Genomic DNA, 55,381 nt, shown 5'->3' with positions numbered 1-55,381 from the left:
GCTCCCCGACGGCGGACGACGGGCGGCCCCCCGCCCGGCCGGCCCTTCGCCGTCGCGGGGGCCGACGTCGTGCTCGTCGGGTACTCCCCCGCCGGACAGCGGGACTTCGCCGCCCTGATGGACGCGGCCGCCGCCGAACTGGCGGCCCGTGGTGCCCGGGTCGTGGCACGGGCCGTGCAGCGTCGTGGCGTCTCCCGGGGCGGGGTGGCGAAGACGGCCCTGCCGCTCTCCCCCCGAACGCTCCTGAGCGGCGGGAAGGTCCGTGAGGTGGCGGAGATCCGCGAGCGGACGGGGGCCGACGCGGTGGTCCTCCTGAACCCGCTGACGGAACGGCAGCGGCACGCCCTCGCGGAATGCTTCGGCTGCCCGGCGGTGGGCCTCGCCGAGGTCCTCGCGCCGGTCCGACCGGTACCGCCGCCCCCGCCCGGTCGTTGACGGCGGGCTCGCGCACGCGGCCCGGCCCGGACGCCGATCCGGATCCGCATCGTGGGCGTCCGGCCGCCCACCACGTGGACGGCCGGGTGGGGGAACTCCCCACCCCTCCGACGTATCCGCTGGTCAGAGGGGTACGGAGGGTGTGTCAGGTGGCGCAATACTGCGGCAACACCACGGCGGCCGGTCCGCCGCTACGTTCCGTGTCATGCCCGCCGAACCCGCTCCCGCCGCCCGCCCCGTCGCCGCCGCCCGCCGTCGGCGCCTCCGGGCGGACCGGGCGCGGCAGCTCGCCGACCTGCTGCGCCACCAGATCCTGGCGGGCGGCTTCCCCGGTGGGGTCCTGCCCCTGGAGGACGTCATCGCGGCCGACTACCGGGCCAGCCGGAACACCGTGCGGCAGGCCCTGGACCTGCTGCGCGGCGAGCAGCTGGTCGACCGGCAGCCGGGGGTCGGCACGGTGGTGGTCTGCGAGAAGTACCCGCACGGCCTGGACCGGCTCCAGGGGCTCGCCGAGACCCTGCACGAGCACGGGAGGGTCACCAACGAGGTGCGGACCGTGGGGCCGGTCGGGGCGCCGGGACCGGTGGCCCACCGGCTCGGGCTTCCCGAGCACTCCGACGTGCTGTGCATCGAGCGGCTGCGACGGCTCAACGGGCTGCCGCTCTCCCTGGACCTGTCCTACCTGCCGATGGACGTCGGGGCCGCGCTGCTCGACTGCGACCTGGAGAACACGGACGTCTTCCGGCTCCTGGAGCAGCTGACCGGGTCCCCGCTCGGGCACGCGGAGATCACCCTGGAGGCCGTCAACGCCGACGCGCATTCCGCCGCCGTGCTCCAGGCCCCGCGCGGGGCGGCCGTCCTGATGCTGGAGCGGCTGACCCGTCTGCCCGACGGGCGGCCGGTGGACCTGGAGTTCATCCGCTTCCGCGGCGACCGCATCACCATGAGCGGCGTCCTGCGCCGCGCCCTCTGAGTCCTGACGACACACCAGCCGTTCCCTGGAGACAGCCATGCCCCTGGTCCCCCAGCGCGCCGACGTGCCCGTGACCATCGACGAGTCGAAGTGCATCGACGGCTGCACGCTCTGCGTCGACATGTGTCCGCTCGACTCGCTCGCGATCCGCGAGGAGGACGGCAAGGCGTACATGCACGTCGACGAGTGCTGGTACTGCGGCCCGTGCGCGGCGCGCTGCCCCACCGGCGCGGTCACCGTCAACATGCCCTACCTGCTCCGGTGAAAGGCCGAACCCCCATGCCCACGCCCCTGTCCACGAAGAGACTCGCCCTCCCCCTCGCCCTCCTCCTGCTGCCCCTCGCCACCGCCTGCGGGTCCGGCGCCGACGACGGGGCCGGGGCGAAGTCGGTGACGGTGACCGTCGGTTACCAGTCGAAGACCATCAACACCGTCACCGCCGGCACCCTGCTGCGCTCCCTCGGCTACTTCGAGGAGGAACTCGCGGCGCAGGGCCGGAAGGACGGCGTCGCCTACCGGGTGAACTGGCAGGACTACGCGACCGGGGCCCCGATCACCGCGCAGATGACGGCGGGGAAGATCGACATCGGTTCGATGGGCGACTTCCCGCTGCTCCTCAACGCGGCGCGCGGCAAGCAGCTCAAGCAGCCGACGCGGCTGGTGTCGGTGACCGGCTACAACCTGCGGGGCGGTCTCAACACCGTGGTGACCGCGCCCGGTTCGCCGCTGCGGTCGCTGACGGACCTGAAGGGCCGCAAGGTGTCCACCAGCGTCGGTTCGGCCGCCGACGGCACCCTGGTCCGGGCGCTCCAGCGGGCCGGCCTCGACCCGGCGAAGGACGTCCGGAAGCTCAACCAGCAGCCGAGCGTGGGCGCTTCGGCCCTGGCGGCGGGCAGCGTCGACGCGCTGTCCCAGTTCGTCGCCTGGCCCGGTCTGCTCGCCTTCCAGGGCCGGGCGACGGCGCTGTACGACGGGGCCGAGCTGGACCTGCCGACCTTCCACGGCGTCACCGTGCGCGAGAGGTTCGCGAAGGAGCGGCCGGTGGTGCTCGACGCGTTCCTGCGGGCGCAGCGGCGGGCCACGGACGAGCTGCGCGCCCGGCCGGTCGCGTCCGCCGAGTCGGTGGCGAAGGAGACCGGGCTGCCCGCCGAGGTGGTCTACCTCTACAACGGCGCCCGGGGCATCGCCACCTTCGACCCGGCGCTCCGCCCCGAGCTGGTCGCGGCGCTCAAGGAGGACGTGCCGGTCCTGGCGGCGGCCGGCCTGGTGGAGGAGGTCGACGTGGACGCCTTCGTCGACGCGGCCCCGCTGGAGCGGGCGGTGCCGGCCGCCGCCTACCCGGAGGCCGCCGCCGCGAAGCCGGAGCTGTGGCTGAAGGGGCAGGGCTCGACCCGTACGTTCGATACTCCCGGCGGGCTCCTGAAGGCGGTCGCGGAGGCCGGGGCGGACCGGGTGCGGGCCGCGTACGTGCCGGACGCGGTGACCGGGACGCCCTGGTTCGCGGACCGGGCCGTGTGGGTGCGGGACGGCCGCGAGTGGCGCGCCTTCGTGACCCGGGCGGGCGCGGAGCGGTACGTCGCCGGGCACGCCGGCGCCCGGATCGTCGGGTACGCGCAGGCCGTGAGGTCGGCGTCGTGAGCGCGGGAAGGACCGCGTCCGCGCGCACGGGCCCGTCGCCCGCGGTCCGCCGTCTGGTCCGGATCGCCTCGCCGCTCGCGGCCCTCGGCCTGTGGCAGCTGCTGACCTCCCTGGACGTCAACCTGTGGCTGCGGTTCGAGCAGTTCCCCACGGTCGTGGAGGTCGCCTCCGCGTTCGCCGACCGGGTCGGCACCGGGGCGTACTGGCAGGACCTCGGGCACAGTCTGCGCCGGATCGCGGTCGGCTTCCTGCTCGCGGCCGTCCTCGGAGTGGCGGCCGGGACGGCGGTGGCCCGGTCCCGGTGGGCCGCCGACGTCCTGGGCCCGCTGGTGGAGGCGGTGCGGCCGGTCCCGGCCATCGCCCTGGTGCCGGTGGCGATCCTGCTGCTGCCCACCAACGAGCAGGGCATCGTCTTCATCACCTGCGCCGCCGCCCTCTTCCCGGTCCTGGTGTCGACCCGGCACGCGGTGCGGGCCCTGAGCCCGGTGTGGGAGGAGGCCGTGCTGACCCTGGGCGGCAGCCGGGCCCGGGTGCTGTTCTCGGTGGTCCTGCCGGGCGCCCTGCCGGGGATCTTCGGCGGTCTGTCCGTGGGGATCGGCGTCTCGTGGATCTGTGTGATCTCGGCGGAGATGATCTCCGGCGAGTACGGGGTGGGCTACCGCACCTGGCAGGACTACACGGTCGTCGACTACCCGGGGGTCTTCGTCGGCATGGCCACCATCGGCGCGCTGGGGTGGCTCACCTCCACCGCCGTGGAGACGCTCGGCCGCCGGGTCACCGCCTGGCTGCCGCGCCCGGCCGAGCGGGGCGGGCCCGGACCCGGCCGGACGGCGGGCGTCCCGGCTCCCGCCGCCCCCGCCCGTACGCCCTCCCGTTCCGTACCCCTGCCCGAGAAGGAGCCGGTGCCATGAGCGCCACGAGCACGGCCGGCGCCACGGGCGCGGAACTCGCCCTGCACGACGTGCGGTTGGGGCATCCGGACGGGTCCGCCGTGTCCGGTCCCGTGGGGCTGCGGATCGCGCCCGGCGAGCTCCTCACCGTGGTCGGTCCCTCCGGCTGCGGCAAGACGACCCTGCTGCGCACGCTCGCCGGGCTGCTGCCGCCCCTGGAGGGGCGGGTCACGCAGGACGGGGAGCCGGTGCGCGGGCCCGGCGCCGACCGGGCGCTCGTCTTCCAGCACGACGCCCTGCTGCCGTGGCGGACGGTCCGCGCCAACGTGGAGCTGCCGCTCGCGATCCGCCGGGTCCCCCGGGCCGAGCGGCGCCGTTCGGCGGAGGAGTGGCTGGAGCGGGTCGGGCTCGGCGGGCACGCCGCCCGGCTGCCGCACCAGCTGTCCGGCGGGCAGCGGCAGCGGGTCCAGCTGGCCCGGGCCCTGGCCGGGCGGCCCCGCGCGGTCCTGATGGACGAGCCGTTCGGCGCGCTCGACGCGCACACCCGGGCCGGGATGCAGGACCTCCTGGTGGAGATCCTGCGCGGGACGGGCGCGACCGTCGTCTTCGTCACGCACGACGTGGACGAGGCGCTCCACCTCGGCGACCGGGTCGCCCTGTTCGCGTCCGGCGAGGTCCTGGACGTCCCGCATCCGCGCGTGCGGGACGCCCTGCGCGCGCCCGCGACGGCCGCGCTGCGCCGCCGCGTCCTCGACTCCCTCTGACGCCTCCTCCGGCCGGCCCCGCCGGCTCCTGAGCACCTCGAAAGGCATCCCCCGTGGACACCCCCCTGACCGTCCCCGACCTCGCCGACGCGACCGAACTCTCCTGCGACGTGCTCGTCGTCGGCGGCGGGACCGCCGGCACGATGGCCGCGCTGACCGCCGCCGAACGCGGGGCGAGCGTGCTGCTCCTGGAGAAGGCGCACGTCCGGCACTCCGGCGCCCTCGCCATGGGGATGGACGGCGTCAACAACGCGGTCGTGCCGGGCCGGGCCGAACCGGACGACTACGTAGCCGAGATCACCCGCGCCAACGACGGCCTCGTCGACCAGTCCACGGTCCGGCAGACGGCGACCCGGGGCTTCGCGATGGTCCAGCGCCTGGAGTCGTACGGGGTGAAGTTCGAGAAGGACGAGCACGGCGAGTACGCGGTCCGGCAGGTACACCGGTCCGGCTCGTACGTGCTGCCGATGCCGGAGGGCAAGGACGTCAAGAAGGTCCTCTACCGGCAGCTGCGGCGGCGCGAGATGCGGGAGCGGATCCGGATCGAGAACCGGGTCATGCCGGTCCGGGTCCTCACCCACCCGGACGACGGGCGGGCCGTCGGCGTCGCCGGTTTCCACACCCGTACGGGCGAGTTCACGATCGTGCGGGCGGGGGCCGTGATCCTGGCGACGGGCGCCTGCGGGCGGCTCGGCCTGCCCGCGTCGGGCTATCTGTACGGCACGTACGAGAACCCGACGAACGCGGGCGACGGCTATGCGATGGCGTACCACGCGGGGGCGGCGCTCACCGGGATCGAGTGCTTCCAGGTCAATCCGCTCATCAAGGACTACAACGGTCCGGCCTGCGCCTACGTGGCCAATCCGTTCGGCGGGTACCAGGTGAACCGGCACGGCGAGCGGTTCGTGGAGTCGGACTACTGGTCGGGGCAGATGATGGCCGAGTTCGCGGCCGAACTCGCCTCGGACCGGGGGCCGGTGTACCTGAAGCTGAGCCATCTGCCGGAGGAGACCGTCGGCGCCGTCGAGTCGATCCTGCACACCACGGAGCGGCCCACCCGGGGCACGTTCCACGAGGGGCGCGGCCACGACTACCGGACGCACGACATCGAGATGCACATCTCCGAGATCGGCCTGTGCGGCGGCCATTCGGCCTCGGGGGTACGGGTGGACGCGCACGCCCGGACGACCGTGCCCCGGCTGTACGCGGCCGGGGACCTGGCCTCCGTGCCGCACAACTACATGATCGGCGCGTTCGTCTTCGGCGACCTGGCGGGCGAGGACGCGGCACGGTACACGGCGTACGAGGGGGAGCTCGACCGGCGGCAGATCGCGGACGCGCACGAGTTGGTCTACCGGCCGCTGCGGAACCCGTCCGGTCCTCCGCAGCCGCAGGTCGAGTACAAGCTGCGGCGGTTCGTCAACGACTACGTGGCGCCGCCGAAGACGGGTGCGAAGCTCTCCCTGGCGGTGGAGGCGTTCGACCGGATGTCCGGGGAGATCGCCGGGATGGGGGCGCGCACGGCCCACGAGCTGATGCGGTGCGCGGAGGTGTCGTTCATCCGGGACTGCGCGGAGATGGCGGCGCGGGCCTCGCTGGCCCGGACGGAGTCGCGCTGGGGGCTCTACCACGAGCGGCTCGACCACCCGGAGCGGGACGACGAGGGCTGGCTGCACCACCTGGACCTGCGCAAGTCGGCTTCGGGGGCGATGGAGTTCACGGCGCGGCCGGTGGAGCCGTATCTGGTGCCGGTGCCGGAGTTCGCGCCGCCGGGCGGACCCGAACGGCACCTGGGCGAGGTGGAGCTCGTGCCGGTGGCCACGGCGGGGCCCCGGGACGCGGTCCCGGCGGCGCGGCCGGTCGCGGAGGCGCGGCCGGTCGCGGACGCGGTCGTCGCGCCGGCGCCGGAGGACCCCGCGACGACGGCCTCTCCCCGGCTCCTGGAGCTGCTCGGCCTGGTCGAGGACTCCCCCGGTCTGGACGTGCTCGGCCCGTATCTGGACGACGCCGATCCGGCGGTGCGGGCCGCCGCCGTCGCCGCCCTCGGGGAGACCGCTCCGGCCGGGACGGGTCCCGCGCTCGCCGCGCGGCTGCGGGACGGTGCGCCCCGGGTGCGGGCCGCCGCGGCGGCGGCCCTGCGCGAGCTGGTCGAGGTGCTGCCGGCCGAGCCGGCGCTCGGGGACGGTCTGCGGGAGGCCCTCGGCGTGCCCGACCCGGCCGTACGGACCGCCGCGCTCGACGTGCTGCGGGCGCTGCGGCTCGGGGACGCCCCGCTGTACGCGGCGGCGCTCGGCGCGGCGGAGGTGGACGTGCGGGTGGGGGCCGTCCGGGCGCTGGTCTCGGTGGACGCGGTCGCGGAGCTGGCGCGGGCCGCCGCCGACCCGGCGCGCGAGGTGCGGGTCGCGGTGGCCCGGGGTCTCGCGGCCGTGCGGGATCCCCGGCCGGGGCCGCTCGCGCCGCTGCTCGACGACGCCGATCCGCTGGTCGGGGGCGCGGCCTTCGCGGCCCTGGCGGGCACCGGCTGCCCGCCGGAGTACGCGGTGCGGGCCGCCGCCGCGCTCGGCGCGCCCGCCTGGCAGGTGCGGGCCGGGGCCGCGACCGCGCTCCGGGCGGCCCCGGCGGGCCTCGCCGTGCCGGCCCTGGCCCCGGTGCTCGCGGATCCGAACGCGGACGTGCGGAAGGCGGCCGTCCTCTCGCTCCTCGCCCACCGGGACGACCCGTCCGCCCGGGCCGCCCTGGCCGGGGCGGCCGACGATCCCGACGCGGACGTCCGCGCCTACGCGGCCCGGGCGGCGCACGCGGTCCACTGAGCCTCCCGGGCCGTCGGCCCGCTCCCCCTCGACCGGGTGGTGATCGGCGGCACGTGGGTGAATCCGCGCATGGGGACTCGTGGAACGGGGAAGGGGGCGCACGGCACACTCCGGACGCGGGGGGCACCCTGGTACACGGACGCGCTCTGGACGCAGGACGACGAGGAGGTGGCCCCGGTGGCGGGACCGACGACCGTGGAGGCCATGGGAGCACCGTGCTGGCTGAACCTGTCCGCGCGGGATCTCGGTACGGCGGAGCGGTTCTACGGGGCCGTGCTGGGCTGGACGTTCCGGCGGGGCGCCCTCGGCGACGCGTACGCGGTGGGCGAGCGGGACGGGGTGCCGGTGGCCGGGATCGCGGCCGTGGCGGCGGAGATGCAGGTGCCGGTGGCCTGGACGGTCTTCTTCGCCGTCGACGACGCCGACGCGGCGGTCGCGCGGATCCGTGAGCGCGGCGGCACCGTCGGCGTGGGTCCGATGGCGTTCCCGCCCCGGGGCCGCGCGGCGCTCGCCACCGACCCGGAGGGGGCGGCGTTCGCGGTCTGGGAGGGGCGGCTGGTGTCGCGCTGGGAGATCGGCGAGCGGAAGGCGCCCGCCTGGGTGGAGCTGCACACCCGCAACGCGTTCGACGCGGCCGTGTTCTACGGCGGGGTGCTCCGGTGGGCGGACGCCGTCCCGGGCTCCTGCGAGGTCTCGTACGAGGACGACCGGGTGGTCCTGCGGCGCGACGGCGAGGCGGTCGCCCGGCTGAACAGCGGGCCGGTCGAGTCCGCCTCCCCCCGGCCGCAGCTGCGGCCGCGCTGGCTCGTGCGCTTCCGGGTGCCGGATCTGGAGACGGCGGAGGAGGCGGTCCTGGAGCACGGCGGGTCGGTGGTGCCGGGCGGCGAGTGGGGCGGGGTGCGCGAGCCGGACGGCGGGGTGCGGCGCGCGGTGGTACGGGACCCGGACGGGGCGCTGTTCACCCTGGAGGCGGAGGACTGAGGCCCGGGGGCGTACCCCCTGGGTGTCGGCGAGGGGCCAGGGGGCCGCGAGGCCCTGGGTGTCCGTGAGGGCCCCGGTGAGCGTGTGCTCCACGGTCACCGGGGCCCTTCGGCGTCCGGCGGGCCGCCTCTGCGACCGGCCCGCCGGACGGACGGGCGGCGCCGTCACGGGGTCCGTCCCCACGTGTCCCGCGACGGCCCCGCCCGGTCGGGGGATCAGGCGGTGGCTTCGGCTTCCGCCGTGGAGGGGGCGCGTACGGCCCCGGCCTCCGCCCCGGCGGGACCGGCGGCGGCGAACCGGGCCGGGATGAGGGCGGCGACGACCGCGGCCACGAGGCCGACCCCGCAGCCGATGAGCATGGCGACGCGGAAGCCGTCCTCGGAGGGCAGCGCGTGGCCGCCGAGGGTGGTGGTCATCTGGGCGAGGACGACGCCGATGACGGCGGCGGAGACGGAGGTGCCGATGGAGCGCATGAGGGTGTTGAAGCTGTTGGCCGAGGCGGTCTCCTCCTGCGGCACCGCGCCCATGATGAGCGCCGGCATGGCCCCGTAGGCGAGTCCGACGCCCGTGTTGCAGACGAGGGTGACGGCGAGCAGGCCCCAGGTGGAGCCCATCAGGGCGAGGGAGGATCCGTAGCCGGCGGAGATGACGAGGGCGCCGACGGAGAGCGTGACCTTGGGGCCCCGGGCGGCCGAGAGCTTGGCGCCGAGCGGGGCCAGGACCATCATCATCAGGCCGGCCGGGGCCATCCACAGACCCATGGCCATCATCGACTGGCCGAGGCCGTAGCCGGTGGCCTCGGGGAGCTGGAAGAGCTGGGGGACGACCAGGGACTGGGCGTACATGGCGAAGCCGACCAGGATCGAGGCGGCGTTGGTCATGAGGACGACCGGGCGGGCGGTGACCCGCAGGTCGACGAGGGGGTCGGGGATGCGGAGCTCCCACGCGCCCCAGGCGAGCAGGACGACGGCCGCGGCGGCGAAGAGGCCGAGGGTGGTGGCGCTGCCCCAGCCCCAGCTCGCGCCCTTGGAGACGGCGAGGAGCAGGGCGACGAGTCCGGTGCCGAGACCGAGCGCGCCGGGCAGGTCGAAGCGGCCGGGGGCGGCGGCGCGGCGGCCGGCGGGGACGAGGCGCCAGATCAGGGCGCCGACGAGGACGCTGAGGCCGGCGGCGACCCAGAAGAGGACGCGCCAGCTGGCGTTCTCGGCGACGGCGGCGGAGAAGGGCAGGCCGAGGGCGCCGCCGACGCCCATGGAGGCGCTCATGAGGGCGATGGAGCCGCCCAGCCTCTCCGGCGGCAGGATGTCGCGGAGCAGGCTGATGCCGAGGGGGACGACGCCCATGCCGAGGCCCTGGAGGCCGCGTCCGACGATCATCGGGACGACGGAGGAGGCGAGCGCGCAGACGACGGACCCGGCGACGAGCGGGACCACGGAGACGAGGAGGACCCGCCGCTTGCCGAGGGTGTCGCCGAGCCGGCCGGCGACGGGGGTGGCGACGGCGCCCGCGAGGAGGGTGGCGGTGATCACCCAGGAGGCGTTGGACGCGGTGGTGCCGAGCAGCCTCGGGAGGTCGCCGATGAGCGGCACCACCAGGGTCTGCATGAGTGCGGCCACGATGCCCGCGAGCGCGAGGACGCCGACGACGCCTCCGGGTCGGGCGTCGGGCTTGGAGCCGTCCACGTGTTCTCCCTAGGTCTTCATGACGATGAGCATGCATCATGCACATCACATGCTGAATACACAAACCATGCATGATGCACATCGCATCGCCGCGGGAGAGAATGACCCCATGGACAAGCCCGTGGACAAGCCCGTGGACAAGCCCACCGATCTGGTCGAGTTCGAGACCATGCTGCTCGGCCGGCACGCGCACCTGTACGCGCCCCGCTCCCGCGCGGGCGGCGGCCGGCTCGACCGCAGCGCGTACGTCCTGCTGAGCCGCATCCGGATGCACGGGCCGATGTCCATCGGGCAGCTCGGCGAGGCCTTCGGCCTCGACGCGTCCACCCTCAACCGGCAGACCGCCGCGATGCTGCGCGCCGGGGTCGTGGAGCGCATCCCCGACCCGGACGGCGGCATCGCCCGCAAGTTCCGCATCACGGCCGAGGGCGAACGCCGCCTGGAGGCCGACCGCACCTCGAACATCGCGGGCCTGGAACGCGTGATGGAGCACTGGTCCCCCGAGGACGTCTCCCGCTTCGCCGCCTTCCTGGAGCGCTTCAACCGCGACATCGAACGCCTGGAGGGCCGGCCCTGGCCGCGCCCCTGAACGGGTTTATCCGATTGCGGGCCCGGCAGGGTGCGGCACACCGTCAGCGCGACGGCCGACGGCGACGTGCCCGGGTACGTCGAGGAGTTCCTCGCCGCGTACCGGTCGCGCGCGCCTGCGAGCCCACCGTCCTGTCGCCGTTCCGGCGGGAACTCGACGACGAGGCCCTGCAGGCGTTCCCGCTCTCCTAGGACGTGGTGTACGCGGGCGGCGGCAACACGGCGAACCTGCTTGGGGTCAGGCGGGTCCACGGCGGTGACCCGCGTGCCGGGGGCCCGGCCGTACCGGGTGGAACCGGACGGAGACGGTGGCGCCCGGGAGCCGGCCGTGGCCTGCCGTCCGCTCGTCACAGGTCCCTGAGAACGGACCGGTCGCCGGCCGCGCGTCCGGGTGGCCCGGCGTCGCCACGGCCGCGCCGGTTATGCCCGCCGAGGCCCGGCCCGCCGTGTCCAAACCCTTTACGCACAGGGCGACCGGCGGTAACTTCCGGCCAGCGCAAGATGTTTCTGCAACTTTCCGACTGCGTTTCCAGAAGGCTTCGCCCTCCTTCCCGGGGAGAGGTCTGCCCGGAGGCGCGGCCCCCGCCTGGAGATTCAGATGACACGCACCCGCCCACGGTCACCGGCGCGCCCCCTCGCCGTCCTGGCCGTCGCCGCCGGCGTCGTCGGCCTCGTCGCCGCACCGCCCGAGACCCCCTCCCCGCGCACCGCCCCCGTCGCCGCCGCCGTCGAGAACACGGCGACGGTCTACTATTGGACGAAGACGAAGAACTGGGCCCGGTACAACCTGCATTACGCGCCCGACGGCGGCTCCTGGACCACCGTCCCCGGCACCGCCATGGAGGCCGCCTGTACGGACTGGGTGAAGAAGACCGTCCCCCTCGGCGCGGCCGCCGGCCTCCGGGCCGCCTTCAACGACGGCGGCGGCACCTGGGACAACAACGGCGGCCGGGACTACGCCCTGGGCACGGGCGCCGTCACCGTCAGGGACGGGGTCGTCGCCCACTCCGACCCCTGCGCCGACACCCCGCCCGCCGAGTCCCGCAAGGCCACCGTCTACTACTCCACCGCCTCCCTCGGCTGGTCCACCGTCAACGTCCACTACCAGCCGGCCGGCGGCGCCTGGACCACCGCTCCCGGCGTCGGTATGCAGGCCGCCTGCGCCGGCTGGTGGAAGCGGGAGCTCGACCTCGGGACGGCCACGGGCCTCAAGGCCGCCTTCAACAACGGCAACGGCACCTGGGACAACAACGGCGGCTCCGACTACGCCCTCGGCACGGGCGTCTCCACCGTCCGGAACCGGACGGTGACGCCGAACGCCGCCGACCCCTGCGCCGCCACCCCGCCCGACACCCGGGCCCCCACCGTCCCCGCCGGTCTCACCGCGAAGGCCGACGGCACCTCCGTGCTGCTCGCCTGGAACCCGTCCACCGACGACCGGGGCGTCACCTCGTACCAGGTCACCCGCACCGGGGGCGGCGGCGGGGCGGTCGTCACCGACGTCGGGTCCACGGTCTTCTCCGACACCGGCCTGGCCGAACGGACCGCCTACACCTACACGGTGCGGGCCGTGGACGCCGCCGGGAACGTCTCCGCCGCCTCCTCCCCCGCCACCGCGACCACGGGCGAGAAGCCCGCGACCCCGGCGACCGGCAAACCGCTGGGCACCGACCCGCGCAAGGACCCGATCTACTTCGTCCTCACCGCCCGCTTCCACGACGGCGACCCGTCGAACAACCGGGGCGGGAGCCAGCACGCCAAGTCGGGCAACGCGGCCCACGACGACCCCATGTTCCGGGGCGACTTCAAGGGCCTGATCCAGAAGCTCGACTACGTCAAGGGCCTCGGCTTCTCGGCGATCTGGGTCACCCCGGTCGTCCTCAACCGCTCGGACTACGACTACCACGGCTACCACGGCTGGGACTTCTACAAGGTGGACCCGCGCCTGGAGTCCGCCGGCGCCTCCTACCAGGACCTGATCGACGCCGCCCACGCCAAGGGCATGAAGATCTACCAGGACGTCGTCTACAACCACTCCTCCCGCTGGGGCGCCAAGGGCCTGTTCACGCCCACCGTGTACGGCGTGCGGGACGCCCAGTGGAGCTGGTACTACGACGAGAAGCAGCCGGGCTTCGAGTACGACGGCCTGACGGTCGACCCGAAGAGCGGCAAGTCGTACTACAACGGCGACCTGTGGTCGACGGCCGAGCCGACCGGCAACACCTGTGTGAACTGGGGGAAGCCGACCGGCGGGAAGAGCGCCGAGGGCTACACCGTCTACAACTGCCAGTGGCCGAGCCCCACGTCCGGCATGTTCCCGAAGGCGCTCTACCACCAGTGCTGGATCGGCAACTGGGAGGGCGAGGACTCCCGCTCCTGCTGGCTCCACGAGGACCTGGCGGACTTCGACACGGAGAAGCCGGCCGTCCAGAACTACCTGATCGGCGCGTATAACAAGTACATCGACATGGGGGTCGACGGCTTCCGCGTGGACACCGCCGTGCACATCCCGCGTACCACCTGGAACCGCCGCTTCCTGCCCGCGATCCAGGAGCGGGTGGCCCAGCGCCACGGCGCGGAGGCCGCGAAGAACTTCTTCGTCTTCGGCGAGGTCGCCGCCTTCGTCAACGACAAGTGGAACCGCGGCTCGGTGAACCACTCGGCGCAGTTCTACACCTGGAAGGAGCGCAAGGAGTACGACCTCGACGACGGCAAGGCCGCCCTTGAGATGTACGACCACGAGCAGCAGCGGGGCACGGGCGACCAGCCCACCTCCACCAACGCCTTCCTGAACGGCAACAGCTACCACGCGCCCGACCACAGCCGCTTCTCCGGCATGAACGTCATCGACATGCGCATGCACATGAACTTCGGCGACGCGCAGAACGCCTTCTCCAACGGCAAGGACTCCGACGACAGCTACAACGACGCCACCTACAACGTCGTCTACGTCGACAGCCACGACTACGGCCCCAACAAGTCGAGCGAGCGGTACGCGGGCGGCACCGACGCCTGGGCCGAGAACATGTCCCTGATGTGGACCTTCCGCGGTATCCCGACGCTGTACTACGGGTCCGAGATCGAGTTCCAGAAGGGGAAGAAGATCGACTGCGGGCCGTCCTGCCCGCTCGCCGACACCGGCCGCGCCTACTTCGGCGCGCACCTCGCCGGCTCCGTCACCGCCTCCGACTTCTCCACGGTGGCGTCGGCGTCCGGCACGGTCGCCACCACCCTCCAGCAGCCCCTGGTCCGGCACGTGCAGCGGCTCAACCAGATCCGCCGGGCGGTCCCCGCGCTCCAGACGGGCCAGTACTCCACGGAGGGCGTCTCGGGCGGCATGGCGTTCAAGCGCCGCTACACCGACGCGGGCACGGACAGCTTCGCGCTCGTCACGGTCTCGGGCGGCGCCACCTACACCGGCATCCCGAACGGCACGTACACCGACGCCGTCACCGGTGACGTCCGGACCGTCACGAACGGCACCCTCGCGGTCGCCGCGCCCGGCAAGGGCAACCTGCGGGTGTACGTCCTGAACGGCCCCGGCCGGATCGGCACCGCCGGGCCGTACCTCAAGTAGCGGCGCCCGGAACGCCGGCCGGGGCCCGTACGGGGTCCCGGCCGGCGGCTACGCCAACGGCGCGCGGTGCAGGGCGATCAGGAGGCGCCAGACCCGGTGGGCGACCTCCTCGGGGGCGCCCTCGACCAGGCCGTGCAGCCAGTCGGCGAGTACCCCGGCGAAGGCCGCGGCCACGGCCGACGCGACGAGGCCGGGCTCCGGGGCGCCGACCAGGGCCCGTTCGGCGAGGCTGCGGGCGCGCAGGTCCTCGTGGAGGACGAGGCCGAGCGGCCCGCCGCCGCCCGGGCGGAGCAGCTCCCGGTAGAGCCCGGCGTGCGGGGCGAGTCCGGCGAAGAAGGCGAGCAGCGCGGGCGGCGGGGTCGCCGGGTCGGGCAGGCCGCGCCAGGCGTGCAGGGCGTCGACCGCGTCGCGGACCACGTCGGCGCAGGCGTCGACGGCCAGCGCCTCCAGGTCTCCGTAGTGGAGGTAGAAGGTCGCGCGGCCGACCCCGGCGCGGCGCACCAGGGCGGCGACGGTGACCTCGGCCAGCGGGGTGTCCGCGCAGGCGTCGAGGAGGGCGCGGCGGAGCCGGGCCCGGGTCCGGGCGGCGCGGGGGTCTTCGGCGGCCGGGGTCACCGGGCGAGCAGGACGGCGCCGAGGGCCAGCGCGCCGGGGAGCGCCTGGGCGAGCAGGATGCGGCGGTTCGCGGTGAGGCCGCCGTACACGCCGGCGACGAGGACGCAGGAGAGGAAGAAGACCTGGACCCGGTGGCCCGTGGGGTCCCCGGCGATCAGGCCCCAGACGAGGCCGGCGGCCAGGAAGCCGTTGTAGAGGCCCTGGTTCGCGGCGAGCGGGGCGGTCGCGCGGGCCAACTCGGCGTCGAAGCCGGACAGTCCGCGCCCCGGCGCCCTCTCCCACAGGAACATCTCCAGAACCAGGATGTACACGTGCAGGGCGGCCACCAGGCCCACCAGCACGTTCGCCGTCGTCTCCATCGCCGTCTCCGCCGCTCACATTTACTGGACAGGTGTCCAGCATACATGGACAGGTGTCCGGGAAATTTCGTCGTCTTGACGCTGTTCGATCAAAAGTGCGTAACGCGAACGGGCTTCTCGGACAGAACACTTCCTTCCGGGGGGCGATTCTGGGATCTTGCGTCCACCCCACACATCACAGGGCCCGGCAAGCGCCCCAGGCGCCACCGGGCCATCGGAGGACGCAATGTTTTCCCTCATATCCGGCCGTACGGCCGGCCGGTCGAGAACCTCGGCCATATCCGTCGCGGCCCTCGGCACGATCGTGGCCCTCGCCACTCCCGCCGGACTCGCCCACGCAGCAACGTCGGACACCGCGCCCGTCGCGGCCCGTTCGACGGGGGCGAGCACGGCCACCACCCCGAGCACGGCCACCACCACGGGCAAGGCCGCCACCGCGGGCAAGGCCGCCACCGCGAAGGCGGCTCCCGCCGCCGCTCCGGCCGCCTGGGCCGCGGGCACGCGCGCGTACCTGGTGATCACGGCCCCCGGCGGCACCGCCGCCGTGAGCGGCTCCGTGGCCGCCAAGGGCGGTTCGGTCTTCGCGACCTACGACGCGATCGGCGTGATCGTGGCGCACTCGACGTCCGCGTCGTTCGCCGCCTCGATGCGCACGGTCTCCGGCGTCCAGCAGGTCGGCGCGACCCGGACGTCCGACGTCCCGGCCGACGCCTACAACCCGGCGCTCCCGGCCAACCCGTCGCAGTCGACGACGACGCTCACCGAGTCCAACCGCTGGGACATGACGCAGATCAAGGCCGACCAGGCCTGGGCGGTCACCACCGGTTCGGCGTCGGTGAAGGTCGGCGTCCTGGACACCGGCGTGGACGACCAGCACCAGGACATCGCGCCCAACTTCAACGCCGCCGACTCGGCCTCCTGCGCCTACGGCAAGGCGGACGCGCGGGCGGGCGCCTGGCGGGACGTCGACACCCACGGCACGCACGTCGCGGGCACGATCGCGGCCGCCAAGAACGGCAAGGGCGTCATCGGCGTCGCGCCGGGCGTGAAGATCTCCTCGGTCCGCATCGCGGAGCCGGGCAGCACGCTGTTCTTCGCGGAGAACACGATCTGCGGCTTCGTGTGGGCCGGTGACCACGGCTTCAAGGTCACCAACAACAGCTACTACACGGACCCGTGGCAGTTCAACTGCCCGGACAACCTGGACCAGGCCGCCATCATCGAGGGCGTCCGCCGGGCCCAGGAGTACGCCGAGGGCAAGGGCTCGCTCCAGGTCGCCGCCGCCGGCAACTCCAACTACGACCTGGCGAACAAGACGACCGACACGGCGAGCCCCAACGACTCGACCCCGGTCACCCGCACCATCACGAACGCCTGCATCGACATCCCGACCGAGCTGCCCGGCGTCGTGACCGTCGCCGCGCAGGGCAACGGCGGCGCCAAGGCCTCGTACTCGAACTTCGGCAACGGCGTCATCGACATCGCGGCCCCCGGCGGCGACGGCTCCTCGGGCGTCTACTCGACGCTCCCGGGCGGCAAGTACGGCAACCTGAACGGCACCTCGATGGCGTCCCCGCACGTGGCCGGCGTCGCGGCGCTGATCGCGAGCGTGAACCCGTCCTTCACCCCGGCGCAGATCCGGGACCAGCTGGGCGTCCAGGCGACCGACCGGGCCTGCCCGTCGGACACCCGCTGCAAGGGCACCACGACCAAGAACGGCTTCTTCGGCGAGGGCGCGGTCGACGCCCTGAAGGCCGTCGGCGGCTCGACCCCGCCGCCCGGGAAGTACTTCGAGAACCTGACGGACGTGACGGTCCCCGACAACACCACGGTCGAGAGCTCCCTCACCGTCAGCGGCGTGACCGGCAACGCGCCGGCCGCCCTCAAGGTGGGCGTGGACATCAAGCACACCTACATCGGCGACCTGAAGGTCGACCTGGTGGCCCCGGACGGCAGCGTCTACACGCTGCACAACCGGACCGGCGGCAGCGCGGACAACATCGTCCAGACCTACACCGTCAACGCCTCCTCCGAGGTGGCGAACGGGGTCTGGAAGCTCCGTGTGAACGACAACGCGAGCCAGGACTCGGGCAAGATCGACGCCTGGAACCTGACCTTCTGACACCGCGCGACCCCCTGACGGGGCCGGAGCCGCCACGGCTCCGGCCCCGTTCGCGCGTCCGGGAGAAAGGTTTCGGAAACAAGTCCTTACCGAGGGGTAGGCCTACCCCGGCACCTTGCTATACGTTCCGTCTAACAAGCTTGCTAGACGGGACGTCTAACAAGCTCCGCGTCGATCGCGACCCAAGGAGCCGCACCATGGCAAGCAGCACCGTTCGCCCGGACAGCCACGACGGAGCCGAGGACGAGAACCTCTCGGACGCGGACGTCGCCGAGCGGCTGCTCCGGTCCGCTGCCAAGCTCTCGTACGACCCCGCCGCCGAGGTGGACTGGGACACCCCCCTCGACAAGGACTTCCACGGCCAGAGCCCCGAGTGGAACAGCCTCTACGGCACGGCCTACTGGAACGAGATGACCGAGGAGCAGCGCAAGGAGCTGACCCGGCAGGAGGCCGCCTCGGTCGCCAGCACCGGCATCTGGTTCGAGATGATCCTCCAGCAGATGGTGCTGCGGGACATGTACGCGAAGGACCCCACCGACCCCCGCTTCCAGTGGGCCCTGACCGAGATCGCGGACGAGTGCCGCCACTCGATCATGTTCGGCCGCGGCTCCGCGAAGCTCGGCGCCCCCGCCTACCGGCCGCGCCGCGCGGTGCTAGAACTGGGCCGCGCCTTCAAGACCGTGGGCTTCGGCGAAGCCGCGTACGCCGCGATCCTCGTCGCCGAGGAGGTCCTCGACGTCATGCAGCGCGACTGGATGCGCGACGAGCGGGTCGCCCCCTTCGTGCGCACCATCAGCAACATCCACGTGGTCGAGGAGTCCCGGCACATGAAGTTCGCCCGGGACGAGACGCGCCGCCGCCTCGCGCGGGCGAGCACGGCCCGCCGCCACTTCCACGCCCTGGTCGTCGCCATCGCCTCGTACTACATCGTCACCAGCATGGTCAGCCCCGACGTGTACGCGCAGGCCGGACTCGACCCGGAGCGGGCGCGCCGCGAGGCCGCGGCCAACGAGCACTACAAGTCCCAGCTGCGCTCCAGTTGCGCCGGGCTCATGGAGTTCCTCGCCTCGGCCCGGCTGCTCACCCGGCCCGCGCTCCTCATCTACAAGCGCGCCAGCCTGATCTGACCCCGCGTCCGCACCTCGCGCCCGCTCCCCGGGCCCCGCACCCGAACCGAGTCGACGACATGACCTACGCGATCACCCAGACCTGCTGCAACGACGCGACCTGCGTCGCCGTCTGCCCGGTCAACTGCATCCACCCGGCGCCCGGGGAACCGGACTTCGGCACCACGGAGATGCTGTACATCGACCCCAGGAGCTGCATCGACTGCGGCGCCTGCGCCGACGCCTGCCCGGTCGACGCGATCTTCCCGGCGGACCGCCTCACCGGGCGGCTGCGGGAGTACGAGGCGATCAACGCGGAGTACTACGCGGACCGTGAGCCCGGCCCGGCCGTGGCCTCGCCCAACTTCCACCCCTGGGACGAGCCCTCCTTCCCGCGCTCGCTCCCGTCCGACTTCGCCCCGCTGCGGATCGCGGTCGTCGGCACGGGACCGGCCGGCATGTACGCCGCCGAGGACCTGCTCCTGCACACCAACGCCGAGGTGACGCTGATCGACCGGCTGCCGGTGGCCGGCGGACTCGTCCGGTACGGGGTGGCGCCCGACCACCCGGCGACCAAGGGCGCCGGGGAGACCTTCGCCCGCTTCCACTCCCACCCCCGGGTCCGGATGCGGCTCGGCGTGGAGATCGGCCGGGACGTCACCGCCGAGGAGCTGGCCGACCACCACGACGCGGTGATCTACGCGGTGGGCGCGCCCGCCGACCGGCGGCTCGGCATCCCCGGCGAGGACCTGCCGGGGAGCGTCTCCGCGACCTCCGTCGTCTCCTGGTACAACGCACACCCGGAGACCGGCGCGGACGCCGTCCCGCTCTCCGCCGAGCGGGTCGTCGTGGTCGGCAACAGCAACGTGGCGCTCGACGTGGCCCGCGTCCTCGTCATGGACCCGGCCGACCTCGCGGGCACGGACATCGCCGACCACGCCCTCGCCGCCCTGAGCGGCACCCGGGTCCGCGAGGTGGTGCTGCTCGGCCGCCGGGGTCCCGAGCACGCCGCGTACACCTCCTCCGAACTCCTCGCCCTCAAGCACCTCCCGGGTGTGGACCTGGTCGTCGACGACCGGGACCCGCGCACCGGCGCCGCGATCGGCGCGGCAGCGGCCGGGGAGAAGGCGGCGCTGCTCCGGGACGTGGCCCGGGAGGCGGTGGACTGGACGCGGTCGCCCGCGCCGGACCGGCGCCGGATCGTGCTGCGCTTCCACTCCGCGCCGGTCGAGGCGCTCGGCACCGACGCGGTGCGGGCGGTCCGGGTGACCGAGGACGGGTCGGAGTCCGGTACGGAGATCGGGGCGGGGCTGCTCGTCCGGGCCGTCGGCTACCGGGGCGTGGCGCTGCCGGGCCTGCCGTTCGACGAGGCGACGGGCACCGTGCCGCACGAGGGCGGGCGGATCAGCGGTCTGGCGGGCGGCTATGTCGTGGGCTGGATCAAGCGCGGGCCCTCCGGCGGCATCGGGGCCAACCGGGCGTGCGCGGAGGAGACGGTCGGGACGCTGCTCGCGGACGCGGTCGCGGGGGCGCTGCCGAAGCCGACGGGCACGTCGGCGGAGTTCCGCAGGCTGGCCAGGAGCCGCAGCAAGGGGCTCGTGGACGCGCGCGGTCTCGCGGCCATCGACCGGACCGAGCGGGCGCGGGGCCGGGACGCGGGCCGCCCCCGGGTCAAGCTCGCCACGGTGCCGGAGCTGGTCGCGGCGGCGCGGGGCAGCCGCTGGCGCCGGCCGGTCTGATCCGAGCGACGGAACGAAAGAAGGCTCTACGAGTACGAGTACGAGTACGGGTACGGGTACGGGGTCCGGCCCGGGACGGCGGGCCGGTGGGCGCCCCGGTGGCACGGGGGTGTGCCGGGGCGGTCCGTCAGGCCGCGAGGTCCAGGGTCTGGCGGATCACGATCGCGTTCAGCCGCACCGCGAAGGGCACGACGTCCGTCAGGTCGAGCGCGACGGCCTCCGCCTTCGGCAGCTCGACGGTCACGTCCACGCAGAAGGCCAGGGCGTACATGTGCTCCCCGGTCTCCTCGTCCTGGAGGGCGAAGAACAGGTCCCGGTAGAAGCGGGTGCGCTCCCCGGTCTCCTCGTAGAAGGAGAGCCCGGGCTGCCCCTCCTGGGCGGCGAGGCCGGTGAAGGCCGCGACGAGCTCCCGCTCGACGGTGGCCCAGAAGCCGGCGTCCGCGCACTCGGGCGGGAGCGCCTGCCGGACGGCCTCCTTGAGGGAGAGGACCATGACCAGGACGGGGGCATGCTCCTGGAGCCCCCAGCCCCTGACCATCCGCACCACGCTGCTGTCCGGGACGGCGGCGGCCGCCTCCCGTATCGCCTCGAAGTCGAAGTTGACGGTCGCCGGGGCGATCGCCTCCTGGAACACCCGGTCGATGGACCGGGCCTGGGCGAGGTGGTCGGGGCCCACCTCGACGACGGTCCTGAAACTGGCGGCCAAAGCTCCTCCTGTGGGAATCCGTGCGATCTCTGCGATCTCGGTGATCTCGGTGATCAGGAGGGGTCAGTATGCCGAGCGGGCCCCGGCCGGGCGGGGCGTGTCCGGCGTACGGACGCGCCGGCCCGGGCGGGGCTCAGGACCTGCGGCGCGGCTTCCCGCTCCGGCCGCCGCGCGCGGAGCCCCCGGTGCCGCCCTTGCGGGCCGCGGGCCGTCCGGAGGTGCGGGAACCGGCCCCGGGCTTGCCGGACTTGGCCGGCTTCCCGGACTTGGCGGGCTTCTGCTCCTTCTGGCCCTTGCGCTCCTCGGCGCGGCGGCCCCGGGTGCTGTTCACCGTCCGGCCGCGCACGATGCCGATGAACTCCTCCACCAGGTCGGGGGCCTCGTCGGCGGCCGGCCACGACAGGGCGACGCGGGACTGCGGGACGCCGTCGAGCGTCCGGTAGGTGAGGTCCTTGCGGTGGTGCAGCCGGGCGAGCGACTGGGGGACGGCGAGCAGGCCGACCCCGGCCGCGACGAGTTCGATCGCGTCGGCGGTGGTCGCCGGGCGCTCGAACGCCGGACGGCCCGGCGGGCGCTCCCAGCCGAGGGTGTCGTCGAGGGGGTGCAGCACGAGCTCGTCGGCGAGGTCCTCCGCCGACACCTCCTCGACCTCCGCGAACAGGTGGTCCTTGGGGATCACGACGACCGTCGTCTCCGTGTAGAGCGGGATCGCGCTGAGGTCGTCCCCGTCGACGGGCAGCCGGACGAGGCCCGCGTCCGCCGCACCCTCCCGGAGCGCGCCGAAGGCCTCGGCCGGGGTCACGGCGTGGAGGGCGAGCGGTACGTCGGGCAGGCGCTCGTTCCAGATCCGCACCCACTTCGAGGGGGTCACGCCCGGCACGTAGGCGAGCCGGAAGGAGGGCGGGTCCGCGGAGGGATCCGGGGAGGGGGCCGAGGGGGAAGCGTCCGAGCCTGTCACCCCGCCAGGTTACGGCAGCCGCCGTGGTCGGAGTCCGTCCACATGCTCGATACCCTGGTCGCATGACGTCGCACCAGAACACCCAGACGATGAAGCCCGCGACCGCGGCGAAGAAGCTGGGTGTGTACCTCGAGGCCACCCCCGCGGAGTTCCAGGAGGGTGTCGTCTCGCGCACCGAGCTGAACGAGCTCCAGGCGAACCCGCCCGCCTGGCTCCAGGAGCTCCGGAAGAACGGCCCGCACCCCCGCCCGGTGGTCGCGTCGAAGCTGGGCGTCTCCATCGCCGGTCTCGCGCGCGGCGGCATCACCGAGCCCCTCACCACGGAGCAGATCGACGCGCTCAAGCAGGAGTCCCCGGAGTGGCTCCAGAAGGAGCGGGCCACCCAGGCGGAGGTCCGCAAGGAGACCGCCCGCATCAAGGAGCGCGACGCGGAGCGGGCGCGCCGCGCGCAGGAGGCCTGACCCCTCCCCCGCGTCCGCCCTTTCCCTCCCTCGCGCCCGTCCTTTCCCCGCTCGTATTTTTCCTCCTCCGGCCCGGTCACGACCGGGCCGGACCGGTGTGGCGCGGGGGCCGGTGAGGGAGTCATCCCCTCATGAGTGACACGAACCCCGCGCACCGGCCGCCGGTCGTCGTCGGCGTGGACGGGTCCGAGCACGGCCTGCGGGCCCTGGAATGGGCCCTGAGCGCCGCGGAGGGCACCCGCTCTCCGCTGGTCGTGGCCCACGTCCGCCCCGAGGGCCTCCAGCTCGGCGCCGCCCGCGTCGAGTCCCAGGGCGTGGTCCCGGAGCTTCCCGACACCGTGCTGAACGGCGTGGCGGCCGGGATGGAGCGGCGCGACCCCCGCGTCCCCGTGCGGTACGAGTCCCTCGACGGGTCCGTGACCGACGCCCTGGCGGCGGTCGCCCGGGGCGCCCGTCTCCTGGTGACCGGCTCCCGGGGCCGCGGCGGCTTCGCGAGCCTGCTGCTCGGCTCGACCAGCCGCACCCTGGCCGCGAGCTCGCCCTGTCCGCTCGTCGTCGTCCCCCACGAGGCCCGTACGGCCGTCCCGGAGGGCGGGGCGGGCCGGGTGCTCCTGGGCCTGCATCCGGAGGAGACCCCGGACGAGGTGCCGGCCTTCGCCTTCGAGGAGGCGCACCACCGGGGCGTGCCCCTGGAGGCCGTGACCGCCTTCCGGCTGCCCCCGCCGCAGGGCGCCCTGCTCGCCGTGCCGTCCCCGGCGCTCCAGGTGCCGCCCCCGCTGCCCCTCGCGGACGACGCCGAGGAGCTCGTACGGGGAGCGGAGCGGGAGCAGGAGGAGCGCCTGCGGCCCTTCGCCGCGCGGTGGCCGGACGTGGAGCTGCGCCCGGTGGTGGTGCCGGGGGACGCGGCGGGACGCCTGGTGGAGGGCTCGCGGGACGCGGGCCTGGTGGTCGTGGGGCGGCACCACCGGCACCACTTCGGCTCGCTGCTCGTCGGGTCCGTCGCCCACGCCGTGCTGCACGAGGCCCACTGCCCGGTGGCGGTGGTCCCCCCGGCATCCGCCGGGTGAGGCGGGACTGGTAGAAGAAGGGCCATGACCACCTCCGAGCACGCCGCCGCGGCCCTGCGCAACGTCCAGCCTCCCCCCGCCCACGCCTCCCTCGGGGCGGGGATCGTCGTGACCGACGGCTCCGGCCGGGTCCTCCTCGGCCTGCACCGCTCCGGGGTGTGGGAGCTGCCGGGCGGCAAGGTCGAGCCGGGCGAGTCCGTGGAGGCCGCGGCGGTCCGCGAGCTGGCCGAGGAGACCGCGCTCGTCGTGGACGCGGCCGACGTGGAGGTCCTCGGGCTGATCCTGGACTCGGTCACCTCCGTGCACCTGACCCGGATGACCGTGGCCACGGCGGTGGGCGTCTTCGGCGGGACGCCGGCCGTGACCGAGCCCGACAAGATCGAGCGCTGGGAGTGGACGGACCCGGACCGGCTGCCGGAGGCGCTGTTCCTGCCGTCGGCCCAGGTGCTGCGCATGTGGCGGCCCGGCCTGCCGATCCCGGACGGTCCGTTCCACCGGTACGCGATGGGCCGGCTGCCGGGCTGACGCACGGCCCGGCGGCCCGGTGCCGTCCCCGTCGCCGCGCGGGGTGCGACCGCCGTGGCTAGCGTGGCTGGGAGGAAGCACCCCCCGTCGACCGGAGGAGAGTCACCGCCATGGCCGCACGACCCGAGGGCACGCCGATCTGGACCGACGCGATGTTCACCGACGCCGAGGGCGCCAAGACGTTCTACGACGACGTGCTCGGCTGGAGCTTCGCCGAGGCCTCCACGGAGTTCGGCGACTACACCCAGGCCTACAAGAACGGGAAGGCGGTCGCGGCCGTCGTCCCGCCGATGCCGGGGCAGGACACCCCGCCGCAGTCGGCCTGGTGTCTCTACTTCTCCTCGCCGGACGCCGCCGCCACGGCGGAGCGGATCCGGACCGCGGGCGGCACCGTCCTGATGGAGCCGATGCGGATCGGGGACTCCGGGACGATGTGCCTCGCGCGGGACCCGGCGGGCGTCGTGTTCGGCGTCTGGCAGCCGGGCGCGCACCAGGGCTTCGAGCTGGAGGGCGAGACCGGCTCGTACGCCTGGGCGGAGGTTTTCACCCGGGAGCCGGAGAAGTCCGACGCCTTCTTCACGTCCGTCTTCGGCTACGGCTCGAAGAGGATGAAGGACGAGGAGGTCGACTACAAGGTCTTCGACCTGGGGGACGAGCCGGTCCTCGGGCGGATGACGATGACCGACGACTTCCCGCCGGAGGTCCCCTCGTACATCCAGGTCTACTTCGCCGTCGACAACTGCGACAAGGCCGTCGAGGCGGCGGAGCGGCTCTCCGGACGGAAGGTCTTCGGGCCGATGGACAGCCCGTTCGGCCGGTTCGCGGCGATCCTGGACCCGCAGGGGGCCGCCTTCGCCGTGATCGACATGAGGACCACGGTGGGCGAGATGCCCGAGATGGAGTGAGCCGCCCCGCGCCCGGGGGTCACGGCTTGAGGCCGGAGACCACGTCGGCGGTGGCGGCGACGCCCTCGTGGATGGTGGGCGCCATGCTGGTCCCGGCGAGGAAGAAGCCGAGCAGGGCGCAGACCAGCGCGTGCGAGAGCTTCAGACCGCCGTTCCGCAGGAAGATCACGGCCAGGATCAGCAGGAGCAGCACCACAGAAATGGAAACGGCCATCGCCTTCACGTCCCTCCGACGCCGCACCGGAATTGCGGCTTTCGGCGGACAGTGTGGCGGAATGCGCGCTCCGTCCGGGCGTATGGCGGGGCGGCCATCCGGGTGAGATCCCGCCGGGCGGGTCAGCGCGGGCGGCCGAGGGCTTCCGCGATCCCGGGGCGGCGCACGGCGTCGAGCTCCGGATCGGCGAGCAGGGCGGCCACGAGCGCGGCGGGGCCGAAGACCAGGGTGGCGCTCAGGTCCCAGTCGGTGAGCACGAGCCAGTCGCCGTCCGCCGCCCACCAGGTGGCCGGGAAACGGTGGTCCGATACGGCCCCGGGGCCGTTGCAGGCGTCGTGGTGGGCGAGGGCGTCCCCGAGCCGTCCGCGCCGGGCCACGAGGGTCCCGGCCCCGCCGGGAAGGCCCTCCACGGGTGCCTGCGCGGCGCCGCAGGGCGTGTCGGGCCCCTGCGGGCCGTGCCGTACGAGGTGGCCGACGAGCCGGGCGAGGCAGGCGCGGTCCATCTCGGCCGGGTCGGGGCCCTCCAGCTCGGCGGCCCCTTCCACGCCTTCGAAGACGAGGTGCGAGGGGGGTCCGGGCCAGTCGGCGAGGCGCCGCCCGGACCGGGCGAGGACGTCGTCCCAGCGGAGCCGTACCGGACCGTCGTGGATCGTGTGGAGGAGCCAGCAGTGGTCCTCGTACCCGCTCGTGGGCTCGTATCCGCAGGGGGCCTCGGCGAGGGCGGCGCGCAGTCCGTCGAGGGGGTCGTCGTCGGGGACCGGGGGCCACGGGACGGTCACGGGCGCTTCCCTGCGGGCAGGCAGTCCGCCCACTCGACCGTGCGGTCGCACCAGCGGTTCAGGAGGACGCGGTCGTGGCCGACGGCGAGGAGGCCCGCGCCGGTCTCCGCGCGGTAGGACTCGACGGCGGCGACCAGGGCGGCCGTGGTGGAGGCGTCGAGCATGGCGGTCATCTCGTCGCAGATCAGCCAGCGGGGGCGCAGGGTCAGGGCGCGGGCGAGGCAGGCGCGCTGGAGCTGTCCGTCGCTGACCTCGTGGGGGCGGCGGACGAGCAGGTCGGGGGTGAGGCCGACGGCCGGGGCCAGCTCGGCGAGGCGTTCGGGGGCCTCGGCGCGGCGGCCGGTGGCGCGCAGCGGTTCGACCACGAGGTCCGCGAGGGTGAGCCGGGGGTCGGCGGCGGTGCGGGGCTGCTGGAAGACGACGCCGACGGCGGTGCGCAGCGCGCGCGGGGCGCGGTGGCGCCAGGTCCGCACCTCGGAGCCGTCCAGGACGAGCCGGCCCGCGTCGGGGCGGTGGAGGAGGGCGGCGACCCGGGCGAGGGTGGACTTGCCGCAGCCGCTGGGGCCGAGGAGGCCGACGGAGGCGCCGGGGGCGACGGTGAGGGAGGCGCCCCGGAAGACGGGGGCGCGGCGGTCGTAGCCGGCGGTGACGGCGTCGAGTTCAAGCACGGGGGTGCTCCGGGTGGTGGCAGGCCACCCCGGCCGTGGGCTCGGGGCGGGTGGCGCAGAGGTCGGTGGCGCGCGGACAGCGCGGGGCGAAGGCGCAGCCGCCGGGCAGGTCGGTGAGTTCCGGGGGCATTCCGGGGATCGGGGCGAAGGCCCGGTCGGGGAGGGCGTCGAGCAGGCCCCGGGCGTAGGGGTGACGGGGGCCGACGGGGCCGAAGAAGCGGTGGGCGGGGGCGATCTCGACGATCCGGCCCGCGTACATGACGGCGACGCGGTCCGCGATCCGCTCGGCGGCGGCCAGGTCGTGGGTGATGAGGAGCAGGGCGCGGCCGTCGTCGGCGTGGCGGCGCAGTTCGTCGACGGTGCGGTCGACGAGGTCGCGGTCGAGGCCGGTGGTGGGTTCGTCGGCGAGCAGCAGCCGGGCGTCGCCGATGAGGGCGAGGGCGGTGGCGGCGCGCTGGGCGAGGCCGCCGGAGAGCTCGTGCGGGTGGCGGTCGAGGTGGTCGGCGGGGAAGGCGGTCCGCCCGGCCGCCTCCTCGGCGGCTCCGCGCCGGGCGCGGCGTGCGGTGCCGGTGAGGGCCCGTACGGTCTCCTCCAGGTGGGACCGTACGGTGCGGACGGGGGTGAGGTGGGCGGCGGGGCTCTGCGGTACGAGACCGACGCGGCGGCCCCGTACGGTGCGGGCGAGGGTCTTCTCGTCGGCGGCGAGCAGGTCGACGGCGTCCGTGCCGTCGGGGCCCGCGAGCAGGGCCGTGCCGGAGGTCTCGGCGTTGCCCGGGAGCAGGCCGAGGAGGGCGGAGGCGAGGACGGACTTGCCGCAGCCGCTCTCGCCGACGAGGGCGAGGCACTCCCCCGCCGCGAGGTCGAAGTCGGCCTCGCCGACGGCGTCGACGGTGCGGCCGCCGCGCAGCCGGAAGCGGACGGTGAGGCCCCGGACGCTGAGGACGGCGTCCTCGGCCCGCTCGGCGGTGACGGCGTCGAGCGCGCGCAGGAGCTTGTCCCCGGGGGCCCGGGAGGCGTTCGGGGCGGTCACAGCATCAGCTCCGATCGGCGGCGCGGGTTGAGCCGGTCGCGCCACACGCCCGCGAGCCCGGCGATGGCGAGGGTCGGCACGATGAGGAGGAGGCCGGGGAAGAGGGTGGGCCACCAGTACCCGGCGAGGAGCGAGGAGCGGGCGTTCTGCACCAGGTTGCCGAGGCTGGCCTGGTGGCTGGGGAGGCCGAGGCCGAGGAAGGACAGCGCGGACTCGTGCCACATGGCGTGCGGGACCATCAGGACGGCGGCGAGTCCGGCCTGCGGCAGGACGGCGGGCAGCAGGTGCCGGACGGCGACGCGCCACCGGCCGGCGCCGCCGGAGACGGCGGCGTCCACGAAGGGCCGGGTGCGCAGCGAGAGGACCTCGGAGCGCACGATCCGGGCGGTGGAGAGCCAGTGGGTGACGGCCACGGAGACGATGACGGGCCAGACGCCGGGCCGGAAGAGGGCGACGACGAAGATGCCGAGGAGCAGGTGCGGCACGGAGGAGAAGGCGTCGACGAGCCGCATGAGGGTGCGGTCGGCCCAGCCGCCGAGCGCGCCGGCGGCGGCTCCGACGGTGGTGCCGATGACGGTGGCGACGAGGGCGGCGACGAGGCCGACGAGGAGCGAGACCCGCAGGCCGTAGACGCAGCGCAGGAGGAGGTCGCGGCCGAGGTCGTCGGTGCCGAAGGGGTGGTCCCAGGACGGCGGGAGGAGCTTGCGGGAGAGGTCGACGGCCTGTTCGTCGAACTGGACGAGCGGCGGGACGAGCAGCACGGCGAGGAGGACGGCGCCGACGGTGACGGCGGAGGTCCAGAACCGGATCCGGTGGGTGCGCGGGTCAGCCATCGAAGCCCACCCTCGGGTCGGCCAGGCCGTACAGCAGGTCGGAGAGGAGGTTGCCGAGGAGGACGGCGGCGGTGGCGAGGACGGTGAGCGCGGCGAGCAGCGGGAAGTCCACGGAGGTGGCGGCCGTGACGGTGGCGGCGGCGATGCCGGGCCAGCTGAAGACGGTCTCCACGAGCAGGGCGCCGGTGATCAGCTCGGGGACGCGGGAGCCGACGAGGGTGAGCATGGGGAGCATTCCGGAGCGGAGGGCGTGGCCGGTGAGGACGGTCCGCTCGCGCAGGCCGCGGGCGCGGGCGCCGCGCACGGGGTCCTCGTCGAGGGCGTCGCCGACGCCCTGGCGGACGTACAGGAAGAACCACGGCAGCTGGGAGACGCCGAGGACGAGGGCGGGCAGCACGAGGTGGCGGGCGACCTGGTCGAAGGTGACGGTGTCGCTCGCGGTGTCGGTGAGGCCGCCGGCGGGCAGGACGCCCAGTTTCAGGGCGAAGAACCAGATGGCGAGGAGGCCGAGCCAGAAGGCGGGGGCGGCTTCCAGGGTGTACGCGGCAGAGCTGACGGCCCGGTCGAGGAGGCCGCCGCGGCGGCGTCCGGCGAGGACGCCGAGGAGGGTGCCGAGCGCGATGGCCACGGCGAAGGCGGTGGCGGCGAGCAGGACGGACCAGCCGAGGCGTTCGGTGATGACCTCGGCGACGGGCCGGCGCATGACGGCGGAGTCGCCGAAGTCTCCGGTGAGGGCGGCGGTGAGCCAGTCCCACCAGCGGGTGAGGAGGGGCCGGTCGACGCCGAGGTTGGCGCGGAGCTGGTCGAGGTTCTCCTGCGAGGCGGTGAGTCCGGCGGTGCCGGCGTAGGCCTTGACGGGATCGAACGGGGAGGCCTCGGCGACGGCGAACACCGCGAGGGTGACGCCGAGGAGGACGGGGACGGCGGCCAGGGCGCGCCGTCCCGTCATCCGCGCCATGGCCCCCCAGGGGAGGCGGCGCTTCACTTCTGCGCCGCTCCGGCGCCCTTGGGCTTCCAGCTCTCGACGTTCCACCAGGGGCCGGCGGCGAGGCCGTGGTCGTGCGGCTCGGTCTGGGTGCTCGGGCCGTCCCAGGAGTCGTTCACGACGTAGAGGTGGTCGATGTGGGTGAGGAAGGTGTAGCCGGGGTTCTTCACCAGTTCGCGCTGGACGGTGTCGTACGCGGCGTGCCGCTTGGCGGGGTCGTTGGTGCGGCGGCCGTCCTCCAGGGCCTGGTCGACGGTCTTGTTGTCGTACCAGGCCATGTTGTTGAAGCCGTCGCCGCCGAGGGAGGACTTCAGGAGGAGGTACTGGTCGAAGTCGGGGTCGCCGGGCGAGCCGCCGCCGGCGAGGACCGCGTCGGTCTTCATCCGGGGCTCGATGACCTCCCAGGTGCCGGCCTGGGTGGTGATGTCGATGCCGGCCTTCTTGGCGTCGGAGGCGTAGGCGAGGGCGTGGTCCTGGCGGAGCTTGTCGCCGGAGAGGTACCAGAGCGGGAAGGCGGCGCGGACGCCGTCCTTGACGCGGACGCCGTCGGGGCCGGGCTTCCAGCCGGCCTCGTCGAGGATCTTCCGCGCCCCGGCGAGGTCGTGGCGGCGCTCGGTGCCCTTGGTGAACCAGGGGCTGTCGGTGGGGACGGGCCCGTAGGCGGGCTTTCCGGCGCCTTCGAGGATCTTGTCGACCATGGCCTCGCGGTCGACGGCGAGGTCGAGGGCGCGGCGGACGGCGGTGTCGCCGGTCACCCCGTTGTGGGTGGGGAGGGTGACCGTGCGGTAGTCGTAGGTCTTCGCCACCCAGGTCTTCTTGCCCTTGTCGGTCGTGAAGCCGGCGGCGAGGTTGGGCGGCAGGATGGCGCCGTCGAGGTCGCCCGCGCGCAGCCGGGTGGCGCGGACGTCGTCGTCCTTGATGATCGCCATGGTGAACTTCTTCACCGCCGGGGCGCCGTTCCAGTAGGCGGGGTTGGCCTGGAAGGTGAGCTTCTCGCCCTTGGACCAGCCGGTGAGGACGTACGGTCCGGTGCCGATCGGCTTGGTGGTGAAGGAGCCGGTGTTGACGTCCTGCTTCGCGGCGACGTGCTCGGGGGCGATGGCGTGGACTGTGCGCTCGGCGAAGGGCGCGTAGGGGTACTTGAGCCGGAAGACGACGGTGTCGTCGCCGACCGCCTCGACGCTCTTGAGAGCGTCGAGTTCGGTGCGGGAGGGGTTGTTCGTCTTCGGGTCGAGGATCGTCCGGTACGTGAAGACGACGTCCTTCGCGGTGAAGGGGGCGCCGTCGCTGAAGGCCACGTTGTCGCGGAGGTTGTAGGTGTAGGTGAGGCCGCCGTCGCTGACTTGGGGCAGTTCGCGGGCGAGGGCGGGCTTCAGCTTCATGTCGGCGTCGAAGGCGAGGAGGCCGTCGAATATCTTCGAGTTGCCGTCCTTGCCGTAGCCGAGGAGGGGGCTGAGGCTGTCGGGCTCGTAGGCGATGCCGACGACCGCGGAATCCTTGGGCCCGCCGGTGCCGTCGGCGGTGGAGCCGGGGTTCGTGCAGGCCGCGGCGGTGAGGGCGAGGGAACCCGCCAGTACCGTGGCCGCCGCGTTGCGGATGGATCGGGCGGTCATCGTGTCCGTACCCCTTTTGAAGATCAACTGTTTTTGCCAACAGCTTGCAATTAAACAGTATGTATAAGGGGTACGGACAGACGGCCCCTTACACGGGTGCCGGGAGGTCCGCCAGGGCGGCGATCGCGTCCTGGTGGCGGCCCGCCGGGCCGAACGCGATCTGGTCGGCCTTGGCCCGCTTCAGGGCCAGGTGGGCGGGGTGCTCCCAGGTCATTCCGATCCCGCCGTGCAGCTGGACGCACTCCTCGGCGGCGCGGACCGCGACCCCGGAGCAGTACGCCTGGGCGACGGCCGCGGTGAGCGGGGCGTCCGGGGCGCCCTGGGCGAGGGCGTCGGCGGCGGCGCGGGCGACCGCCCTGGCCCCGACGACGTCCAGCCAGAGCCGGGCCATGCGGTGCTTCAGGGCCTGGAAGGAGCCGACGGGACGGTTGAACTGGTGGCGCTCGCGGGTGTACCGGACGGTGTCCTCCAGGCACCGCTCGGCCAGGCCGAGCTGCTCGGAGGCGAGCAGTCCGGCGCCCGCGAGGAGGCCGCGGCGGACGGCCGCGCGGGCCGCGTCCGGGCCGGCGAGCCGGGTGCCGGTGCCGGGTTCCGCGGTGACCCGGGCGAGCGGGCGGGTGAGGTCGAGCGGGGTCCGCGGCTCGATCGTCGCCTCGCCCGCCGGTACGGCGTACAGGCCGTCGGCGCGCGGGACGAGGAGGACGTCGGCGGCGGTGGCGTCGGCGACGGCGGGCACGGCCGGGCCGTGCGGCGGCTCCGCGTCCGGCGCCGTCGACAGGGGCACGGCGAGGACCGCGACCGTGCCGCCGCCCGCGACGGCGGCGAGCAGTCCGGCCGCCGGGGCGCTCTCTGCCGCGAGGGCGAGCAGGGTCTCGGCGGCGACCACCGCGCTCGTGAGGTAGGGCAGCGGGGTGACCGCGCGGCCCAGCTCCTCCAGGACGACGGCGGCCTCGCGGTGGCTCGCGCCCTGGCCGCCGAACTCCTCGGGGACCAGGAGTCCGGCGGCGCCGATGTCGGCGGCGAGGGACTTCCAGAGGCCGGGGACGTAGGGGGTGTCCGTCTCGATCCGGTCGAGGAGGACCGTGTGGCCGGCCCGGTCGGCGAGCAGGGCGCGGACGGCCGCCCGCAGGTCGTCCTCGGTGTCGGAGTAGAGGAGGTCCAGTCGGTCCGTCATCGCGCGAGATCCTTCCAGGGGACGTCCTTGTCGTTGCGGGGCTCGGAGGGCAGGCCGAGGACCCGCTCGGCGACGATGTTGAGGAGCACCTCGCTGGTGCCGCCCTCGATCGAGTTGCCCTTGGAGCGCAGATAGCGGTAGCCGGCGTCGCGGCCGGTGAAGTCGACCAGTTCGGGGCGGGTCATGGCCCACTCCCCGTACAGCAGGCCCTCGTCGCCGAGGAGTTCGACCTCCAGGCCGCTGAGGGCCTGGTTGAGCCGGGCGAAGCCGAGCTTCATGGCGCTGCCCTCGGGGCCGGGCTGGCCCGCGACGAGCTGCTGGCGGAGGCGTTCGCCGGTGAGCCGGGCGACCTCGGCGTCGACCCAGAGGCCGAGGAGGCGCCGGTGCAGGTCGTGGGTGCGCAGCTCGGGGCGCTCGCGCCAGGTGGCGGCGACCTTCCCGATCATCCCGCCCTCGCGGGGGATCCGGGCGCCGCCGATGGAGACCCGCTCGTTCATCAGGGTGGTCTGGGCGACCCGCCAGCCGTCGCCGGCCTCGCCGAGGCGGTGGGCGTCGGGGATGCGGACGCCGGTGAGGAAGACCTCGTTGAACTCGGCCTCCCCGGTGATCTGGCGCAGCGGCCGGACCTCCACGCCGGGGTCGGTCATGTCGCAGACGAAGTAGGTGATGCCCCGGTGCTTGGGGGCGTCCGGGTCGGTGCGGGCGATGAGGATGGCCCAGCGGGCGAGGTGGGCGCTGGAGGTCCACACCTTCTGCCCGTCGACCACCCAGTGGTCGCCGTCCCGGACGGCCCGGGTGCCGAGGGCGGCGAGGTCGGAGCCCGCGCCTGGCTCGCTGAAGAGCTGGCACCACACCTCTTCCCCGACCCACAGCGGCTTCAGGAAGCGGCGCTTGACCTCGTCGGAGCCGTACGCGAGGAGGGTGGGGGCGGCCATGCCGAGGCCGATGCCGATCCGGCGCGGGTCGTTGTCGGGGGCGCCCGCGGCGGCGAGTTCGGCGTCGACGACCGCCTGGAGGGCGCGGGGCGCGTCGAGGCCGCCGAGGCCCGCGGGGTAGTGGACCCAGGCGAGTCCGGCGTCGAAGCGGGCGCGCAGGAAGTCGGTGCGGTCGGTGGTGGCGGGCGGGTGGTCGGCGAGGAGCTTCCGGGTGAGCGCCCGGAGCGCGTCGGCGTCGACCGTCCCCAGGGTCGTGCGGGTCACGCCTCGGCTCCTTCCGGGAGGACGACCAGGCGGCCGGTGGTGGTGCCGTCGGCGACGCGCCGGACGGCGTCGGCCGCGCCCGCGAAGGGGACGCGCTCCGCGACGAGCGGTTTGATCAGGCCCTTGGCGGCGTAGGCGGTGAGGGTCTCGTGGCAGCGGCCGATCGAGGCGGGGTCCTTCGCCGCGTACAGGCCCCAGTGGAGGCCGAGGACCGAGTAGTTCTTGACCAGGGCGTGGTTGAGGGCGGGCGTGGGGACGGTGCCGCTGGCGAAGCCGACGACCACGATCCGGCCCTCGAAGGCGACGCACTTCGCGGACTGCCGGTAGGCGTCGCCGCCGACCGGGTCGTAGATCACGTCGGCGCCCCGGCCACCGGTCGCCTCCTTGACGGCGGCGACGACGTCCTCGGAGCGCCGGTCGATCACCAGGTCGCAGCCGAGGTCACGGGCGACGGCGGTCTTCTCGGGGCCGCCGACGACGCCGATGACGGTGGCGCCGGCCGCCTTGCCGAGCTGGACGGCCGCGCTGCCGACGCCGCCGGCCGCCGCGTGGACGAGGAGGGTCTCGCCCTCCTTCAGGGCGGCGCGGCGGTGCAGGCCGAACCAGCCGGTCTGGTAGCCGATGTGGAGCGCGGCGGCCTCGGCGTCGTCGAGGGCCTCGGGGGCCGGGAGCAGCCCGGCGGCGTCGGCCAGGGCGAGGTCGGCGAAGCCGCCGTGCGGGAGGGCGGTGGTGGCGATGACCCGGCGGCCGTCCTCGGTCTCGGCGCAGATCTCGACGCCGGGGGTGAAGGGCAGCGGAGGGCGGACCTGGTAGTGGCCGCGGCAGAGCAGCGCGTCGGGGAAGTTGACGTTCGCGGCGCGAACCTTCAGGAGGACCTGGCCCTCGCCGGGGACGGGCGGTTCCACCTCTTCGCGGCGCATCACCGCGTCGGGTTCGCCGTTCTCGTACACACGCCATGCCTGCATCCGGGAGCCTCCTCCGTACCGTGCGGTCGGTTGCATACTAAGCGGTCGCTTGCATCCGGGGAACAGGCCGGCCGGACTTCTCGGTGGCGGATCGGGGGACTCCCCGGGGGGGCGGATCGGCCCGACCCCCCGGACCCGGGTCAGCCCGACTCCCCGGACCCGGGTCGGCCCGACTTCCCGGACCCGGGTCGGCCCGACTTCCCGGGCCGGGCCCTGACGTGCATCCGCTCCCCCTGCGGCCCGAACAGGCTCAGGAACTCCACCGGTCCCTCGGCGGTCGGCCCGAACCAGTGCGGGACGCGCGTGTCGAACTCGGCCGCCTCCCCCGCCGTCAGGACGACCTCGCGCCCGCCGAGGTGGAGCCGGAGCCGGCCCGAGAGCACGTACAGCCACTCGTACCCCTCGTGCACCCGGGGCTCCGGGCATTCGTAGGGCTTCTCCTGGATCACCTTGTACGCCTGGAGGCCGCCGGGCTGCCGGGTCAGCGGGTACATCGTGCGCCCGTGCCGCACGATCGGCTTGGCCTTGACCCGGGGGTCGCCCACGGGCGGCGCGCCGACCAGTTCGTCGAGCGGGACCTGATGGGCGCGGGCGAGCGGCAGGAGCAGTTCGAGGCTGGGCCTGCGCTGCCCGGATTCGAGCCGGGAGAGGGTGCTCACGGAGATGCCGGTGGCGGCGGAGAGCTCGGCCAGGGTCGCCCCGCGGCTTCGGCGGACGCGGCGGAGGCGGGGGCCGACCTCGTTCAGGACGGCGTCGATGCGGTCGTCTTCGGTCATGGGCCCAGTGTTGCAGGAACGGCAAGTTACCTTGCTCGTACGGCAGGGTCGGAGCGAGCCTCGACCCCATGAACGCACACACGGAGCAGTACGAGGTGGTGGTCGTCGGCGGCGGCGCGGCCGGGCTCAGCGCGGCGCTGGTCCTAGGCAGGTCCCGGCGGCGGACCCTGGTGGTCGACGCGGGCGAGCCCCGCAACGCCCCCACGCCCCACATGCAGGGCGTCCTCTCCCGGGACGGCATGAGCCCCGCCGCGTACCTGGCGGCGGGCCGGGAGGAGATCGCCGCGTACGGGGTGGAGTGGCGGGCCGGCCGGGTGACGGGCGCGGCGCCGGACGGGCGGGACGGCTTCACCGTGACGCTCGCGGACGGGACGGAGGTCGGCGCGCGGCGGCTCGTGGTGACGACCGGGCTGGTCGACGAGCTGCCGGAGATCGACGGGGTGGCCGGGCGGTGGGGCCGGGACGTGCTGCACTGCCCGTACTGCCACGGCTGGGAGGTGCGCGACCGGGCGTTCGGGGTGATCGCCCACCCGGAGATGCCCGCGCACCAGGCGCTGATGGTCTCCCACTGGTCGTCGGACGTGACGCTCTTCCTGCACACCGCCGCCGGGCTCTCCGAGCGGGAGGCGGCGCTGCTCGACGCGGCCGGGGTGCAGGTCGTGACCGGCGAGGTCGCCGGGCTCGCGGTGGAGGACGACCGGCTGACCGGGGTCCGGCTCGCCGACGGGCGGTTCGTGCCGCGCGAGGTGGTCTTCGTCGGGGCGAACCGCCTCGCGGCCCGGGACGGGGTGCTGCGGCAGCTCGGCGCGAAGCTGGACGAGACGCCGTTCGGGGAGTTCGTCGCGGTGGACGCGACGGGCCGCACCAGCGTGCCCGGGGTGTGGGCGGCGGGGAACGTGACCGGCCCGCAGGAGCAGGTGGTCAACGCGGTGGGCCTGGGCTACCGGGCGGGCGTCGCGATCAACACCGAGCTGCTGTTCGGCGACCTGGAGGCGGCGGTGGAGGGCGGGGCGCCCGCCTGAGAGGGGCGGCCCCCCCGTCAGCGAGGGAACAACGCCAGCGAAGGAACAGCGTCAGCGGGGGAACAGCTCGAAGGTGACGGCGGGGCGGCCGCCGAAGCGGTCGGCCGCCTGCCCGGTCGTCTCGGCGAGGAAGGAGCGGACGTACTCCTCCGGGTCCTGGTCCGTCAGGGCCTCGATGTAGGTGCGGTGGCAGAGGAGCGAGCGGACCGCGCGCTCCAGGCCGGGACCCGCGTCGACGGCGTGGGTGGGGGTGCTGGAGGCGGCGACGGCGACCCAGCGGACGCCGTCCCACGGCTCCAGGCCCCGTTCCTCCAGCTCGGGGAAGATCCAGCGGTTCCCGGCGTCGGCGGCCGCGTCCAGGACGGCGCGGCCGACGGCCAGGTGGTCGGGGGTGTTCCACGGGGCGCCGGGGCCGCCGCCCCAGGTGTCGCGGTGGTTGAGGGTGACGACGAGTTCGGGGCGGTGGCGGCGGATCGCGGCCGCGATGTCGCGGCGCAGCCCGGTGCCGTACTCGACCACGCCGTCCCGGTGGTCGAGGAACTCGACGGCGTCCACGCCGACGACGGCGGCGCTGTCGCGCTGCTCGCGCTCGCGCAGCGGGCCGCAGACGTCCGGGGCGAGGGAGTCGATGCCGGCCTCGCCTCGGGTGGCGAGGACGTAGACGACCTCCTTCCCGGCGTCCGTCCAGCCGGCGACGGCGGCCGCGCAGCCGTACTCCAGGTCGTCCGGGTGGGCGACGACGGCGAGGGCGCGCCGCCAGTCGCCGGGCATCTCGGCGAGGTCGTTTCCGGTCATGACCGCAGGATACGGGCCGCCTCCGGGCCCGTCGGGCGGAACGCACCGGCGAGGATCACCGACCGCGAGACGTGCCGGGGCCGGTCGGGGTTGAGGCCGCGCCGGCCGGCGAGGGCGACCGCGAGCCGCTGGGCGCGGACGAGGGCGGCGACGGGGTCGATGGCGTCGGCGGCGAACAGCGCGCCGGTGGACTCGACTTCGTCGCGGAGGCCCGAGGGGGCGGGGCCGAGGCACCAGACGAGGCTGGAGCGGTCGCTGATGCTGATCGGGCCGTGGCGGTACTCCATCGCCGCGTACGACTCCGTCCAGGCGCGGGCCGCCTCGCGCAGTTTGAGGGCGGCGTCGTCGGCGAGCCCCACCGTCCAGCCGGTGCCGAGGAAGGTGAACTGGCCGCGCCGCTCCCAGGCGGCGGGCAGCCGCTCGTACAGGACGAGTTCGGCGTCCGCGATGGCCGGTCCGAGGTCCACGCCGAGTCCGGCGCGCAGGAGCTGGAGGGCGGTGGTGGCGAACCGGGTCTGGAGGACGGAGCGTTCGTCGGCGAAGCCGAGGTCGAGGACCCGGTCGGCGAGCCGCCCGGCGGGGCTGTCGGGGGCGCCGGTGAGGACGAGCGCGGGGACGCGCCCGGCGGCACGGGCCAGGAGGTCCACGACCTCGGTGGTGGTGCCGGAGCGGCTGAGGGCCACGATCCGGTCGTAGCCGCGCCCGAGCGGGGTCGCGTCCGAGGCGGGGAAGGCGTCGGTCTCCCCCGCGCCGAGGGACTCGCGCAGGGCCGCGTAGGCGCGGGCCATGAAGTACGAGGTCCCGCAGCCGACGACCGCGACGCGCTCGCCCCGGTCCGGCAGCAGCCCGGCGTACCGCACGGCGTCCTCCGCGGCCCGGCGCCAGCAGTCGGGCTGTCCGGCGATCTCCGCGCCGACGTGGGTGCTCATGTCCGGGTCCTCTCCTCGCGGGGGCCCTCGGGGCCTTGCCCCGAGTTCTACCGCCGCCCGCCGAAGACGCACCATGTGCAAGGGGGATCCACCGCTTGGACTTTTGCGCACGACCGGCGGCCGGTGCCGCTCCCGTCCGGTGCGCCCCCGCCGGGGCGGTGGACCGCACGGCGGGGGCGCGTCCGGTCGCGGGGCGGGCGGGTCAGGAGGTCGGGAAGTCGTCCGCCGTCCTGATGCGGTCCCGGACCCAGACGCCGGCGGGCTTGAGGGAACCGGTGCCGGTCCAGGGGCCGCCCTTGTCGCAGGTGCCGGTCTTGAAGACCGCGCCGCTGCGCTCGTCGTCGGAGAAGTTCCAGTTGACCCAGCTGATCTTCTTGGCGGCCATCAGGTCGAGGTACTTCTGCGTCATGGTGAAGTCGTTGGAGCCCTCGCCCGCGTAGTTCTGGGTGCCGAACTCGGTGACGAAGACGGGCAGCTTGTCGGCGGCGCGGGAGAGGGTCTTCAGGTACTCGTCCCGGTGCGAGTACGCGTAGAAGTGGAAGGTGTACATGATGTTGGCCGCGTTCACCGGCTGGGAGACGACCTCGGACTCGGTCGCGCCCTCCGAGACGCCGAACGAGGACCACGCGCGCGTGCCGACGAGGACCGGGGTCTCGGGGTCCTGGGCGCGGACGACGGGGATGAGCTGCTCGGCGTAGCTCTTGATCCGGGACCAGGACACGCCGCTGGGTTCGTTGGCGATCTCGTACAGCAGGTTGGTCTTGCTGTTGTGGCGCTTGGCGATCTCGGTGAAGAAGGTCTTGGCGCGGGAGAGGTTGTGGTGGGGGTCGCCCGGGTCGAGCATGTGCCAGTCGACGATCACGTACATGCCGCGCGCGGTGGCCTGTTCGATGAGCGAGTGGGCGAGGTCGGTGTACTTGCGCGGGTCGGTCTCGTAGCCGTCCTCCTGGACGTACGTGGAGACGCGCAGGACGTCGGCCTTCCAGTCGTTGGCGAGGGCGTCGAGCGAACCGCCCGTCAGACACTGGGCGTACCACTGGGTGCCGTGCGAGGACATGCCCCGGAGCTGGATCGGCTTGCCGTACCGGTTGCAGAGCTTGGTGCCGCAGACCTTGAGCTGTCCGTTGACGGCGGCCGGGGTGGTGGCGGCCGCCTTGGACGGAGCGGCGGGAGCGGGGGCGGGGGCGGCGTTCACGGCCGAGGGGGCGGCGGCGAGGCCGAGGAGCGGGGTGCCGAGGGCGGTGCCGGCGATGCCGAGGCGGCGTGCGCGGGGTCGTGCGGGTCGGGTGGTTCGTGCGGTTCGTGCGGACGTCATGGGGGTCTCCACGGAACGGCGAACGGGGTTTGAGACCCGGAGGGTTGACGCCTCCGGGACTGGAAGGAAACCTTCCTAACGGATGAATAGCAGGGCTCCGGACCGCCCCGCAAGGGTCACGACGGGAGACGCTGTTCAGCGGGCTGGAAGCGGGCCGGTCGGAGGAGCCCCGTGGCGTCAGTCCGCCAAGAGTCCCTTCCGCACCAGGTAGTCGCGCGCCACGTCCTCCGGGAGACGGCGCCAGCTGTCCACCTGTTCGTTGAGGTTCGCCAGGTCGGCGGTGGTCAGGACGGTGTTGAGCAGGTCGAGCGCGCGGACGACGTCCTCGTTCCCGGCCCGCGCCCGGTTGACCACGGGGACGACGAGGTCGGCGTTCTGGAGGCGTTTGTCGTCGGCGAGCAGCACGAGCCCGAAGTCGTCGAGGGTGGCGTCGGTGGTCGTGGTCAGGACCAGCTGGTCCCGGCCGCTCTGGACGGCCTGCTTCGCCTGGGTCGTACCGACGCCCTTGGGGTCGACGGCGGTCACGTCGATGCCGTACACCTCCCGCAGGCCGGGGGCGCAGTACGGCCGCCGGACGCATTCGTCACCGGCCGCGAGGCGGACGGGGAGGCCGGTGGCGCCGAGGTCGCTGAGGGTCTTCAGGCGGTGCTCGGCGGCGAAGGCGGCGGTGACGGCGAAGGCGTTCTGGTCGACGGCCCGGCCGGGGTCGAGGACGGTCAGGCCGCGCGGCCCGGCGAGGGCCCGGAGCGCCTTCATGGTGGCGGCCGGGTCGGGCGAGCCGACGGTCGGCGCGTCCGGCCCGTTGGCCTTGGCGTTCAGCCAGTCGGCGAAGGTGGCCGCGTACTCCGGCACGACGTCGATCTGCCCGTTCTCCAGGGCCGGTTCGTACAGCTCCCGGTTGGTGACGGTGAGGATCTTCGTGCGGTGTCCGGCGTCCTCGAGCAGCAGGGCGTACATCCGGGCGAGCAGGTCGCTCTCGGTGAATCCGGCCGAGCCGACGGTCAGCCGGCGGCCGTCGCCGGGCCGGCCGGTGACGGCGTCCCGGTCCTCCAGGGACGGGCCCGCCGCGCAGCCGGCGCAGAGCACGGCGAGGAGGCCGAGGGCGACGGACCGGGACGCCCTCACGCGCCGCTCCCCCGGGCCCCGGCGGGGATCAGCCGCCGGACGCCCTCGAAGACCCCCTCCACCAGGAGGGCGAGCGCCGCGACCAGGCAGGCCCCGGCGACGACCTGCGGGGTGGAGGCGAGGTTGAAGCCGGCGGTGATGATCCGGCCGAGCCCGCCGCCGCCCGCGAGCGCGGCCACGGTGGCGGTGGCGACGAGCTGGACGGCGGCGATCCGCACGCCGGTGAGGACCATCGGCAGCGCGAGGGGCAGTTCGACCCGGGCGAGGACCTGGCCGCCCGTCATGCCCGTGCCCCGGGCGGCCCGGACGACGTCGGGGTCGACGCCCCGCATCCCGACGTACGCGTTGGTGAGCAGCGGGGGCACGGCGAACAGGACGAGGGCGATGATCGTCGGCCACTCCCCGTACGGGCCGAGCGGGCTGAGCAGGAGCAGGACGAGGACGGCGAAGGTGGGGACGGCCCGGCCGGCGTTGGCGAGGTTCACGGCGAGTCCGCCGCCCTTGCCGAGGTGGCCGAGGACCAGGGCCGTCGGGAGGGCGATCGCGCAGCTCAGGGCGAGGCAGACGACGGTGAGGAAGACGTGCTCGCCGAGCCGGTGCCAGACGCCGTTCTCGCCGGACCAGTGGGCGGCGGTGGTGAGCCAGGACCAGGCGGCGGAGACGGTGTTCACGCGGACCGCGCCCGGGTCCAGGGGGTGAGCAGCCGCTGTACGCCGAGGAGGAGCAGGTCGGCGGCGACGGCGATGACCACGCAGAGGACGGAGGCGGTGAGGACCTGGGCCTTGAAGTAGGTGTTCATCCCGGCGTAGATGAGGTTGCCGAGCCCGCCGTGGCCGACGATCGCGCCGATGGTGACCAGGGAGACGGCGGAGACGGTGGCGAGGCGCAGCCCGGCCATCGCGGCGGGCAGGGCGAGGGGCAGTTCGACGGCGAGGAGGAGCCGCAGCGGCCCGTAGCCGAGGCCGCGCGCGGCCCGCCGGGTCTCCTCGGGGACGGCCCGGAGCCCGGCGAGGAGGTTCCGGACGAGGAGCGTGAGCGAGTACAGGACGAGACCGGCCACGACGAGGGCGGCGGAGAGTCCGTACAGGGGCAGGAGCAGCGAGAACATCGCGAGCGCCGGGATCGTGTAGAGGAGCGTGGTGATCCCGAGGACGGGGGCCGCGACCCAGCGCAGGCGGCGGGCGGCGATCGCCAGGGGCAGGGCGATCAGGAGGGCGAGGGCGACGGAGACGCCGGTCAGCTGGAGGTGCTGGACGACGGCGTCGGTGAGGATCTCCCTGCGGGAGGAGAGGTAGGCGCCGCAGATCCACTCGTTGCGGGCGAGGCAGTCGTCGGGCGGCGCGGTCACGCTCCCATTCGAGGCGGTACGGGTGCCCGGCGCACCCCGGCCGGGCCCGTTCGGGCCACGGGGCGGGGATCCGGCGCCGCCGCCGTCCGGGGCGGCGGCGGGGCGCGGGACCCGCCGGAGGGCCCCGTCCGGGGCGGCCGGGCGGTCAGGACTCCTGGAGGACGGACAGGACGTTGCCCGCCGGGTCCGTGAACCAGGCGACGGCCGGACCGCCCTCGCCGCGCACGATGCCCTTGTCGTCGGCGTCGAAGCCGGGGTAGCGCTCCAGGGCGATGCCCCGCCCCGTCAGCTCGTCGACGGTCCGCTCGATGTCGTCGACCTGGAAGTTGAGGATCGTGAAGGAGGCGGGGGCGTGGTCCTCCTTGGGGTAGACGAGGACGCGCGCGCCGCCCGCCAGGGTGAGGAGGAGCATCTCCATGCCCTCCGGTCCCGATTCCTCCACCTCCAGGCCGAGGGTCTCGCCGTAGAACCGCCGGGCGGCGTCGAGGTCGTCGACCGAGAAGCCGCTGAACGCCGAGGTCTCGCCGAACATGGCGCACTCCCTTCCGGAGTCCGTTCCGGGGGCCTCCGGCGAGGCCCCCTTCCAGGATCCGCCGTCGGCGCGGAGTCCGCCGCTCCGCTCAGGGGGCGATCGGCAGCTGTCGCTTGTGCTCGGTGAGCTCGTAGCGGCGGACGATCGCGTCGAAGGCGGCCTCGTCGACCGGCTTGCCCTCCAGGAAGTCGTCGATCTCGTCGTACGTGACGCCGAGCGCGTCCTCGTCGGGCTTGCCCGGGTCGAGGGTCTCCAGGTCGGCCGTGGGGACCTTCCGCACCAGGCCGCCCGGGGCGCCCAGCTCGGCGGCGACCGCGCGGACGCGCCGCTTGGTCAGACCGGTCAGCGGGACGACGTCGGCGGCGCCGTCGCCGAACTTGGTGAAGAAGCCGGAGACGGCCTCGGCCGCGTGGTCGGTGCCGACGACGAGGCCGTCGTGGGCGCCGGCGACCGCGTACTGGGCGATCATCCGCTGGCGGGCCTTGATGTTGCCCTGGACGAAGTCCTGGTGGTGGGCGTCGCGGAAGGCGACGTCACCGGCGAGGCAGGCCTCCAGGGCCGCGTCGCTCGCCGCCTTCACGTCCACGGTGAGGACCTTGTCGGGGCGGATGAAGTCGAGGGCGGTCTGGGCGTCCTTCTCGTCGGCCTGGACGCCGTAGGGCAGGCGCATCGCGTAGAAGACGGCGTCGTGGCCGGCGGCGCGGGCGCGCTCCACGGCGAGCTGGCAGAGCCGGCCCGCGGTGGTGGAGTCGACGCCGCCGCTGATGCCGAGCACCAGGGCGCGCAGTCCGGTGGTGGTGAGCCGCTCGGTGAGGAAGGCCACCCGGCGCTCGATCTCCACCGCCGGGTCGAAGGTTTCGGACACCTGGAGGTCCCGGGCGATCTGCTGCTGGAGGGCGGTGGACGCCGGGTCGGTCACGTGAGGTCTCCTCGTCGGGGGTCGTTCGCTCGTACGGGCCGTGGCGCTCGTCCGCGCGCACGGCTCGCACCGCTCGTACAGGGGCCGACTCTACGCACCGGGGCGCCGTGCCGTCGCCCCGCGCCGTCCCGGTGCGTTCCGGCAGGTCGGGCGGTACGCGCGGCGGTGGCGGCCGGTGCGGCGTGCCGGTCCCGTGGTGCGGATGTCCCGGTGCGCCGGATCCGAAACGTCAGGCGTGCCCGGGGCCGCGCAGGGCGCGGTCGAGGCCGTCCTGCGGGAGGCCGGTGAGGGCGCGGAGGAAGATCTCCTCGTAGGCGGGCTCGCCGATCGAGGCGCGGACCGTGTCCGTGTACTTCTCGTGCAGGGCCCGCAGGCCGGGCAGGCCGCGCCGGGGCTGGCCGGTGGAGCGCCAGTACGCCTCCCCGGTGCCGGAGACGTCCGCGGCGCGCTCGCCCTCGCCGGCCGCCGCGAGGGCGGTGGCCAGGACGTCGAGGCCGAGGGCGACGCCGAGGCTCGCGCCGAGGCGGCGGGTGCCTTCGAGCATGGCGCGGGCGTGCACGGAGGCGGTGGCCGGGTCGCCCTCCAGGAGGCCGGTGAGGGCGAGCTGGTACTCCAGGGCGGTGCGGGTCCAGTGCTCGTCGAGCTCCTCGCACAGGGCGCGCAGCCGGAGCGCCCGCTCCCGGGCCTCCGCGAGCCGGCCCAGACCGGTGAGGGCGAAGACCCGCACGAGGTGGCAGCGGAGCCGGGCGGCGGAGTCGGCGGGGCCGCCGCGGGCGGCGTCGAGGACGTGGCCCACGACGACGTCGGCGGCCGTCGGGCGGCCGGTGGTGAGGGCGAGGAGTCCGGCGAGGGCGGCGGCGTCGAGGGTGAGGTCGCCGGGCCGGTCGCGGCCCGCCCCGGTCCCGGCGGGCTCGGCGTATTCGGCGTGCCGGGCCTCGCGGGCGCACCGCTCGCTGACGTCCTGGGCGGGGCCGAACTCGCCCTGGAGCACCAGGGTGACGCCGAGGGCCCACAGGGCGCGGGCCCGGACGCGGCCGCGCGCCTCGCTGAGGACCAGGGCCTGTTCGAGGCCGTCGCGGGCCTCGCGGAGGCGGCCCCGGCAGGACCAGGCGAAGGCGACGGAGCCGACCAGGTCGAGGGCCGCGTCGGGGTCGGTGCGCAGCAGCCGGTCGAGGGCGGTGCGCAGATCGGTGTGGTGGGCGTCGACGGTCCGGTACCAGCGGAGCTGGCGGGCGCCGTGCCACTCGGTCTCGGCCCGGCGGGCCAGGCCCCGGAAGTGGGCGGCGTGCCGGTCGGCGACGGTTCCGGCCTCGCCGGTGCGGTCCAGCCAGGTCGCCCCGTACTCGCGGATCGTGTCGAGCATCCGGTGGCGCCCGCCGGCGTCGGGCGGGCGGACCACGGAGGAGCGGACGAGGCCGTCGAGCGCCTCCGGCAGGGTCGCGCGGTCCAGCGGGCCGCCGCCGCACACGGCGGTCGCGGACGCGAGGTCGAAGGGGCCCCGGAAGACGGAGAGCCGGGCCCAGAGGAGGCGTTCGAGCGGGGTGCTCAGCTCGTGGCTCCAGCCGATGGCGGCGCGCAGGGTCTGGTGGCGGCTCGGCCAGACGCGCTCGGTGTGGGCGAGCAGGTCGAAGCGGGCGCCGGGCGGGGCGTCGAGGCGGGAGCCGAGCTGGTCGCGCACGGCCTCGGCGCCCTGGAGGCGGATCTGGGCGGCGGCGAGTTCGAGGGCGAGCGGGATGCCCTCCAGACGTACGCAGATCTCCCCGGCGGGCCCGGCGGCGGGGAAGTCCTCCCCGGCGGCCCGGCGGAGCAGGGCCAGGGCGTCCGGTCCGGCGGGCGGCAGCGGGTCGAGGGCGATCGTCTCCTCCCCCGCGACGCCGAGGGGGCGGCGGCTGGTGGCGAGGACGGTGAGGCCGGGGGCGGCGGCGAGGAGTTCGGCGACGAGCCGGGCGCAGGGTTCGGCCAGGTGCTCGCAGGAGTCCAGGACGAGCAGCAGCCGGTCGTCGGCGAGGCGGCGGCAGAGGCCGGCGGCGGACGTGCCGGGGGTGTGGTCGGCGAGGTCCACGGAGTCGGCGACGAGGGCGACGAGAAGCCGCTCGCCGTCGAGCTGGCCGAGGTCGGTCCACCAGGCCCCGTCCGGGTACCGCTCGGCGGCCCGGTGTGCGGCGCGCAGCGCGAGCCGGGTCTTCCCGACTCCCCCGACGCCGGTCACGGTGACGAGGCGGTGCTCCGCCAACGCGGCGGAGACGCGCTCCAGTTCCGTGCGGCGTCCCACGAAACCGGGGTTCTCGTCCGGCAGATGTCCACGCACGGAAGCAGTGTCCCTCATCCTTCCCCCGAACGGGTGAGTGCGGCGGCTTCGTTACGCACCTACGACCACGGGCCCCTATGACCACGGGCGTCTACGACCACGTATGCCTACGACCACGTGTGCCTACGCCCCGCCCTCGACGGTCACGACGACCGAGTGCCATCCCTGGGCGCCGTCGGGCATCGTCTTGGTGCGCCGCTCGGGCTGGGTGGCGCCGGTGCCGTCGGTGGCGCGGACGGTGAGGGTGTGGCGGCCGGGGGTGGCCGTCCAGGGGTACGTCCACTGGCGCCAGGTGTCGCGGGTGTCCTCGGCGGCGAGGCGCGCCTCCTGCCAGGGGCCGTCGTCGACCCGCACCTCGACCCGGCGGATGCCCCGGTGCTGGGCCCAGGCGACTCCGGCGACCATGACGGTTCCGGCGGCGGGGCGGCCGAAGGGGCGGGGGGTGTCGATGCGGGACTGGGTCTTGACGGGGGCCTCGGCGGCCCAGCCGCGCGGGACCCAGTAGGCGTCGTAGGCGTCGAAGGTGGTGAGCTCGATCGACTCGATCCACTTGCAGGCGGAGACGTAGCCGAACAGGCCGGGGACGACCATGCGGACGGGGAAGCCGTGCTCGAAGGGCAGGGGTTCGCCGTTCATGCCGAAGGCGAGGAGCGCGTCGCGGCCGTCCATGACGTCCTCGACGGGGGTGCCGATGGTCATGCCGTCGACGGAGCGGGCCACCAGCTGGTCGGCGGGTCCGCCCTCGGAGGGTGGGCGGACCCCGGCCTCGCGCAGCAGCTCGGCGAGGGGGACGCCGAGCCAGCGGGCGTTTCCGACGTACGGGCCGCCGACCTCGTTGGAGACGCAGGCCAGGGTGATGTCCCGCTCGACCGTCCGCCGGGCCATGAGGTCCCGCAGGGTGAGGGTCAGCTCCTCGCGGACGCCCGCGCCGTGGAGGCGCAGGCGCCAGCGGTCCGCGTTCACCTTGGGGACGACGAGCGCGGTGTCGACCCGGTAGAAGTCCCGGTTGGGGGTGGTGAAGGGACTGATGCCGGGGACGGCGAGCCGGGCCCCGGCGGGGACCGGGGGTGCCGGGGACGCCGGCCGGGGCAGGCGCAGGGCCGCCCGGGAGGCGGCCGCGTTCTCCTCGGCGGGCGAGCCGACGGCCCGGCCGAGGGCGGCGGCGCCGGTCGCGGCGAGGCCGGTGGTCGCCGCGACAAGGAGGAAGCTCCTGCGGTCCGCGCGGGCGGCCCGGGTCCCGGTCCCTGCACCGGCCGCGCTCTCGCTCTCGGCACCGGGCACGCTCTCGGTCCCGCCCCCGGCCCCGCTTCCGGTCCCGCTCCCGACCTCGGCCCCGCTTCCGGCCCCGCCCCCGACCCCGGCACCAGCACCGGCCGTGGTCACGGCGCCCGGTCGCGGGGCGAGGAGCCGGCCGATCAGGACGTACAGGAGGAGCGCCCCCGCGGCGGCTCCGACGAGGGAGGGGACGGCGTCGACGGCGGACTCCGAGTCCGGGCGGGTGACGGCGGCGAGTGCCCCGAGGACGCCGAAGGCGCCGACCGCCGCCGAGCCGAGGACGCGGCGGCGCAGCGCCAGCAGACCGATCCCGACGGCGAGGAGCGCGAGGAGGAGCAGGATGCCGAGCTGGAGGACCGCCTTGTCGTCCTCCCCGAAGGTCCGGATCGCCCAGTCCTTGAGGACCGCCGGGGTCCGGTCGACGACGGCGCCGCCGACGGCCACGACGGGGCTCGCCTCGGGCCGCACCCGGGAGGCGACGAGGTCCGCGACGGCCAGGGAGACGTACGCGGCGGCGAGGCCGCCGAGCGCGGCGAGGAGACGGTCGGTGCGGGTGGCTTCGCGGACGGGCCGGAGCGTGTCCCTGGTGGCGTTCATGCTGAGTACTTCGCCACGGATCGCCTCGCGGATGGGTGCTTTCGGGGTGTCCTCGGGGTCCCTTCACCCGGGGGAGGGACCCCGGCCCGTCAGCCGTGACGGGGCGGGCCCTGAGGGGCGTCGGGGAAGACCCCCACCCACGGCCGCAGCTTCTCCGGGTTGCGGACCACCCAGATCCGGGCGACGCGCCCGCCGACGACGTCGAACGCGGCCACGGTCGCGACGACGCCGTCACGCCGGGCCACCAGGCCGGACGCGCCGTTGACCGACCGCTCCAGGAGTTCGAGCCCGGGGGCCCTGTCGGCGATGGCGACCATGTACCGGGCGATCCGCGTACCGCCCTCGACCGGGCGCAGGACGGTGCCGACCATGCCCCCGCCGTCGGCGGTCATCACGGCGTCTGGGTCGAGGAGATCGACGAGGGCGGGGACGTCCTTGCTCTCCCACGCCTCCTTGACGCGTCTGACGACGTCGGGCCGCCCGGTCGCCGGCACCGGGCCGGACGCGGTGTCCACCCGCCGCCGGGCGGAGGAGGCCAGTTGCTTGCAGGCGGCGGGGGTCCGGCCGAGGACGCCCGCGATCTCGGCGAACGGGTACCGGAAGACGTCGTGCAGGACGAACGCCACCCGCTCGGCGGGCGTCATCGACTCCAGGACGACGAGGAAGGCCATGGCCACCGACTCGTCCAGGACGATCCGGTCGGCGGGGTCCCCGGGGCCGGCCGGGGAGCCCGCGCGGTCCCACTCGGCGCGGTCGGGCAGCGGCTCGGGCAGCCAGGCGCCGACGTAGCGTTCGCGGCGGGCCCGCGCCGAGCCGAGCAGGTCCAGGCAGATGCGGCCGGTCACCGTCGTGAGCCAGGCCCCCGGGGACAGGATCTCCTCCCGCCGGCTGCCCGGCAGCCCGTACCAGCGCGCGTAGGCGTCCTGTACGGCGTCCTCGGCCTCGGTCGCCGAACCGAGCAGCCGGTAGGCGACGTTGATCAGCCGTCCCCGTTCACCGGCCGTGCCGTCCATGCCGTCCGTACCGATCCCGGCAGTTCCCATGCCCAGGCCGCCCCCGTCCCGTCTTCCACGGTCCCCGCCTTACCTTTCGCGGGCCCGCGTCGTCGAACAGGTGAGACCTTATCGATCCACTGCCCGAGGGCGGGAAGCCCGGGGCGGAAAAGGGGACTGTGACATGGCCACCCAGGTGACGGCACACGCAGAGCGCGGCTTCTCCTTCCTGAGGACCGCGATCGTCCTGCAGACCCTGACCCTCTTCCTCCAGGCGGTCTCCGCCGGGCTGCTGCTGACCTCGTCGGCCGGAGGGACGCTGCACGACGTCGGGGCCCGGGTGATGTACGGGGCGACGATGCTGTACCTGCTCGCGGCGGTGCTCGCGTGGAAGCCGGGCGGCGGCTCGGTCCGGCCCGTCTGGCATGCGTCGGGCTTCCTCGTCCTCGCCTCGGTCCAGGTGGTGGTCGGCATCGCGCACGTCCCGGCGGTCCACGTCCCGCTGGGCGTCCTGATGTTCGGTCTGAGCGTGCTGGCCCTCGCCCGGCGCTGAGGCCCCGGGCCGGCCGCCGCGTCAGGGCTTCCCCGGGCGGTCCCCGTGCTCGCCTGGTACGGCCAGTTCCTCCACCGCGTCCGCCCCGACGACCGCGCCCGTGGACCGCTTGCCGCGCCGCAGGCGGCCTTCGAGGCGGGAGGCGAAGGCGGTGAGCGCGAAGTTGAGGAGCACGAAGATCACGGCGACGACGGTGAAGCAGGCGATCGTGTTGGCCCCGTAGTTGGCGCTCGCCGGGCGGACCGAGGCGAGCAGTTCGGAGAAGCCGAGCATCGCGCCGCCGAGCGCGGTGTCCTTGACGATGACGACGAGCTGGCTGACCAGGGCGGGCAGCATGGCGGTGACCGACTGCGGCAGGAGGACGTACGCCATGGTCTGGCCCTTGCGCATTCCGACGGCCTTGGCCGCGTCGGTCTGTCCCGTCGGCAGGGAGAGGATGCCGGCGCGGACGACCTCCGCGAGGACGGAGGCGTTGTAGAGGACGAGGCCGGTGACGACGGCGTACAGGGGGCGGGTGTCCGGGCTGATGTCGGTGAACTCGGAGTAGGCGGCGTTCGCGAAGAGCATCAGGATGAGGACGGGGATCGCCCGGAAGAACTCGACGACGGTGCCGGCCGCGCCGCGCACGGCACGGTGGTCGGAGAGGCGGGAGACGCCGAGGAGGGCGCCGAGGGGCAGGGCGATCACCATGGAGAGGGCGGCGGCGATCACGGTGTTCTTCAGGCCGGGCAGGAGGTACGTCTCCCAGACGCGGGCGTCCGTGAAGAAGGGCTCCCACTTGGACCAGGCGAGCTGGTCCTTGTCGGCGAGGCTCGCGATCACCCACCCCGCGACGGCGGCGAGCGCGACCAGGAAGAGGAGGGTCCACAGGAGGTTGCGCCGCCGGGCGCGCGGCCCGGGGACGTCGTAGAGGACGGTGGGGGTGTCCTTCCGCGGCCGTCCCCGTCCGCTCCGGGCGCTCATCGTCTCACCGCCACCTTCTTGGCGACCCAGCCGAGGAACAGGCCGGTGGGCAGGGTGAGGCAGAGGAAGCCGACGGCGAAGATCGCGGAGATCAGGATGAGCTGGGCCTCGTTCTCGATCATCTCCCGCATCAGCAGGGCGGCTTCGGCGACGCCGATGGCGGCGGCCACGGTGGTGTTCTTGGTGAGGGCGATGAGGACGTTGGCGAGGGGGCCGACGACGGAGCGGAAGGCCTGCGGGAGCACGACGAGCCGCAGGACCTGGGGGAAGTTCAGGCCGATGGCGCGGGCGGCCTCGACCTGTCCGAGGGGGACGGTGTTGATGCCGGAGCGGAGCGCCTCGCAGACGAACGCGCTGGTGTAGGCGGTGAGTCCGAGGACGGCGAGGCGGAAGTTGATGGTGGTGAACCGTTCGGCGCCCATGTCGACCCCGAGGGTCTGGAAGAGGCCGAGCGAGGTGAAGACGATGATGACGGTGAGCGGGATGTTGCGGACGACGTTGACGTAGACGGCGCCGAAGCACCGCATGAGGGGGACGGGGCCGACCCGCATGGCGGCGAGCAGCGTCCCCCAGACCAGGGAGCCGATCGCGGAGTAGACGGTGAGCCGCACCGTCACCCAGAAGGCTCCGAGCAGGTCGTACCCCTGGAGGAAGTCGAACACGGCGGTCCGCTCACTTCACGACGACGCCGATCTTCGGTGCGGGTTCGCTCTGGTAGCCGGCCGGGCCGAAGTTCTTCTTCACCGCCGCGTCCCAGGAGCCGTCGGCGACCATCTTCTCCAGGGCCGTGTTGATCCTGTCCTTGAGGTCGCTGCCCTTCTGGACGCCGATGCCGTAGTTCTCGTTGCTCATCTTGAAGCCGCCGAGCTTGAACTCGTCCTTGAACTCGCTCTGCGAGGCGTACCCGGCGAGGATCGAGTCGTCGGTGGTGACGGCGTCGATGACGCCGTTCTCCAGGCCGGTCAGGCACTCGGAGTAGCCGCCGTACTCCTGGAGCTGGGCGTCGGGGGCGAGCTTCGTCTTGACGTTCTGCGCGGAGGTGGAGCCGGTGACCGAGCAGAGCTTCTTGTCGTTCAGGTCGGACGGCTGCTTGATCGAGTCGTCGTCGGCACGGATCAAGACGTCCTGGTGGGCGAGGAGGTAGGGGCCGGCGAAGTCGACCTTCTGGGCCCGTTCGTCGTTGATCGAGTACGAGGCCGCGATGAAGTCCACGTCGCCGCGCTGGAGCAGGGTCTCGCGGTCGGCGCTCTTGGCCTCCTTCCACACGATGGTCGACGGGTCGTGGCCGAGTTCCCTGGCGACGTAGGTCGCCACGTCGACGTCGAAGCCGGTGTACGTGCCGTCGGGGGTCTTCAGGCCGATGCCGGGCTGGTCGAACTTGATGCCGACGGTGATCTCGTCCTCCCCGTGGTCACGGGGGACGGCGGCGTTCGCGAATCCGGCGGAGGTGAGGGAGAGGACGACGGCCGCGGCGGCGGCCGTGAGGGACCTGCCGGTCCTGAGCGGGTTCATGAGGATCACCCCAGGGGGTCTTTCGGCCGGGCCTCGGCCCGGTGCTTGCTCAGTGGTGGAGGATCTTGGAGAGGAAGTCCTTGGCGCGGTCGCTGCGCGGTGCGGTGAAGAACTCCTCCGGGGTCGTCGCCTCGACGATGCTCCCGTCGGCCATGAAGACGACCCGGTGGGCGGCGGAGCGGGCGAAGCCCATCTCGTGGGTGACGACCACCATCGTCATGCCGTCCCGGGCGAGTTGCCGCATGACCTCCAGGACCTCGTTGATCATCTCGGGGTCGAGCGCGGAGGTCGGCTCGTCGAAGAGCATCACCTTCGGATCCATGGCGAGGGCGCGGGCGATGGCCACGCGCTGCTGCTGGCCCCCGGAGAGCTGGGCCGGATATTTGTCCGCCTGCGAGGCGACCCCGACCCGGTCGAGGAGTTCGCGGGCCCGTTCCTCGGCCGTCCTCCGGTCCTTCTTGCGGACCTTGATCTGTCCCAGGGTGACGTTGCCGAGGACGGTCTTGTGCGCGAAGAGGTCGAAGGACTGGAAGACCATGCCGACGTCGGCCCTGAGGGCGGCCAGTTCGCGTCCCTCGGCCGGCAGGGGCCGTCCGTCGACGACGATCTCGCCCGCGTCGACGGTCTCCAGGCGGTTGACCGCCCGGCACAGCGTGGACTTCCCGGAGCCGGAGGGTCCGACGACCACGACGACCTCGCCCCGGTGGACCGTGAGGTCGATGGAGCGCAGGACGTGCAGGGTGCCGAAGTGCTTGTCGACCCCGCGCAGCACCACGAGCGCGTCACCGCCGTCCGGGACGGGCATGGCACCCTCCTGGGTCACGCCTCCGCTTGCCGGCTCCCTCCTCACGTTCATGCTCCGCCCTCCGCCCGGCCCGCGCACGCCGGGCGGGGACGGGCCGGACGGAGGGTCGTACGGAGGGCGTACGAAGGGGGCGTACGGAGGGTGAGCGGGCGTTCCGGGGGCGTGACGGCGGGCGGATCCTGCGCGCGCGGCGGCTCCTTGGCCGACACTGGGGGTGGGAGTCGAGTGTCCGAGGAGGGTCCGCCATGAGCAGTGCCACGCCCAAGGTCAGCACGTTGCCCCCGGAGCACCGGGAACGCCTGATGGCCTTCGCCGAGGACGTGTACTTCGAGTCCGGTCACCGCCTCTTCGAGGAGCACCAGCACGCCGACCGGTTCTGGATCGTGAAGACGGGCGCGGTGACGCTCGACGCGCGGGTGCCGGGGCGCGGGGCGCCCGTGATCGAGACGCTGCACCACGGCGAGCTGGTCGGGCTCTCCTGGATGTTCCCACCGTACCTGTGCCAGTCGGGGGCCGAGGCGATGACGCCGGTGCGGGCGTACGAGTTCAACGCCCCGGCGGTCCGGTCGATGTGCCGCTCCGATCCGGAGTTCGGCGCCTCGGTCCTGTTCTGGCTGGGCTCGATCCTGGCGCACCGCCTCCAGGTGACCCGGGTCCGGCTCCTGGACCTGTACGCGCCGCACGGGAGCGGGATCATGGCCTGAGGCCGGGCGGGCGGGGCCGCCCCGGGGCGGTGCCGGACCGGGCGGTACGGTGGGGGCGCACCGCTGATCCATCGTACGCGCGATCCGTTCGTACACGTGATCCATCCGTGTGATCCATCTGTACGAGCGATCCGCCCGTACGCGTTCCCCGTAGGCACCGGCGACCGGCTGCGAGGCCCGCATGACCGATCCGACGACGGCACGCGGGGCGATCGCCCTCGTGACCGACGAGTTCACCGAACTGCCCTTCGACGAGGGGCCCCTGACCGGCGACGGGCCGATCGGCTGGCCCGGTTACTCCGCCGCGCACGCCCGTGCCGCCGCCCGGACCGGCGAGACCGAGTCGGTGGTCTGCGGGACGGGCACGGTGGGCGGGGTGAAGGCGGTCCTGATCTCCTTCGAGTTCGGGTTCCTGGGCGGTTCCCTCGGGGAGCGGACGGGGGCGCGGGCCGTCGCGGCCCACGCCCTGGCCCGGGCGCGGCGGCTGCCCGTGGTGGTCCTGCCGGCCACCGGCGGCAGCCGGATGCACGAGGGGATGCGGGCCCTCCTCCAGCTCCAGAACCTGGCCCGCGAGTCGGAGCTGACCCGGGCCGCCGGGCTGCCGCAGATCGCGGTCCTGCGGGATCCGACGACCGGCGGCGGCTGGGCCACCCTCGGCGCGGGCTCCGACGTCGTCCTGGCCCTGCCCGGCGCCCAGGTCGCGTTCGCCGGGTCCCGGGTGCGGCCGCCGGACGCGGATCCGGCCGCGTACACCGCGGAGGCGCAGCTCGCGCACGGGCACGTGGACGCGATCGTGCCGCCGGAGGCGCTGCGCGCCGCCCTCGGGCGGTGGCTGTCCCTGCTGACCCGCCCGGCGAAGGGTCCGGTGCCGCCGCCGTACGCGCTCGGGGATCCCGGCGCGGCGCCCGCCGCGAGTGGCCGGGAGGCCGTGGCGCGGGCCCGGCATCCGGACCGGCCCCGGGCCGGGGCGTACCTCGACGCCCATTTCACCCTCCGCGAGGAGATCTCCGGGGACCGCTGCGGCGGTGTCGACCCGGGTGTGCGGTGCGGCTTCGGGCGGCTGCCCGACGGGCACACCGTCGCCTACGCCGCGCAGTGCGGCACCGCGACCCGTCCGGCCGGCTTCCGCACGGCCGCCCGGCTCGTGCGCCTCGCGGGCCGCCTCGGCGTCCCGGTGCTCACGCTGGTCGACACCCCGGGGGCCGCGAACGACGCGGAGGCGGAGCGCTCGGGCGCGGGCAGCGCGATCGCGGACCTGTTCGCGGCCGTCGCGAGCGCGCGCACCCCGCTGACCTCGCTGCTCGTCGGGGAGGGCGGCTCGGGCGGGGCGCTGGCGCTCGCGGCCCCGGGGAACACCTGGGTCACCCCGGACGCGTACTTCTCCGTCATCGCGCCCGAGGCGGCCGCCGCCATCCTGAAGCGCGCGCCCGGGGAGGCCGGTGAGACCGCCGACCAGCTCCGGCTGCGGCCCCGGGACCTCGTCGACCTCGGGATCGCCCGGGGCGTGGTGGGGCCCCGACCGGCGTCGTAGGGAACGTGCGCGGAAGTGCATGACCGCGAGGGGAGCGGGCAGGGGCGATGTAGCGGGTGTCCGGGCGGACGAGCGCCGGACGACACCGTGAACGACGGAGGTGACGTCATGGTTCCCCTGCTCCTCGTCCTCCTGGTGATCCTGGTCCTCTTCGGCGCGGGCTTCGCGGTCGACGTGCTCTGGTACATCGCCATCGCCCTGCTCGTGCTGTGGGTGCTCGGCTTCTTCATGCGCAGCGGCAGTGGCCGCTGGTACCGCTGGTGAGTCCCCGGTGAGCGGAGGCGTTCTTCGTGGCGTGGCCCGGACGGTGACCGTCCGGGCCACGCCACGAGGACCGTTCAGCGGGCCGGGCCCGTCACTTGCCCAGGGCCTTCTTCAGCTCCGCCTTGTCCATCGAGGAGCGGCCGTGGACGTTGCGGCGCTTGGCCTCGGCGTAGAGCTGGTCGTACGTCGGTCCCTGCGCGCCGCTGTGCGCGTTCTTGCCGCCCCGGCGCGCGGAGGACATGTCCTGCGTGGAGCTCTTGCTGGCGGTCTTGGACTCGCCGCTCCGGGCCCGCTCCTTGTTGACCGTGCGCGCGGCGATCTCCTCGGCGCGCTTCTCGCTCTCGCCCCGGTCCAGGGCGCTGTCCTTGATGTGCTCGTACTGTCGCTCCCGCTTGGGGCTCGATCCGCGCGGCATCGTTCGCTCCTCTCGGCCGGAGACGGGTTCGTCTCCTCGCTGCACGGCTTCCCCGAGAAATCGTGCCAAACCCCTTGATACGGGGCATCCTGATTCAAGACGTTTGACCGGCGGACCCGCGCCGTCGCCCTTTTCACGGGGTCGGGGCAGGTCCCGTGAACCGTCGAAGGAGCCCCATGTCCACCCCCCGCGTTCCGTCCGTCACCCTCGGTCACGGCCCTGAGGTCGCCGGGAATCCGGAGGCATCGATGCGCCGGACGGCCCTGGACGGACTGCCCGAACTCACCCGCCCCACCACCGTCTCCACCGACGACGCCCAACCCCTCTCCGCCGCCCTCCT

The 55,381-nt window shown here is 74.2% G+C and carries 54 protein-coding genes; 22 read left to right on the top strand and 32 right to left on the bottom strand.

The features are described 5' to 3' along the window. Positions 1–69: 69 nt before the first annotated feature. The 8 genes from ACIQD7_RS24765 (at position 70) to ACIQD7_RS24730 (ending at position 8,491) form a co-directional block, all read left to right on the top strand. Positions 70–435 (top strand): hypothetical protein, encoded by a 366-nt coding sequence (locus tag ACIQD7_RS24765; protein ID WP_402444295.1) that lies wholly within the window; start codon positions 70–72, stop codon positions 433–435. Between the two features lie 205 nt (positions 436–640). Further along, a complete protein-coding gene (locus ACIQD7_RS24760) occupies positions 641–1,408 on the top strand; it encodes a GntR family transcriptional regulator (protein WP_402444293.1) in 768 nt (255 codons plus the stop codon). Between the two features lie 37 nt (positions 1,409–1,445). After that, positions 1,446–1,673 (top strand): ferredoxin family protein, encoded by a 228-nt coding sequence (locus ACIQD7_RS24755; RefSeq protein ID WP_030313017.1) that lies wholly within the window; start codon positions 1,446–1,448, stop codon positions 1,671–1,673. A gap of 14 nt (positions 1,674–1,687) precedes the next feature. After that, the gene (locus ACIQD7_RS24750; protein WP_402444290.1) at positions 1,688–3,046 is read left to right on the top strand and encodes an ABC transporter substrate-binding protein; all 1,359 of its coding nucleotides are present in this window, start codon (positions 1,688–1,690) and stop codon (positions 3,044–3,046) included. Between the two features lie 53 nt (positions 3,047–3,099). Then, positions 3,100–3,957: an ABC transporter permease gene (locus ACIQD7_RS24745; protein ID WP_402444594.1), complete on the top strand. Its 858-nt coding sequence runs from the start codon at positions 3,100–3,102 to the stop codon at positions 3,955–3,957. After that, positions 3,954–4,700, top strand: coding sequence for an ABC transporter ATP-binding protein (locus tag ACIQD7_RS24740; protein WP_402444288.1), 747 nt, complete (start codon positions 3,954–3,956; stop codon positions 4,698–4,700). Before ACIQD7_RS24745 ends, ACIQD7_RS24740 begins: the two co-directional genes overlap by 4 nt. Positions 4,701–4,753: 53 nt before the next feature. Continuing rightward, positions 4,754–7,510, top strand: a complete 2,757-nt coding sequence (locus ACIQD7_RS24735; RefSeq protein ID WP_402444286.1) for a fumarate reductase/succinate dehydrogenase flavoprotein subunit — start codon at positions 4,754–4,756, stop codon at positions 7,508–7,510. A gap of 204 nt (positions 7,511–7,714) precedes the next feature. Next, positions 7,715–8,491, top strand: coding sequence for a VOC family protein (locus ACIQD7_RS24730; RefSeq protein ID WP_402444592.1), 777 nt, complete (start codon positions 7,715–7,717; stop codon positions 8,489–8,491). A 215-nt stretch (positions 8,492–8,706) separates the two neighbouring features. On the opposite strand, the gene ACIQD7_RS24725 is transcribed toward ACIQD7_RS24730, so the two are convergent. Further along, positions 8,707–10,173, bottom strand: coding sequence for an MFS transporter (locus tag ACIQD7_RS24725; RefSeq protein ID WP_402444284.1), 1,467 nt, complete (start codon positions 10,171–10,173; stop codon positions 8,707–8,709). 133 nt (positions 10,174–10,306) lie between these two features. On the opposite strand from ACIQD7_RS24725, the gene ACIQD7_RS24720 reads away from it, so the two are divergent. Together ACIQD7_RS24720 and ACIQD7_RS24715 are read left to right on the top strand one after the other, a co-directional pair. Beyond that, positions 10,307–10,762 carry a MarR family winged helix-turn-helix transcriptional regulator gene (locus tag ACIQD7_RS24720; protein ID WP_383407454.1) on the top strand — a complete coding sequence of 152 codons (456 nt, stop codon included), beginning with the start codon at positions 10,307–10,309 and terminating at the stop codon, positions 10,760–10,762. Between the two features lie 597 nt (positions 10,763–11,359). Continuing rightward, positions 11,360–14,338: a carbohydrate binding domain-containing protein gene (locus ACIQD7_RS24715; RefSeq protein WP_402444282.1), complete on the top strand. Its 2,979-nt coding sequence runs from the start codon at positions 11,360–11,362 to the stop codon at positions 14,336–14,338. A 48-nt stretch (positions 14,339–14,386) separates the two neighbouring features. Here the strand turns inward: ACIQD7_RS24715 and ACIQD7_RS24710 are convergent, their stop codons facing one another. Further along, a complete protein-coding gene (locus tag ACIQD7_RS24710) occupies positions 14,387–14,953 on the bottom strand; it encodes a TetR/AcrR family transcriptional regulator (protein ID WP_121830776.1) in 567 nt (188 codons plus the stop codon). Further along, positions 14,950–15,312, bottom strand: a complete 363-nt coding sequence (locus ACIQD7_RS24705; RefSeq protein WP_402444280.1) for a DUF1304 domain-containing protein — start codon at positions 15,310–15,312, stop codon at positions 14,950–14,952. Before ACIQD7_RS24705 ends, ACIQD7_RS24710 begins: the two co-directional genes overlap by 4 nt. 226 nt (positions 15,313–15,538) lie before the next feature. Here ACIQD7_RS24705 and ACIQD7_RS24700 point away from each other — a divergent pair, with 226 nt between their 5' ends. From ACIQD7_RS24700 to ACIQD7_RS24690, 3 genes are all read left to right on the top strand, one after another. After that, positions 15,539–17,434 (top strand): S8 family peptidase, encoded by a 1,896-nt coding sequence (locus tag ACIQD7_RS24700; protein WP_402444279.1) that lies wholly within the window; start codon positions 15,539–15,541, stop codon positions 17,432–17,434. A gap of 197 nt (positions 17,435–17,631) precedes the next feature. Next, entirely contained in the window at positions 17,632–18,561 is a 930-nt protein-coding gene (locus ACIQD7_RS24695) for a diiron oxygenase (protein WP_121830774.1), read from the top strand. A 59-nt stretch (positions 18,562–18,620) separates the two neighbouring features. Then, positions 18,621–20,279, top strand: coding sequence for an FAD-dependent oxidoreductase (locus tag ACIQD7_RS24690; protein WP_402444277.1), 1,659 nt, complete (start codon positions 18,621–18,623; stop codon positions 20,277–20,279). Between the two features lie 127 nt (positions 20,280–20,406). Here ACIQD7_RS24690 and ACIQD7_RS24685 read toward each other — a convergent pair whose 3' ends face one another. Beyond that, positions 20,407–20,985: a Type-2Aa cytolytic delta-endotoxin gene (locus ACIQD7_RS24685; protein ID WP_383407429.1), complete on the bottom strand. Its 579-nt coding sequence runs from the start codon at positions 20,983–20,985 to the stop codon at positions 20,407–20,409. A gap of 133 nt (positions 20,986–21,118) precedes the next feature. Further along, the gene (locus ACIQD7_RS24680) at positions 21,119–21,943 is read right to left on the bottom strand and encodes a LysR family substrate-binding domain-containing protein (RefSeq protein ID WP_402444275.1); all 825 of its coding nucleotides are present in this window, start codon (positions 21,941–21,943) and stop codon (positions 21,119–21,121) included. 62 nt (positions 21,944–22,005) lie between these two features. Here ACIQD7_RS24680 and ACIQD7_RS24675 point away from each other — a divergent pair, with 62 nt between their 5' ends. The 4 genes from ACIQD7_RS24675 (at position 22,006) to ACIQD7_RS24660 (ending at position 24,901) form a co-directional block, all read left to right on the top strand. After that, the gene (locus tag ACIQD7_RS24675; protein WP_121830771.1) at positions 22,006–22,404 is read left to right on the top strand and encodes a DUF5997 family protein; all 399 of its coding nucleotides are present in this window, start codon (positions 22,006–22,008) and stop codon (positions 22,402–22,404) included. Positions 22,405–22,535: 131 nt separating this feature from the next. After that, complete coding sequence (locus ACIQD7_RS24670; RefSeq protein ID WP_402444274.1) at positions 22,536–23,471, top strand: universal stress protein; 936 nt, start codon at positions 22,536–22,538, stop codon at positions 23,469–23,471. A 24-nt stretch (positions 23,472–23,495) separates the two neighbouring features. Next, complete coding sequence (locus ACIQD7_RS24665) at positions 23,496–23,996, top strand: NUDIX hydrolase (protein WP_402444272.1); 501 nt, start codon at positions 23,496–23,498, stop codon at positions 23,994–23,996. Positions 23,997–24,106: 110 nt separating this feature from the next. Beyond that, complete coding sequence (locus tag ACIQD7_RS24660) at positions 24,107–24,901, top strand: VOC family protein (RefSeq protein WP_121830768.1); 795 nt, start codon at positions 24,107–24,109, stop codon at positions 24,899–24,901. A gap of 19 nt (positions 24,902–24,920) precedes the next feature. On the opposite strand, the gene ACIQD7_RS24655 is transcribed toward ACIQD7_RS24660, so the two are convergent. From ACIQD7_RS24655 to ACIQD7_RS24605, 11 genes are all read right to left on the bottom strand, one after another. After that, complete coding sequence (locus ACIQD7_RS24655; protein WP_053644205.1) at positions 24,921–25,115, bottom strand: hypothetical protein; 195 nt, start codon at positions 25,113–25,115, stop codon at positions 24,921–24,923. Between the two features lie 122 nt (positions 25,116–25,237). Next, positions 25,238–25,894, bottom strand: coding sequence for a hypothetical protein (locus ACIQD7_RS24650; RefSeq protein WP_402444269.1), 657 nt, complete (start codon positions 25,892–25,894; stop codon positions 25,238–25,240). Further along, positions 25,891–26,562 (bottom strand): ABC transporter ATP-binding protein, encoded by a 672-nt coding sequence (locus ACIQD7_RS24645; RefSeq protein ID WP_402444267.1) that lies wholly within the window; start codon positions 26,560–26,562, stop codon positions 25,891–25,893. Before ACIQD7_RS24645 ends, ACIQD7_RS24650 begins: the two co-directional genes overlap by 4 nt. After that, on the bottom strand, positions 26,555–27,550 hold the full coding sequence (locus ACIQD7_RS24640) for an ABC transporter ATP-binding protein (protein WP_121830781.1): 996 nt from the start codon (positions 27,548–27,550) through the stop codon (positions 26,555–26,557). Before ACIQD7_RS24640 ends, ACIQD7_RS24645 begins: the two co-directional genes overlap by 8 nt. A gap of 38 nt (positions 27,551–27,588) precedes the next feature. Then, positions 27,589–28,425 (bottom strand): ABC transporter permease, encoded by an 837-nt coding sequence (locus ACIQD7_RS24635; protein ID WP_402444265.1) that lies wholly within the window; start codon positions 28,423–28,425, stop codon positions 27,589–27,591. After that, a complete protein-coding gene (locus tag ACIQD7_RS24630) occupies positions 28,418–29,410 on the bottom strand; it encodes an ABC transporter permease (protein ID WP_121830764.1) in 993 nt (330 codons plus the stop codon). Before ACIQD7_RS24630 ends, ACIQD7_RS24635 begins: the two co-directional genes overlap by 8 nt. Next, positions 29,407–31,023, bottom strand: coding sequence for an ABC transporter substrate-binding protein (locus tag ACIQD7_RS24625; protein ID WP_402444263.1), 1,617 nt, complete (start codon positions 31,021–31,023; stop codon positions 29,407–29,409). The genes ACIQD7_RS24630 and ACIQD7_RS24625 overlap by 4 nt, the downstream gene beginning before the upstream one ends. Positions 31,024–31,111: 88 nt before the next feature. Then, the gene (locus ACIQD7_RS24620; protein WP_402444261.1) at positions 31,112–32,197 is read right to left on the bottom strand and encodes an acyl-CoA dehydrogenase family protein; all 1,086 of its coding nucleotides are present in this window, start codon (positions 32,195–32,197) and stop codon (positions 31,112–31,114) included. Continuing rightward, entirely contained in the window at positions 32,194–33,396 is a 1,203-nt protein-coding gene (locus tag ACIQD7_RS24615; RefSeq protein ID WP_402444259.1) for an acyl-CoA dehydrogenase family protein, read from the bottom strand. The genes ACIQD7_RS24620 and ACIQD7_RS24615 overlap by 4 nt, the downstream gene beginning before the upstream one ends. Next, the gene (locus tag ACIQD7_RS24610; RefSeq protein WP_402444257.1) at positions 33,393–34,361 is read right to left on the bottom strand and encodes an NADPH:quinone oxidoreductase family protein; all 969 of its coding nucleotides are present in this window, start codon (positions 34,359–34,361) and stop codon (positions 33,393–33,395) included. Before ACIQD7_RS24610 ends, ACIQD7_RS24615 begins: the two co-directional genes overlap by 4 nt. A gap of 140 nt (positions 34,362–34,501) precedes the next feature. After that, positions 34,502–35,137 (bottom strand): helix-turn-helix domain-containing protein, encoded by a 636-nt coding sequence (locus ACIQD7_RS24605; protein ID WP_402444256.1) that lies wholly within the window; start codon positions 35,135–35,137, stop codon positions 34,502–34,504. A gap of 68 nt (positions 35,138–35,205) precedes the next feature. Here ACIQD7_RS24605 and ACIQD7_RS24600 point away from each other — a divergent pair, with 68 nt between their 5' ends. Continuing rightward, on the top strand, positions 35,206–36,159 hold the full coding sequence (locus ACIQD7_RS24600) for an NAD(P)/FAD-dependent oxidoreductase (RefSeq protein WP_402444254.1): 954 nt from the start codon (positions 35,206–35,208) through the stop codon (positions 36,157–36,159). A gap of 51 nt (positions 36,160–36,210) precedes the next feature. On the opposite strand, the gene ACIQD7_RS24595 is transcribed toward ACIQD7_RS24600, so the two are convergent. The 11 genes from ACIQD7_RS24595 to sigJ form a co-directional block, all read right to left on the bottom strand. Continuing rightward, on the bottom strand, positions 36,211–36,954 hold the full coding sequence (locus ACIQD7_RS24595) for a PIG-L deacetylase family protein (RefSeq protein ID WP_121830757.1): 744 nt from the start codon (positions 36,952–36,954) through the stop codon (positions 36,211–36,213). Next, positions 36,951–37,883 (bottom strand): SIS domain-containing protein, encoded by a 933-nt coding sequence (locus tag ACIQD7_RS24590; RefSeq protein ID WP_402444252.1) that lies wholly within the window; start codon positions 37,881–37,883, stop codon positions 36,951–36,953. The genes ACIQD7_RS24595 and ACIQD7_RS24590 overlap by 4 nt, the downstream gene beginning before the upstream one ends. Before the next feature lie 202 nt (positions 37,884–38,085). Continuing rightward, on the bottom strand, positions 38,086–39,198 hold the full coding sequence (locus ACIQD7_RS24585) for a glycoside hydrolase family 5 protein (RefSeq protein WP_402444250.1): 1,113 nt from the start codon (positions 39,196–39,198) through the stop codon (positions 38,086–38,088). A 177-nt stretch (positions 39,199–39,375) separates the two neighbouring features. Beyond that, positions 39,376–40,323, bottom strand: a complete 948-nt coding sequence (locus ACIQD7_RS24580; RefSeq protein ID WP_121830754.1) for an ABC transporter substrate-binding protein — start codon at positions 40,321–40,323, stop codon at positions 39,376–39,378. Next, positions 40,320–40,994: an ABC transporter permease gene (locus ACIQD7_RS24575; RefSeq protein ID WP_402444248.1), complete on the bottom strand. Its 675-nt coding sequence runs from the start codon at positions 40,992–40,994 to the stop codon at positions 40,320–40,322. Before ACIQD7_RS24575 ends, ACIQD7_RS24580 begins: the two co-directional genes overlap by 4 nt. Further along, on the bottom strand, positions 40,991–41,671 hold the full coding sequence (locus tag ACIQD7_RS24570) for an ABC transporter permease (protein WP_402444246.1): 681 nt from the start codon (positions 41,669–41,671) through the stop codon (positions 40,991–40,993). The genes ACIQD7_RS24575 and ACIQD7_RS24570 overlap by 4 nt, the downstream gene beginning before the upstream one ends. Positions 41,672–41,816: 145 nt before the next feature. After that, entirely contained in the window at positions 41,817–42,203 is a 387-nt protein-coding gene (locus tag ACIQD7_RS24565; protein ID WP_402444244.1) for a VOC family protein, read from the bottom strand. A gap of 88 nt (positions 42,204–42,291) precedes the next feature. Next, positions 42,292–43,122: an ammonia-dependent NAD(+) synthetase gene (nadE, locus tag ACIQD7_RS24560; protein WP_402444242.1), complete on the bottom strand. Its 831-nt coding sequence runs from the start codon at positions 43,120–43,122 to the stop codon at positions 42,292–42,294. A gap of 229 nt (positions 43,123–43,351) precedes the next feature. Next, complete coding sequence (locus ACIQD7_RS24555; RefSeq protein ID WP_402444240.1) at positions 43,352–45,448, bottom strand: ATP-binding protein; 2,097 nt, start codon at positions 45,446–45,448, stop codon at positions 43,352–43,354. Between the two features lie 105 nt (positions 45,449–45,553). Beyond that, entirely contained in the window at positions 45,554–47,302 is a 1,749-nt protein-coding gene (locus tag ACIQD7_RS24550; protein WP_402444239.1) for a molybdopterin-dependent oxidoreductase, read from the bottom strand. An 89-nt stretch (positions 47,303–47,391) separates the two neighbouring features. Continuing rightward, positions 47,392–48,345: an RNA polymerase sigma factor SigJ gene (sigJ, locus tag ACIQD7_RS24545; RefSeq protein ID WP_402444237.1), complete on the bottom strand. Its 954-nt coding sequence runs from the start codon at positions 48,343–48,345 to the stop codon at positions 47,392–47,394. A 133-nt stretch (positions 48,346–48,478) separates the two neighbouring features. On the opposite strand from sigJ, the gene ACIQD7_RS24540 reads away from it, so the two are divergent. Next, a complete protein-coding gene (locus ACIQD7_RS24540; protein WP_121833751.1) occupies positions 48,479–48,847 on the top strand; it encodes a hypothetical protein in 369 nt (122 codons plus the stop codon). Positions 48,848–48,868: 21 nt separating this feature from the next. Here ACIQD7_RS24540 and ACIQD7_RS24535 read toward each other — a convergent pair whose 3' ends face one another. From ACIQD7_RS24535 to ACIQD7_RS24520, 4 genes are read right to left on the bottom strand one after another with little or no spacing between them, the layout of a single operon-like run. After that, positions 48,869–49,810: an amino acid ABC transporter permease gene (locus ACIQD7_RS24535; protein WP_402444235.1), complete on the bottom strand. Its 942-nt coding sequence runs from the start codon at positions 49,808–49,810 to the stop codon at positions 48,869–48,871. Then, on the bottom strand, positions 49,807–50,472 hold the full coding sequence (locus ACIQD7_RS24530; protein WP_402444233.1) for an amino acid ABC transporter permease: 666 nt from the start codon (positions 50,470–50,472) through the stop codon (positions 49,807–49,809). Before ACIQD7_RS24530 ends, ACIQD7_RS24535 begins: the two co-directional genes overlap by 4 nt. A 10-nt stretch (positions 50,473–50,482) precedes the next feature. Further along, positions 50,483–51,331, bottom strand: coding sequence for a glutamate ABC transporter substrate-binding protein (locus tag ACIQD7_RS24525; protein WP_402444231.1), 849 nt, complete (start codon positions 51,329–51,331; stop codon positions 50,483–50,485). A gap of 40 nt (positions 51,332–51,371) precedes the next feature. Continuing rightward, positions 51,372–52,127, bottom strand: a complete 756-nt coding sequence (locus tag ACIQD7_RS24520; protein WP_402444229.1) for an amino acid ABC transporter ATP-binding protein — start codon at positions 52,125–52,127, stop codon at positions 51,372–51,374. A 245-nt stretch (positions 52,128–52,372) separates the two neighbouring features. On the opposite strand from ACIQD7_RS24520, the gene ACIQD7_RS24515 reads away from it, so the two are divergent. From ACIQD7_RS24515 to ACIQD7_RS24505, 3 genes are all read left to right on the top strand, one after another. After that, positions 52,373–52,831 carry a Crp/Fnr family transcriptional regulator gene (locus tag ACIQD7_RS24515; RefSeq protein WP_121833748.1) on the top strand — a complete coding sequence of 153 codons (459 nt, stop codon included), beginning with the start codon at positions 52,373–52,375 and terminating at the stop codon, positions 52,829–52,831. A 181-nt stretch (positions 52,832–53,012) separates the two neighbouring features. Continuing rightward, the gene (locus tag ACIQD7_RS24510; protein WP_402444227.1) at positions 53,013–54,362 is read left to right on the top strand and encodes a carboxyl transferase domain-containing protein; all 1,350 of its coding nucleotides are present in this window, start codon (positions 53,013–53,015) and stop codon (positions 54,360–54,362) included. 108 nt (positions 54,363–54,470) lie between these two features. Continuing rightward, a complete protein-coding gene (locus tag ACIQD7_RS24505; protein ID WP_062760470.1) occupies positions 54,471–54,626 on the top strand; it encodes a hypothetical protein in 156 nt (51 codons plus the stop codon). A gap of 91 nt (positions 54,627–54,717) precedes the next feature. On the opposite strand, the gene ACIQD7_RS24500 is transcribed toward ACIQD7_RS24505, so the two are convergent. After that, complete coding sequence (locus tag ACIQD7_RS24500; protein WP_121834057.1) at positions 54,718–55,041, bottom strand: plasmid stabilization protein; 324 nt, start codon at positions 55,039–55,041, stop codon at positions 54,718–54,720. Between the last annotated feature and the right edge of the window lie 340 nt (positions 55,042–55,381).

It is taken from the genome of Streptomyces sp. NPDC093071 (genome assembly GCF_044754545.1).
In the GTDB taxonomy this organism is placed as follows: domain Bacteria; phylum Actinomycetota; class Actinomycetes; order Streptomycetales; family Streptomycetaceae; genus Streptomyces.
This window is presented reverse-complemented; position numbering and strand designations above follow the sequence as displayed.

Excerpts from the sequence above, each read along its gene's own strand:
- ACIQD7_RS24760 (WP_402444293.1), top strand. The coding sequence starts at position 641 with ATGCCCGCCGAACCCGCTCCCGCCGCCCGCCCCGTCGCCGCCGCCCGC.
- ACIQD7_RS24755 (WP_030313017.1), top strand. The coding sequence starts at position 1,446 with ATGCCCCTGGTCCCCCAGCGCGCCGACGTGCCCGTGACCATCGACGAG.
- ACIQD7_RS24750 (WP_402444290.1), top strand. The coding sequence starts at position 1,688 with ATGCCCACGCCCCTGTCCACGAAGAGACTCGCCCTCCCCCTCGCCCTC.
- ACIQD7_RS24740 (WP_402444288.1), top strand. The coding sequence starts at position 3,954 with ATGAGCGCCACGAGCACGGCCGGCGCCACGGGCGCGGAACTCGCCCTG.
- ACIQD7_RS24730 (WP_402444592.1), top strand. The coding sequence starts at position 7,715 with ATGGGAGCACCGTGCTGGCTGAACCTGTCCGCGCGGGATCTCGGTACG.
- ACIQD7_RS24715 (WP_402444282.1), top strand. The coding sequence starts at position 11,360 with ATGACACGCACCCGCCCACGGTCACCGGCGCGCCCCCTCGCCGTCCTG.
- ACIQD7_RS24705 (WP_402444280.1), bottom strand. The coding sequence starts at position 15,312 with ATGGAGACGACGGCGAACGTGCTGGTGGGCCTGGTGGCCGCCCTGCAC.
- ACIQD7_RS24700 (WP_402444279.1), top strand. The coding sequence starts at position 15,539 with ATGTTTTCCCTCATATCCGGCCGTACGGCCGGCCGGTCGAGAACCTCG.
- ACIQD7_RS24695 (WP_121830774.1), top strand. The coding sequence starts at position 17,632 with ATGGCAAGCAGCACCGTTCGCCCGGACAGCCACGACGGAGCCGAGGAC.
- ACIQD7_RS24690 (WP_402444277.1), top strand. The coding sequence starts at position 18,621 with ATGACCTACGCGATCACCCAGACCTGCTGCAACGACGCGACCTGCGTC.
- ACIQD7_RS24675 (WP_121830771.1), top strand. The coding sequence starts at position 22,006 with ATGACGTCGCACCAGAACACCCAGACGATGAAGCCCGCGACCGCGGCG.
- ACIQD7_RS24670 (WP_402444274.1), top strand. The coding sequence starts at position 22,536 with ATGAGTGACACGAACCCCGCGCACCGGCCGCCGGTCGTCGTCGGCGTG.
- ACIQD7_RS24665 (WP_402444272.1), top strand. The coding sequence starts at position 23,496 with ATGACCACCTCCGAGCACGCCGCCGCGGCCCTGCGCAACGTCCAGCCT.
- ACIQD7_RS24660 (WP_121830768.1), top strand. The coding sequence starts at position 24,107 with ATGGCCGCACGACCCGAGGGCACGCCGATCTGGACCGACGCGATGTTC.
- ACIQD7_RS24655 (WP_053644205.1), bottom strand. The coding sequence starts at position 25,115 with ATGGCCGTTTCCATTTCTGTGGTGCTGCTCCTGCTGATCCTGGCCGTG.
- ACIQD7_RS24635 (WP_402444265.1), bottom strand. The coding sequence starts at position 28,425 with ATGGCTGACCCGCGCACCCACCGGATCCGGTTCTGGACCTCCGCCGTC.
- ACIQD7_RS24625 (WP_402444263.1), bottom strand. The coding sequence starts at position 31,023 with ATGACCGCCCGATCCATCCGCAACGCGGCGGCCACGGTACTGGCGGGT.
- ACIQD7_RS24620 (WP_402444261.1), bottom strand. The coding sequence starts at position 32,197 with ATGACGGACCGACTGGACCTCCTCTACTCCGACACCGAGGACGACCTG.
- ACIQD7_RS24610 (WP_402444257.1), bottom strand. The coding sequence starts at position 34,361 with ATGCAGGCATGGCGTGTGTACGAGAACGGCGAACCCGACGCGGTGATG.
- ACIQD7_RS24605 (WP_402444256.1), bottom strand. The coding sequence starts at position 35,137 with ATGACCGAAGACGACCGCATCGACGCCGTCCTGAACGAGGTCGGCCCC.
- ACIQD7_RS24600 (WP_402444254.1), top strand. The coding sequence starts at position 35,206 with ATGAACGCACACACGGAGCAGTACGAGGTGGTGGTCGTCGGCGGCGGC.
- ACIQD7_RS24595 (WP_121830757.1), bottom strand. The coding sequence starts at position 36,954 with ATGACCGGAAACGACCTCGCCGAGATGCCCGGCGACTGGCGGCGCGCC.
- ACIQD7_RS24590 (WP_402444252.1), bottom strand. The coding sequence starts at position 37,883 with ATGAGCACCCACGTCGGCGCGGAGATCGCCGGACAGCCCGACTGCTGG.
- ACIQD7_RS24585 (WP_402444250.1), bottom strand. The coding sequence starts at position 39,198 with ATGACGTCCGCACGAACCGCACGAACCACCCGACCCGCACGACCCCGC.
- ACIQD7_RS24565 (WP_402444244.1), bottom strand. The coding sequence starts at position 42,203 with ATGTTCGGCGAGACCTCGGCGTTCAGCGGCTTCTCGGTCGACGACCTC.
- ACIQD7_RS24555 (WP_402444240.1), bottom strand. The coding sequence starts at position 45,448 with ATGAGGGACACTGCTTCCGTGCGTGGACATCTGCCGGACGAGAACCCC.
- ACIQD7_RS24550 (WP_402444239.1), bottom strand. The coding sequence starts at position 47,302 with ATGAACGCCACCAGGGACACGCTCCGGCCCGTCCGCGAAGCCACCCGC.
- sigJ (WP_402444237.1), bottom strand. The coding sequence starts at position 48,345 with ATGGGAACTGCCGGGATCGGTACGGACGGCATGGACGGCACGGCCGGT.
- ACIQD7_RS24540 (WP_121833751.1), top strand. The coding sequence starts at position 48,479 with ATGGCCACCCAGGTGACGGCACACGCAGAGCGCGGCTTCTCCTTCCTG.
- ACIQD7_RS24535 (WP_402444235.1), bottom strand. The coding sequence starts at position 49,810 with ATGAGCGCCCGGAGCGGACGGGGACGGCCGCGGAAGGACACCCCCACC.
- ACIQD7_RS24520 (WP_402444229.1), bottom strand. The coding sequence starts at position 52,127 with ATGCCCGTCCCGGACGGCGGTGACGCGCTCGTGGTGCTGCGCGGGGTC.
- ACIQD7_RS24515 (WP_121833748.1), top strand. The coding sequence starts at position 52,373 with ATGAGCAGTGCCACGCCCAAGGTCAGCACGTTGCCCCCGGAGCACCGG.
- ACIQD7_RS24510 (WP_402444227.1), top strand. The coding sequence starts at position 53,013 with ATGACCGATCCGACGACGGCACGCGGGGCGATCGCCCTCGTGACCGAC.
- ACIQD7_RS24505 (WP_062760470.1), top strand. The coding sequence starts at position 54,471 with ATGGTTCCCCTGCTCCTCGTCCTCCTGGTGATCCTGGTCCTCTTCGGC.
- ACIQD7_RS24500 (WP_121834057.1), bottom strand. The coding sequence starts at position 55,041 with ATGCCGCGCGGATCGAGCCCCAAGCGGGAGCGACAGTACGAGCACATC.